Source organism: Rhizobium arsenicireducens, from assembly GCF_964021225.1.
Map to the genome: position 1 here is coordinate 738,220 of NZ_CAXHYK020000001.1, position 57,671 is coordinate 795,890.

Annotated in this window: 46 protein-coding genes and 2 pseudogenes (2 of these 48 only partly in view); 29 read left to right on the forward strand and 19 right to left on the reverse strand. The window is 63.0% G+C overall.

Annotated elements, in window-relative coordinates:
- Together ACWPVA_RS03495 and ACWPVA_RS03500 are read left to right on the forward strand one after the other, a co-directional pair.
- On the forward strand, nt 1-665 hold the end of the coding sequence (locus ACWPVA_RS03495) for a formate--tetrahydrofolate ligase (protein ID WP_454286347.1). It extends 1,015 nt beyond the left edge of the window; only the last 665 of its 1,680 coding nucleotides appear in the window; its start codon lies off the left edge, out of view; it ends in the stop codon at nt 663-665.
- Nucleotides 666-947: 282 nt separating this feature from the next.
- Nucleotides 948-3,161 carry a TonB-dependent hemoglobin/transferrin/lactoferrin family receptor gene (locus ACWPVA_RS03500; protein ID WP_454286348.1) on the forward strand — a complete coding sequence of 738 codons (2,214 nt, stop codon included), beginning with the start codon at nt 948-950 and terminating at the stop codon, nt 3,159-3,161.
- A 78-nt stretch (nt 3,162-3,239) separates the two neighbouring features.
- On the opposite strand, the gene ACWPVA_RS03505 is transcribed toward ACWPVA_RS03500, so the two are convergent.
- Nucleotides 3,240-4,136 (reverse strand): extensin family protein, encoded by an 897-nt coding sequence (locus tag ACWPVA_RS03505; RefSeq protein WP_454286349.1) that lies wholly within the window; start codon nt 4,134-4,136, stop codon nt 3,240-3,242.
- A 335-nt stretch (nt 4,137-4,471) separates the two neighbouring features.
- Between ACWPVA_RS03505 and ACWPVA_RS03510 the strand changes: the two genes are divergently transcribed.
- From ACWPVA_RS03510 to ACWPVA_RS03525, 4 genes are all read left to right on the forward strand, one after another.
- Entirely contained in the window at nt 4,472-6,661 is a 2,190-nt protein-coding gene (locus ACWPVA_RS03510) for an anthranilate synthase (protein WP_454286350.1), read from the forward strand.
- A gap of 137 nt (nt 6,662-6,798) precedes the next feature.
- A complete protein-coding gene (locus tag ACWPVA_RS03515; protein ID WP_454286351.1) occupies nt 6,799-7,728 on the forward strand; it encodes a cation diffusion facilitator family transporter in 930 nt (309 codons plus the stop codon).
- Nucleotides 7,725-8,189, forward strand: coding sequence for a preQ(1) synthase (queF, locus tag ACWPVA_RS03520; protein WP_454286352.1), 465 nt, complete (start codon nt 7,725-7,727; stop codon nt 8,187-8,189). Before ACWPVA_RS03515 ends, queF begins: the two co-directional genes overlap by 4 nt.
- Nucleotides 8,190-8,326: 137 nt before the next feature.
- Nucleotides 8,327-10,591: a putative bifunctional diguanylate cyclase/phosphodiesterase gene (locus ACWPVA_RS03525; protein WP_454286353.1), complete on the forward strand. Its 2,265-nt coding sequence runs from the start codon at nt 8,327-8,329 to the stop codon at nt 10,589-10,591.
- Nucleotides 10,592-10,629: 38 nt separating this feature from the next.
- Here ACWPVA_RS03525 and ACWPVA_RS03530 read toward each other — a convergent pair whose 3' ends face one another.
- Together ACWPVA_RS03530 and ACWPVA_RS03535 are read right to left on the reverse strand one after the other, a co-directional pair.
- On the reverse strand, nt 10,630-11,202 hold the full coding sequence (locus tag ACWPVA_RS03530) for a HupE/UreJ family protein (protein WP_454286354.1): 573 nt from the start codon (nt 11,200-11,202) through the stop codon (nt 10,630-10,632).
- Nucleotides 11,203-11,435: 233 nt separating this feature from the next.
- Nucleotides 11,436-11,939, reverse strand: a complete 504-nt coding sequence (locus tag ACWPVA_RS03535; RefSeq protein WP_454286355.1) for a hypothetical protein — start codon at nt 11,937-11,939, stop codon at nt 11,436-11,438.
- A gap of 317 nt (nt 11,940-12,256) precedes the next feature.
- Between ACWPVA_RS03535 and ACWPVA_RS03540 the strand changes: the two genes are divergently transcribed.
- From ACWPVA_RS03540 to ACWPVA_RS03550, 3 genes are all read left to right on the forward strand, one after another.
- Nucleotides 12,257-13,720 carry a protein adenylyltransferase SelO gene (locus ACWPVA_RS03540; RefSeq protein ID WP_454286356.1) on the forward strand — a complete coding sequence of 488 codons (1,464 nt, stop codon included), beginning with the start codon at nt 12,257-12,259 and terminating at the stop codon, nt 13,718-13,720.
- A 294-nt stretch (nt 13,721-14,014) separates the two neighbouring features.
- Complete coding sequence (locus tag ACWPVA_RS03545; RefSeq protein WP_454286357.1) at nt 14,015-16,576, forward strand: GcvT family protein; 2,562 nt, start codon at nt 14,015-14,017, stop codon at nt 16,574-16,576.
- A 293-nt stretch (nt 16,577-16,869) separates the two neighbouring features.
- Nucleotides 16,870-18,306, forward strand: coding sequence for a coniferyl aldehyde dehydrogenase (locus tag ACWPVA_RS03550; protein ID WP_454286358.1), 1,437 nt, complete (start codon nt 16,870-16,872; stop codon nt 18,304-18,306).
- Between the two features lie 160 nt (nt 18,307-18,466).
- Here the strand turns inward: ACWPVA_RS03550 and ACWPVA_RS03555 are convergent, their stop codons facing one another.
- Nucleotides 18,467-19,570, reverse strand: a complete 1,104-nt coding sequence (locus ACWPVA_RS03555; protein WP_454286359.1) for a saccharopine dehydrogenase C-terminal domain-containing protein — start codon at nt 19,568-19,570, stop codon at nt 18,467-18,469.
- 125 nt (nt 19,571-19,695) lie between these two features.
- Here ACWPVA_RS03555 and ACWPVA_RS03560 point away from each other — a divergent pair, with 125 nt between their 5' ends.
- The 3 genes from ACWPVA_RS03560 to ACWPVA_RS03570 all read left to right on the forward strand — a co-directional run bounded on the left by ACWPVA_RS03560 (nt 19,696) and on the right by ACWPVA_RS03570 (nt 22,238).
- The gene (locus ACWPVA_RS03560; protein WP_454286360.1) at nt 19,696-20,127 is read left to right on the forward strand and encodes an Lrp/AsnC family transcriptional regulator; all 432 of its coding nucleotides are present in this window, start codon (nt 19,696-19,698) and stop codon (nt 20,125-20,127) included.
- Nucleotides 20,128-20,245: 118 nt separating this feature from the next.
- Nucleotides 20,246-20,827: an ATP-dependent Clp protease proteolytic subunit gene (locus tag ACWPVA_RS03565; RefSeq protein WP_454286361.1), complete on the forward strand. Its 582-nt coding sequence runs from the start codon at nt 20,246-20,248 to the stop codon at nt 20,825-20,827.
- Between the two features lie 277 nt (nt 20,828-21,104).
- Nucleotides 21,105-22,238, forward strand: coding sequence for a hypothetical protein (locus tag ACWPVA_RS03570; protein ID WP_454286362.1), 1,134 nt, complete (start codon nt 21,105-21,107; stop codon nt 22,236-22,238).
- 88 nt (nt 22,239-22,326) lie between these two features.
- Here ACWPVA_RS03570 and ACWPVA_RS03575 read toward each other — a convergent pair whose 3' ends face one another.
- The 3 genes from ACWPVA_RS03575 to rnk form a co-directional block, all read right to left on the reverse strand.
- Nucleotides 22,327-23,565 (reverse strand): saccharopine dehydrogenase family protein, encoded by a 1,239-nt coding sequence (locus tag ACWPVA_RS03575; protein WP_454286363.1) that lies wholly within the window; start codon nt 23,563-23,565, stop codon nt 22,327-22,329.
- A 53-nt stretch (nt 23,566-23,618) separates the two neighbouring features.
- Entirely contained in the window at nt 23,619-24,713 is a 1,095-nt protein-coding gene (locus ACWPVA_RS03580) for a carboxynorspermidine decarboxylase (protein ID WP_454286364.1), read from the reverse strand.
- A 109-nt stretch (nt 24,714-24,822) separates the two neighbouring features.
- Nucleotides 24,823-25,206, reverse strand: coding sequence for a nucleoside diphosphate kinase regulator (gene rnk / locus ACWPVA_RS03585; protein ID WP_454286365.1), 384 nt, complete (start codon nt 25,204-25,206; stop codon nt 24,823-24,825).
- A gap of 383 nt (nt 25,207-25,589) precedes the next feature.
- Between rnk and ACWPVA_RS03590 the strand changes: the two genes are divergently transcribed.
- The 3 genes from ACWPVA_RS03590 (at nt 25,590) to ACWPVA_RS03600 (ending at nt 29,683) form a co-directional block, all read left to right on the forward strand.
- Nucleotides 25,590-26,771 (forward strand): benzoate/H(+) symporter BenE family transporter, encoded by a 1,182-nt coding sequence (locus tag ACWPVA_RS03590; RefSeq protein WP_454286366.1) that lies wholly within the window; start codon nt 25,590-25,592, stop codon nt 26,769-26,771.
- A gap of 389 nt (nt 26,772-27,160) precedes the next feature.
- Complete coding sequence (leuA, locus tag ACWPVA_RS03595) at nt 27,161-28,885, forward strand: 2-isopropylmalate synthase (protein WP_454286367.1); 1,725 nt, start codon at nt 27,161-27,163, stop codon at nt 28,883-28,885.
- Nucleotides 28,886-28,888: 3 nt separating this feature from the next.
- Nucleotides 28,889-29,683: an alpha/beta fold hydrolase gene (locus ACWPVA_RS03600; protein ID WP_454286368.1), complete on the forward strand. Its 795-nt coding sequence runs from the start codon at nt 28,889-28,891 to the stop codon at nt 29,681-29,683.
- 3 nt (nt 29,684-29,686) lie between these two features.
- Here ACWPVA_RS03600 and ACWPVA_RS03605 read toward each other — a convergent pair whose 3' ends face one another.
- Complete coding sequence (locus tag ACWPVA_RS03605; protein ID WP_454286369.1) at nt 29,687-30,595, reverse strand: metallophosphoesterase family protein; 909 nt, start codon at nt 30,593-30,595, stop codon at nt 29,687-29,689.
- 41 nt (nt 30,596-30,636) lie between these two features.
- On the opposite strand from ACWPVA_RS03605, the gene ACWPVA_RS03610 reads away from it, so the two are divergent.
- On the forward strand, nt 30,637-31,128 hold the full coding sequence (locus ACWPVA_RS03610) for an NUDIX domain-containing protein (RefSeq protein ID WP_454286370.1): 492 nt from the start codon (nt 30,637-30,639) through the stop codon (nt 31,126-31,128).
- Here ACWPVA_RS03610 and ACWPVA_RS03615 read toward each other — a convergent pair.
- A complete protein-coding gene (locus tag ACWPVA_RS03615; RefSeq protein ID WP_454286371.1) occupies nt 31,106-32,119 on the reverse strand; it encodes a glutathione S-transferase family protein in 1,014 nt (337 codons plus the stop codon). The two genes, ACWPVA_RS03610 and ACWPVA_RS03615, sit on opposite strands and share 23 nt — an antisense overlap.
- A gap of 260 nt (nt 32,120-32,379) precedes the next feature.
- Between ACWPVA_RS03615 and ACWPVA_RS03620 the strand changes: the two genes are divergently transcribed.
- Nucleotides 32,380-32,928 carry a GNAT family N-acetyltransferase gene (locus ACWPVA_RS03620; protein ID WP_454286372.1) on the forward strand — a complete coding sequence of 183 codons (549 nt, stop codon included), beginning with the start codon at nt 32,380-32,382 and terminating at the stop codon, nt 32,926-32,928.
- Here the strand turns inward: ACWPVA_RS03620 and ACWPVA_RS03625 are convergent.
- Nucleotides 32,912-33,331 (reverse strand): GNAT family N-acetyltransferase, encoded by a 420-nt coding sequence (locus ACWPVA_RS03625; RefSeq protein ID WP_454286373.1) that lies wholly within the window; start codon nt 33,329-33,331, stop codon nt 32,912-32,914. The two genes, ACWPVA_RS03620 and ACWPVA_RS03625, sit on opposite strands and share 17 nt — an antisense overlap.
- Before the next feature lie 186 nt (nt 33,332-33,517).
- On the opposite strand from ACWPVA_RS03625, the gene ACWPVA_RS03630 reads away from it, so the two are divergent.
- Together ACWPVA_RS03630 and ACWPVA_RS03635 are read left to right on the forward strand one after the other, a co-directional pair.
- Entirely contained in the window at nt 33,518-34,684 is a 1,167-nt protein-coding gene (locus ACWPVA_RS03630; RefSeq protein WP_454286374.1) for an AAA family ATPase, read from the forward strand.
- Between the two features lie 83 nt (nt 34,685-34,767).
- The gene (locus ACWPVA_RS03635) at nt 34,768-35,295 is read left to right on the forward strand and encodes a hypothetical protein (RefSeq protein ID WP_454286375.1); all 528 of its coding nucleotides are present in this window, start codon (nt 34,768-34,770) and stop codon (nt 35,293-35,295) included.
- A gap of 87 nt (nt 35,296-35,382) precedes the next feature.
- On the opposite strand, the pseudogene ACWPVA_RS03640 reads toward ACWPVA_RS03635, so the two are convergent.
- The 4 genes and pseudogenes from ACWPVA_RS03640 to ACWPVA_RS03655 form a co-directional block, all read right to left on the reverse strand.
- A pseudogene (locus tag ACWPVA_RS03640) lies at nt 35,383-37,453 on the reverse strand (hypothetical protein).
- A gap of 1 nt (nt 37,454) precedes the next feature.
- The gene (locus ACWPVA_RS03645; RefSeq protein WP_454286376.1) at nt 37,455-40,262 is read right to left on the reverse strand and encodes a DUF4159 domain-containing protein; all 2,808 of its coding nucleotides are present in this window, start codon (nt 40,260-40,262) and stop codon (nt 37,455-37,457) included.
- Nucleotides 40,259-41,179: a DUF58 domain-containing protein gene (locus tag ACWPVA_RS03650; protein ID WP_454286377.1), complete on the reverse strand. Its 921-nt coding sequence runs from the start codon at nt 41,177-41,179 to the stop codon at nt 40,259-40,261. Before ACWPVA_RS03650 ends, ACWPVA_RS03645 begins: the two co-directional genes overlap by 4 nt.
- A 22-nt stretch (nt 41,180-41,201) precedes the next feature.
- A complete protein-coding gene (locus ACWPVA_RS03655; protein WP_454289520.1) occupies nt 41,202-42,215 on the reverse strand; it encodes an AAA family ATPase in 1,014 nt (337 codons plus the stop codon).
- A gap of 159 nt (nt 42,216-42,374) precedes the next feature.
- On the opposite strand from ACWPVA_RS03655, the gene ACWPVA_RS03660 reads away from it, so the two are divergent.
- The 3 genes from ACWPVA_RS03660 to ACWPVA_RS03670 are packed head-to-tail and all read left to right on the forward strand — an operon-like array spanning nt 42,375 to nt 44,880.
- Complete coding sequence (locus ACWPVA_RS03660) at nt 42,375-42,998, forward strand: DUF1285 domain-containing protein (RefSeq protein WP_454286378.1); 624 nt, start codon at nt 42,375-42,377, stop codon at nt 42,996-42,998.
- Nucleotides 42,995-43,627: a CoA pyrophosphatase gene (locus ACWPVA_RS03665; RefSeq protein WP_454286379.1), complete on the forward strand. Its 633-nt coding sequence runs from the start codon at nt 42,995-42,997 to the stop codon at nt 43,625-43,627. Before ACWPVA_RS03660 ends, ACWPVA_RS03665 begins: the two co-directional genes overlap by 4 nt.
- On the forward strand, nt 43,624-44,880 hold the full coding sequence (locus ACWPVA_RS03670) for a CCA tRNA nucleotidyltransferase (protein ID WP_454286380.1): 1,257 nt from the start codon (nt 43,624-43,626) through the stop codon (nt 44,878-44,880). The genes ACWPVA_RS03665 and ACWPVA_RS03670 overlap by 4 nt, the downstream gene beginning before the upstream one ends.
- A gap of 119 nt (nt 44,881-44,999) precedes the next feature.
- On the opposite strand, the gene ACWPVA_RS03675 is transcribed toward ACWPVA_RS03670, so the two are convergent.
- The 3 genes and pseudogenes from ACWPVA_RS03675 to hemF form a co-directional block, all read right to left on the reverse strand.
- Entirely contained in the window at nt 45,000-45,185 is a 186-nt protein-coding gene (locus ACWPVA_RS03675; RefSeq protein WP_454286381.1) for a DUF1059 domain-containing protein, read from the reverse strand.
- Between the two features lie 142 nt (nt 45,186-45,327).
- Nucleotides 45,328-45,600, reverse strand: a complete 273-nt coding sequence (locus ACWPVA_RS03680) for a hypothetical protein (RefSeq protein WP_454286382.1) — start codon at nt 45,598-45,600, stop codon at nt 45,328-45,330.
- Between the two features lie 145 nt (nt 45,601-45,745).
- Nucleotides 45,746-46,659, reverse strand: a pseudogene (gene hemF, locus ACWPVA_RS03685) (oxygen-dependent coproporphyrinogen oxidase).
- A gap of 163 nt (nt 46,660-46,822) precedes the next feature.
- On the opposite strand from hemF, the gene ACWPVA_RS03690 reads away from it, so the two are divergent.
- Nucleotides 46,823-47,083 carry a hypothetical protein gene (locus ACWPVA_RS03690; protein WP_454286383.1) on the forward strand — a complete coding sequence of 87 codons (261 nt, stop codon included), beginning with the start codon at nt 46,823-46,825 and terminating at the stop codon, nt 47,081-47,083.
- Between the two features lie 219 nt (nt 47,084-47,302).
- Complete coding sequence (locus tag ACWPVA_RS03695; protein WP_454286384.1) at nt 47,303-48,262, forward strand: flagellin N-terminal helical domain-containing protein; 960 nt, start codon at nt 47,303-47,305, stop codon at nt 48,260-48,262.
- A gap of 74 nt (nt 48,263-48,336) precedes the next feature.
- Here the strand turns inward: ACWPVA_RS03695 and ACWPVA_RS03700 are convergent, their stop codons facing one another.
- Nucleotides 48,337-49,716 (reverse strand): cell envelope biogenesis protein OmpA, encoded by a 1,380-nt coding sequence (locus tag ACWPVA_RS03700; protein WP_454286385.1) that lies wholly within the window; start codon nt 49,714-49,716, stop codon nt 48,337-48,339.
- Nucleotides 49,717-49,927: 211 nt separating this feature from the next.
- Nucleotides 49,928-50,383, reverse strand: a complete 456-nt coding sequence (locus ACWPVA_RS03705) for a tRNA (cytidine(34)-2'-O)-methyltransferase (RefSeq protein ID WP_454286386.1) — start codon at nt 50,381-50,383, stop codon at nt 49,928-49,930.
- Between the two features lie 379 nt (nt 50,384-50,762).
- Here ACWPVA_RS03705 and ACWPVA_RS03710 point away from each other — a divergent pair, with 379 nt between their 5' ends.
- From ACWPVA_RS03710 to ACWPVA_RS03730, 5 genes are all read left to right on the forward strand, one after another.
- Nucleotides 50,763-52,616 (forward strand): ABC transporter ATP-binding protein, encoded by a 1,854-nt coding sequence (locus ACWPVA_RS03710; RefSeq protein ID WP_454286387.1) that lies wholly within the window; start codon nt 50,763-50,765, stop codon nt 52,614-52,616.
- Between the two features lie 222 nt (nt 52,617-52,838).
- On the forward strand, nt 52,839-54,773 hold the full coding sequence (locus ACWPVA_RS03715) for a HAMP domain-containing methyl-accepting chemotaxis protein (RefSeq protein ID WP_454286388.1): 1,935 nt from the start codon (nt 52,839-52,841) through the stop codon (nt 54,771-54,773).
- Nucleotides 54,774-54,994: 221 nt separating this feature from the next.
- Nucleotides 54,995-55,465: a DMT family transporter gene (locus ACWPVA_RS03720; RefSeq protein WP_454286389.1), complete on the forward strand. Its 471-nt coding sequence runs from the start codon at nt 54,995-54,997 to the stop codon at nt 55,463-55,465.
- Complete coding sequence (locus ACWPVA_RS03725; protein WP_454286390.1) at nt 55,465-55,887, forward strand: DMT family transporter; 423 nt, start codon at nt 55,465-55,467, stop codon at nt 55,885-55,887. The genes ACWPVA_RS03720 and ACWPVA_RS03725 overlap by 1 nt, the downstream gene beginning before the upstream one ends.
- A gap of 105 nt (nt 55,888-55,992) precedes the next feature.
- Nucleotides 55,993-57,671, forward strand: the 5' portion of a protein-coding gene (locus ACWPVA_RS03730) for an ABC transporter ATP-binding protein (protein ID WP_454289521.1). Its footprint extends 223 nt past the window's final position; only the first 1,679 of its 1,902 coding nucleotides appear in the window; its start codon is at nt 55,993-55,995; its stop codon lies beyond the right edge, outside the window.

Below are 57,671 nucleotides of genomic sequence, written 5' to 3' on the forward strand. Positions count from 1 at the left end.
TGAACGGCGGGGTGAAGAAGGACGATCTCGGTTCCGAGAATGTCGAGGCGCTGACGCGCGGCTGCGCCAATCTCGGCCGCCACATCGCCAATGTCCGTCGCTTCGGCGTGCCGGTCATCGTCGCGATCAACCATTTCACCTCTGATACGGACGCCGAAGTGGCGGCGGTGAAGGAGTATGTCTCGCGGCTTGGGGGCGATGCGATCGTCTGCCGCCACTGGGCCGACGGTTCGGCGGGCATCGAGGAACTGGCGCAGCGGGTGGCGGAGCTGGCCGATTCCGGCCAGGCCGCGTTCAAGTCGCTCTATCCCGACGCCATGCCATTGATGGAGAAGATCGAGACAGTGGCGTCGAAGATCTATCATGCCGCCGAGGTGACGGCCGCGAAGACGGTGCGTGACCAGCTTGTGGCCTGGGAGGCGCAAGGCTACGGCCACCTGCCGGTCTGCATCGCCAAGACGCAGTACTCCTTCTCGACCGATCCAGCCTTGCGCGGTGCGCCGGAGGGGCATGTCGTCAATGTGCGGGAAGTTCGTCTGTCGGCGGGCGCGGGCTTTGTCGTGGCGATCACCGGCGAGATCATGACCATGCCGGGCTTGCCGAGTTCGCCGGCCGCCGAGCGCATCGCCCTCAACGCGCAGGGTTTTGTCGAAGGGCTGTTCTAGGCGTTTCAGCCATTTCTCCCGGTCCGTCCGGCAAAACCGATGTGGGTTTTCGGCATGCGCGCAGCTGCGCGATAAAACATGATTAACAAAATCATGTTTTATATGTTGACTCGAACAATCATGTTTTATAGATGGCATTGAGAGGGCAGTTGCAGCCCTTTGCCACGTTCTAGACACACATTGATCCGGCCGGCCGTCGCGGATGCACATCCGCGGCTGTGGAACTTTTGCGGCCACGGAAAAGGGAATTTTATGGGCTCGCATCCTTTCAGAGCAATCCTCATGACCTGCACCGCGCTCGCCGGGTTTATCCCGGCCTCGAGCGCCTTTTCGCAGAGCGCCACGGCCCAGCCGGCCGGCGAAACGCAGCTCCAGACCATCCTGGTCAAGGGCAAGCGCATCCCGGCGGGCTCGGCGGCGGACACGCCGCTTGCCACAGAGACCACGGCGGCCGAGATCGAGAAGAAGCAGATCACCAGCATCGACGACCTCGGCAACACCACCGAGCCGGGCGTCTCGACCGGTCTTGCCGGCGCGGGCGTGAACATTCGTGGGCTCGAGGCCGACCGTGTGCTGACGACGATCGACGGCATTCCGATCCCTTATCTCGTCAACGACGCCCGCCAGGCCGGCGCCACCTCGCTCGGCTCCTCAACGCGGGCCGACGGCGGCATCGACACCTTCGACTTCTCCACGCTCTCGACCGTCGACATCATGCGCGGCGCCGATTCGAGCCGGGCCGGTTCGGGCGCGCTGGGCGGCGCCATGATCCTGCGCACGCTGGAGCCGGAGGACCTGATCGCCGAGGGCGCCACCTTCGGCGGCATGGCCAAGACCACCTATGACAGCACCGACAACTCGCTCGGCGGATCGGTCGCCATCGCGAAAAAGGTCGAGAACACCTCGATCCTCTTCCAGGGCGGCTACAAGGCCGGCCACGAACGCGACAACCAGGGTTCGGTCGGCGGAACGGGGGCCACCCGCTCGGAGGCCAATCCGGCCGATTTCGACCAGCACAACCTGCTGTTCAAGCTGCGCCAGGATTTCGGCGCCGGCCACATGATCGGCCTGACGGCGGAGCGCTTCCGCAAGGACATCGCCACCGACCTCAAGACCGAGGAGAGTGCGGCCCGCAACTATTCCGAACTCGACGGCGACGAGCTGAAGCAGCGCGACCGCGTCTCGATTGACTATCGGTATGATGCACCGGATCTGACGGGGCCGATCGACAAGGCGGACCTGACGATCTACTGGCAGCGAGTGGAGACCAGCTCGGCCGTAGACGGCACGCGCGTCGGCTCGCTTGCCGGCCCGTGGTACCGCTCGAACGACATGGACGAGCAGTCGATCGGCGTCGTCGGATCAGTCGCCAACCAGTATGACTTCGGCACGACGCGCCATGACGTGACGATCGGCGGCAATTTCTCCTTCTCGCAATACGGCCAGTACACGGCCGGCAGGGACGTCTGCGACACGGCGGCGGTTCCGCCCTATTCGTGCTCGTTCCACCACACCAACCAGTCCGACATGCCGGATGTCGACGCGTTGCGCGTCGGGCTGTTCGTCGACGACAAGATCTCGTTCGGTGAGAGCGGCTTCAGCCTGACGCCCGGCATCCGCTTTGACTGGTTCGATTACCAGCCGCAGAAGACTGACGACTATCTCGCCAATAGCGGCTATGCGACCGGCGGCCTGCCGGACGACCGCAGCGATTTCCAGTTCTCGCCGAAGCTGCGCGCGGCCTATGAAGTCAATCCCAAGGTCGAGCTGTTCGCCCAGTGGGCCATGGGCTTCAAGGCGCCGAACGTGTCGGAGCTCTATCTCAGCTATTCGACGCCGCCGATGTACGAGGTGATCGGCAATCCCGATCTCGAATCCGAGACCAGCAACGGCTTCGAGATCGGCGCCAATCTCGGCGATGCGGAGTTCGGTGGCCGGGTGACGGCCTTCTACAACAAGTACAGGAACTTCATCGACAGCGTGACGAGCTATACCAATCCGAGCTTTCCCTGGGGGTCGACAACTTATGAGAACCTCGACCGGGTGCGGATCTTCGGCTTTGAGGCGCGGGCGCACAAGGCATTCGACAACGGCTTCAACGTCCATGCCTCCTTCGCCTATGCCAATGGCGAGGACGAGGAAACCGGCGAACTACTGGACAGCGTGCCGCCGTTCAAGGGCATTGTCGGGGTCGGCTATCAGACCGAGACCTGGGGAACGGACCTGAGCTTCATCGGTGTCGCGGCCGTGGACAAGGACTCGACCGCGTCGTTCCAGCCGGACGGCTATGGTCTCGTCAATCTCACCGGCTGGTGGGAACCGGAAGAGATGAAGGGCCTGCGGCTGACCGCCGGCGTCTACAACCTGTTCGACCGGGAATATTACGACGCGGTCAAATGGCGCGACATCGACCTGACCTCGAGCGCCTCGCAGCCGAAGGACTATTATTCCGAACCCGGCCGCACCTTCAAGGTTTCCATCACGCAGACATTTTAACGGACTGACTTTCAGCAGCAATGACGGGGTGGCGCGGACAGGGCGCCACCTCTTTTCGTTTTCGCCAGCCTGTCTCCGTCACCGGCAGAAGCGGTAGTCGCCTTTGCGCTCGATGACGTCGAGATGCAGGTGGTCCTTGTGTGCCTCGTCGCTGCCGGGGGAGAGCACGGTGGCGAAGTAGAGGCAGGCCGCGGCGTTGAGGCTGCGCTGGAAGGCGGCGGGGAAGGTGCCGTCGTCCTGCGCGGCGATCGCCATGGGCACGATGCCTTTGTCGAATTCGAGCGCGGCGATGTCGACCGCATTGCCGTGGGCGTGTTCGGAGATCTTGCCGGTCGTTGCATTGTTGCGGTTGCGGCAGATATAGGCCGAGGCCTGGTGGATCGCCTTCAGTTCGCCCTTGTCGGCAAGCGCGATGCGGGCGGTGGGGATGATCGTCTCGCGCGTCAAACGCGCCAGCTGCAGCGCCGTCTCGCAACGGAAGGTCGCCTCGGGCGCCAGCGTGATGCCGGGCAGGATTTCGCGGACGGTGATCGGATGGCTCATGCCGCAACCTTCGCCGTCGTCGATTGGGGCTGCGGCTTCGAACACGGCGCCGAGCGTCTCCAGTTCGGCCCGGCAGGCGGCGAATTGCTCCGGGTCTTCCGGCTCGACGCGGATGGCCGCCGGCGCTGCGGGTTGCAGGCCTGGGACGGGTGGCAGACCCCGGGCAGGCGGCGGCGGGCCCGTCGGCGGGGGCGAGGGCGAAGGGGCATCCGTTGGCTTCTCTGCCGGAACGACGTCTTCGGCGGGGACAGGGGTTTGCGTGGGGGCGGGTGTGGCTTCCCCACCCGTAGCGGGTTTTTCGGCCGGGGCTGGAACGGCGGGTCGGTCGGCCGGCGACGGCGGTTTCTCGGTCGGAACCGGGCCGGTGGGCGGCAGGGCCGCGCCGGTGAGGAGGCAGAGGCCGATCAGGATGACTGCAAACCGCTTCGTCATTCGGCCGCCTTTCGGTTGGATGGGGACGCTGCAACAACGCCCCGAGCGGAGAATGGTTGCGCCGATTTGCGGAACCGCCGGCGGATTGCCGAGGGCCGGTGGCTGGAAAATAGCACGCCTGCGGAAAATCCCGTTGCACCAAAAAGCGCCCCACGCTATGAAATCTCTCATGATCAAGTCGATGAACAACGGTAACTGGTGGTGGGCTCGCTAACGCGGCCTTGACCAGTCATGTCCAACGACAAGTGACCCCAAAGCCGCCCGGAGAACCTGAGGCGGCTTTTTTGTATTTGAGGCGCCTCGATCCGGGCCTTGAGAGACGGAGAAACGCAAGCATGGCGACGATCATTCGGGACGACGGCGGAGAGACCTACGAGACGCGGGGCGGGATCACCGTCACGCGCGAGAGGCGGCCGACGCCCTATGCCGATGCCATTTCGAGCTATATCGACCGGCTCGACGAACGGCGCGGCGCGGTGTTCTCCTCCAACTACGAATATCCGGGCCGCTATACGCGCTGGGACACCGCCATCATCGATCCGCCGCTCGGGCTTTCCTGCTTCGGCCGCAAGGTTTGGATCGAGGCCTATAACGAGCGCGGCGAAGTGCTTCTTTCGCTGATCGCCGACACGCTTTCGACCGTCGCCGACCTGACGCTCGGCGCCCGCACGGCGCGGCGCCTCGACCTCGTCGTCAACGAGCCGGACCGGGTGTTCACCGAAGAGGAACGCTCGAAGATCCCGACGGTCTTCACTGTCTTGCGCGCGATCACCGATCTCTTCCATTCGGATGCGGATTCCTCGATCGGCCTGTTCGGCGCCTTCGGCTATGATCTCGCCTTCCAGTTCGACGCGATCAAGCTGTCGCTCGCGCGGCCGGAAGACCAGCGCGACATGGTGCTGTTCCTGCCCGACGAGATCCTCGTCGTCGACCACTATTCGGCCAAGGCCTGGATCGACCGCTACGACTTCGCCAAGGGCGGGCTTTCCACCAAGGACAAGTCGGGCGAGATCGCGCCGGAACCGTTCAAGCACACCGATACGATCCCGCCGCGTGGCGACCATCGCCCGGGCGAATATGCCGAGCTGGTGGTGAAGGCCAAGGAGAGCTTCCGCCGGGGCGACCTGTTCGAGGTGGTGCCGGGGCAGAAGTTCATGGAACGCTGCGATAGCAAGCCGTCGGAGATTTCCAAGCGGCTGAAGGAAATCAATCCGTCGCCCTATTCCTTCTTCATCAATCTCGGACACCAGGAATATCTGGTCGGCGCCTCGCCGGAAATGTTCGTGCGCGTCTCGGGCCGGCGCATCGAGACCTGCCCGATCTCGGGTACGATCAAGCGCGGCGACGATCCGATCGCCGATAGCGAGCAGATCCTCAAGCTGTTGAATTCCAAGAAGGACGAGAGCGAGCTCACCATGTGCTCGGACGTCGACCGTAACGACAAGAGCCGCGTTTGCGAGCCGGGCTCGGTCAAGGTCATCGGCCGCCGGCAGATCGAGATGTATTCGCGCCTGATCCACACTGTCGACCACATCGAGGGGCGGCTGCGCGACGGCATGGACGCCTTCGACGGCTTCCTCAGCCATGCCTGGGCCGTTACCGTCACCGGTGCGCCGAAGCTCTGGGCCATGCGGTTCATCGAGGCGCATGAGAAGAGCCCGCGCGCCTGGTATGGCGGGGCGATCGGCATGGTCGGCTTCAACGGCGACATGAATACCGGGCTGACGCTGCGCACCGTGCGCATCAAGGACGGCATTGCCGAGGTGCGCGCCGGCGCGACGCTCCTGAACGACAGCGATCCGCACGAGGAAGAGGCCGAGACCGAACTCAAGGCCTCAGCGATGATCGCGGCGATCCGTGATGCCAAGACCGGAAACGACGGCAAGGCCAAGCGCGGCGTCGCCAAGGTCGGGCAGGGGGTCAAGATCCTGCTGGTCGACCACGAGGACAGTTTCGTCCACACGCTCGCCAACTATTTCCGCCAGACGGGCGCCGAGGTTTCGACCGTGCGCACGCCGGTGCCGGAAGAGGTATTCGACCGGATGGATCCGGACCTCGTCGTGCTGTCGCCCGGACCGGGCAGCCCGAAGGATTTCGACTGCAAGGCGACGATCAGACACGCCCGCGCCCGCAATCTGCCGATCTTCGGCGTCTGCCTCGGGCTGCAGGCGCTCGCCGAAGCCTATGGCGGGGAACTGCGCCAGTTGGCGGTGCCGATGCACGGCAAGCCGTCGCGCATCCGCGTGCTGGAACCCGGCCTCGTCTTCTCCGGTCTCGGCAAGGAAGTGACCGTCGGCCGCTACCACTCGATCTTCGCCGACCCGACCACGCTCGACCGTGATTTCATGATCACGGCGGAGAGCGAGGACGGCACGATCATGGGTATCGAGCACACCAAGGAGCCGGTCGCCGCCGTGCAGTTCCACCCGGAATCGATCATGACGCTCGGCCACGACGCTGGCATGCGGATGATCGAGAACGTCGTGGCGCATCTGGCGCGGCGGGCGAAGGAAAAGGCGGCGTAGACTTGTCGCGGCTTTGACAAGGCGGGTCAGTTCGTCCATATGAGCGATCAACAACCGTCCGCGCATCGAACGCGGGCGGTTTTGCGTTTTTGGCGGGCGCATTTTGCAATTCGCTCGCATCTGCAAGGATGGAGATCATGGTCGAAAAGGGCAACGGCATCGTTCAGCGCCTCGCCTTCTGGGGCATTCCGCTGGCATTCGGCGTGATGGGGCTGAAGCTTGTCGCCTGGTGGGTGACGGGGTCGGTGGCGCTTCTGTCGGACGGGCTGGAATCGACCGTCAACGTGATTGCCGCTTTCGTCGCCTATTTCGTTATTCGCTACGCCCAGAAGCCGGCGGATGACGACCATCCCTATGGCCACCACAAGGCAGAATACCTGTCCGCCGTTGCCGAGGGCGTGCTGATTGTCCTGGCGGCCTTGCTCATCATCCGGGAAGCCGTTTCAGCGCTCGCTGATCCGCAAGTGCTCGATGCGCCCGTTCTCGGGCTTGCGATCAACGGCGCGGCGGGCATCATCAACCTGATCTGGGCGCGGGCCCTGATCCGCATCGGCAAGACGCACAGATCCCCGGCGCTCGCGGCCGACGGTCATCACATCATGTCGGACGTGGTGACCTCGGCGGGTGTCTTTGTCGGCCTGGTGCTGGTGGTGGTCACGGGCTATGCGATCCTCGATCCGGTGCTCGCCATTCTTGTCGCCGTCAACATCATCTATCAGGGCTGGAAGGTCATTTCCCATTCGGTCGCCGGGCTGATGGACAAGGCGGTCGAGCCGGAAGAGGAGGCGGCTATCAAGGCGGCGATCGCGGAAAACTCGGCCGGCTCGCTCGATGTGCATTACCTGCGCACCCGTCGCGGTGGTGCCGTCACCTTCGTTGCCTTCGATCTCGTCGTGCCCGGTCAGATGCCGGTCAGCGAGGCGCACAGGATCTGCGACCGGCTGGAGGCCGCCGTCAAAGCGGTGCTTCCGGGTGGCCATATTACCATCCATGTCGAGCCTGAAAGCGAAACGGCGCATGGTGTTAGGGTCGGCGTCGTGGCGAATACCAAGGAGCAGGGATCATGAGCAAGACCGACGTCAGCGGACTGTCGCAGCTCGGCCAGAATGTCGAGGCCCCGAGCAGTCCGGAGACGGCCGTGCTGGAGCGCGTGCCGAATGGCAATGCCGGTACCGACTATGTCGTGCGCTTCACCGCGCCGGAATTCACCTCGCTCTGCCCGATGACCGGCCAGCCGGATTTCGCCCACATCGTCATCGACTATATTCCCGGCGACTGGCTGGTGGAATCCAAGTCGCTGAAGCTCTTCCTGTTTTCTTTCCGCAACCACGGCGCGTTCCACGAGGACTGCTCGATCTACATTGCCAAACGGCTGGTCGACCTGCTCGCTCCGAAGTGGCTGAGGATCGGCGCCTACTGGTATCCGCGTGGCGGTATGCCGATCGATGTCTTCTGGCAGACCGGGGCGCCGCCCGAGGGTATCTGGTTGCCGGAACAGGGTGTTGCGGCCTATCGTGGACGAGGCTGAACGGGGCAAACCGCATTCTCTCCAAGTCGAGAGCGGATCGGACCCTGCGAGGTTAACGAATTTGAAACCTTGCCGCGAAGCGCAGCGTTAAGGGGAATCTGCCATTTGTTGAGTACATGAACAGAGGCTCACATATCATGACGTTTCACGGTTTGCGTCGCTCGGCCGATTTTTCCATCCTGAAGGTCATTGCGACTGCTGTCTTCGGCATGGCCGCGCTTGCCGTGATAACCCTGTCCTTCCTGGTCTGGTCGACCTGGAAGATCGACGCCGTCTCGACTGCCCGACAGACACAGATGGCGAGCTATGTCATCAGCCGGTTCCGTTTCGAGATCGCCCATGACCAGGAGAGCGTCACCGTCTGGGACGACGCCGTCAAGAATATTCGGGAGCATGCGTTATCCGAGAATATGGCGTGGATCCATATCAATCTCGGCGAGTGGATGCAGACCTATTTCGGACATGACGCCGCTTACGTGGTCGACCCGGAAGGGAAGCCGGTCTACGCCTTCGAAGATGGCGCACAGCAGGACGCGGGTGCCTACGCCTCGATCGAAGCGACTGCGGCTCCGATGTTGCAGCAATTGCGAGAGGCACTTCGCGGGGGAAACCCGATCGGCGTCGAGGACGGTATCGACAGCCCCGGCTTTACGGATTTCCGTATTCTCAACGGCCGTCCCGCCGTGATCAGCCTCAAGCCGATCGTCAGCGACACCGGTGAGATCGAACAGGTCGTCGGCGCGGAATATGTCCATGTCGCGGTCCGCTTTCTTGACGGACCGTTCCTCAAGATACTCGAGACCAGCTACGACTTCAACAACATGCACTTTTCGCTGACGGACGAGGCGGATGAAAGAAAGGCCGCACTGCCGCTGGTAACCAATGACGGCAGTGTCATGGGCTTCGTCGTATGGGAGCCCTACCGGCCCGGGCAGGACTTCCTCACCTCTATCGCGCCCGTACTGCTGACCATCTTCTTTTTGCTGGGCGGCGTGGTCAGCATCTTCATTGCCATGCTCTACCATCGCGCCATGGCCAATCGCGATCAGGAGACGCGCATCCGCTATCTCGCCAGCCATGATTCCTTGACCGGGCTGTTGAATCGCGCCTCCTTCGAGACATTGCTCGACGTAGCGCTGCGCGAGCGAGATGGCATACCGGCGCAGGTCGCCATCCTCTACCTGGATCTCGATCGCTTCAAGCCGATCAACGACACGCTTGGTCATCCGGCCGGCGATAACGTCATTCGCGAGGTCGGCGAGCGCATCAGCAAGCTTCTGCCACCTCATTCTTCGCTGTGCCGTGTCGGCGGCGACGAGTTCAATGTGCTGACGCCGTATCGCCAGATCGACGAAGTCGAGGCGCTCTGCACGGCGATCGTCTCATCGGTCTCCCAGCCCATCGTCCTCGAGGGCCAGAATGCCTTTGTCGGCATATCGATCGGGGTGGCGCTTTCGCCGCAGCATGGGACGGAGCGCACAGAACTGACCCGCAAGGCCGACGTCGCGCTCTACAGCGCCAAGGCGAGCGGACGCGGGTGCTATTCGATTTTCGGACCGCATATGGACGCAATGGTTCGGGAGCGGGCAGAGATCGAGCGCGACCTGCGCCGCGCGCTGGCCGACCGTAGCCAGCTTCACGTGCTTTATCAGCCCAAGTATTTTGCCACGACCGGTGAGGTCGGCAGTGTCGAGGCGCTGGTTCGCTGGCATCATCCGACGCGCGGGCTGATTTCCCCGGTCTATTTCGTGCCAATTGCTGAAGAGGGGGGACTGATCCGGGAACTCGGCCGCTACGTGCTCGAGGAGGCCTGTCGGGCCGCGGCTCATTGGCCGATCGACAACATTGCCGTCAATGTTTCCGCCGTCCAGCTGCGGTACAATGGCTTTGCCATGGAGGTCATGTCAATTCTTGCTGCAAGCGGGCTCTCGCCGCACAAGCTCGAACTCGAGGTCACGGAAACAGCGTGGATGGACGGATCCGAAACCTGCACCGCCAATATCCGGGCACTGCGGGCCGCCGGGATCCATATCGCCCTGGACGACTTCGGTACCGGTTTCTCAACCTTCGGACGACTGCATGAGACCGAGGTCGATCATATCAAGATCGACAAGATGTTCATCGACGGTCTCGGCAAGGATCGGGGCGACGAGGCAATCGTCCAGGCGATCGTGGAGTTGGCGCGGGCCAAGGGCCTGAAGACCACGGCCGAGGGCGTGGAGACGAACGAGCAGAACGACTTCCTGACCCGAATCGGCTGCGATGAATTGCAGGGCTTCCTGTTTGCCGGGCCGATGAGCCAAGAGGATGTCGGCACGCTGCTCGGCGGGCGGAGCGACACGACACCGCGCCGCCCTGGGTTGAGAAAGTCCCCAACGATCAAAAACAAGATCGGCGGGTGAAACCCGCCGACCACCTGTTCAGGGAGTGGTTTTGCTGATCAGCCAAGCACGAGGGCGGCACCGCCGACAGCGGTCGCCAGACCAAGCAGGCGGGTGACGAACGGGCCCATACGGCCGAGCGCGATGCCGAGGCCGATGCCGGCGGCATGCAGGGCGGCGGTGGCGACGAGGAAACCGAGGCCGAACTGGAGCGCGCCGGCGGCACCGAGTTCGCCGCCATGGGCATGGCCGTGGAACAGCGCGAAAACACCGACGACGGCGGCAGACGCGGTAACCGGCAGGCGTGCGGCGGTTGCAACCAGCAGGCCAAGGCCGATCACCGAGGCGAGAATGGCCGGCTCGACGAACGGGATTTCAATGCCGGATACGGCCAGCAGGAAGCCTAGCGCCATGGTGCCGACGAAGGCGGCCGGCACGGCGAGGAGGGCGCGTCCGCTGATCTGCGACGCCCACAGACCGACGGCGACCATGGCAAGGATATGGTCTGCGCCCGAGAGCGGATGGGAGAGGCCGGCCATTAGCGAGCCGTGTTCCGCGGGATTGAGATGGGCGAAGGCCGGGGCGGTGGCGGCGCCAAGAAATGCGGCGGTAATGGAAAGGCGTTTGAACATGGTTGTCCCTCTTATTGGTCGACACGGCGCCCGGAAATCAGTCGCGCCGGCCTTCGGCTATATCGCGCTGCGAAGACTATCGTAAGCGCTTTGTCGCTGTCTACGGCAAAGCCCTGGCCGAGGCTGTCCCCACAGCGGCGTCGGCACCGCCGGAAATGCGGCAGTCCCGGATAAAGTAATACCCTCCGCGCGCGGGGCGCGGAGGGCAGTTTCACAGCCTGTCCGGCCAAAAATCACTTCTTCGGGTGCGCGTTCAGCACTTCGGCGCAACGCGAGAAGCTCAAGCCCTCGCCATCGGTATCGTTGGTCGCACGGATGGCGACGATGCGATCCGACGGGTCGGCGGTGAGCTGCAGTTCGCAGAACAGCTCCTCATAGCGCGGCGGCGAGATCATCTGCGGCTGGGCCGTCGGAAAGCCGCCAAGGGTGGTGGTCTTGGTGACCGTCACGCCGGGCTTCGTCTCGCGAGTCACCGTCCGGGTCGTGGTCTGGGCCGGCGTGGGGGTCGAATACTGCGGCGGGATGTAGCGGGTCTTGTCGCCGCCCCGCCAAGTGTAAAGGATGTTGCCGCTGGCCATCGGAAACTCCGAGATCGGCGGGCCATACTGGGTGAAGAACACCTCGGCCGGCTGGCCGATCCAGCGCGATTGAATGACGGTATTGGCTTCTTCGGTGGTGGTGCAGCCGGAAAGCACCGCAGCGGCCAGGACCGCGACGGCGGCGATGTGTATCTTCATGACAATCTTCCCCTCGATAATCAGTCGCCCAGCATCGCGCGGCCCTTCAGGCGTGGCAAGAGCCGTGCACAAATACGGCTCTGGTGCCCCATGACCTCGGAGCGCACATTCCGTTCGGCAGACACGTTAAGAGGACGCTATTCCCCGAGACAAGAGCGCGACAGCTATCGGCCCAATTTTGGTCCGTTTTTCCGGCTGACAATTCGGGAGCGCAGAGCCTTTCGGCGTTTCCGCTTGTCCGCATGGAGCGGCGCCCCATATTGAGGTGCAGGAATCCTGCCCCTCTCCCGGCGGGCGACAATCCGGAGCGATGAGCCGTGTTTGCATTCGACAACAGTTACCAGCGCCTGCCGGAACGTTTCTACCGGCCAGCCGATCCGGCCGGTGCAAGGGCGCCGCGCCTGATCCGTTTCAACGAGGCCCTGGCCGGGGAACTGAACCTCGATTTTGCTGAAGCGAGCGACGAGCTTCTGGCCGCGATCTTCTCCGGTAACCGTCTTCCTGAAGGAGCGGCCGCGATCGCCATGGCCTATGCCGGCCATCAGTTCGGCAATTTCGTGCCGCAACTCGGCGACGGGCGGGCGATCCTGATGGGCGAGGTGGTCGACCGACACGGCCAGCGCCGCGACATCCAGCTGAAAGGGGCTGGCGTGACACCCTTTTCGCGCAATGGCGACGGGCGCGCGGCGCTCGGCCCGGTGCTGCGCGAATATCTCGTCTCGGAAGCCATGCAGGCGCTCGGCATCCCGACGACCCGGGCGCTGGCCGCGGTGCTGACCGGCGAGGCGGTGCATCGCGAGACGAAGCTGCCCGGTGCGGTTTTGACGCGCGTGGCGGCCAGCCATATCCGGATCGGCACATTCCAGTTCTTCGCCGCGCGCGGCGATGCGGAGGCGGTCAAAGTGCTCGCGGATCACGTAATTTCCCGCCACTATCCGGAGCTGGAGGGCACTGAACAGCCCTATCTTGCGCTCCTCAATGCGGTCGCCGCGCGCCAGGCAGACCTCATCGCGCGCTGGCTCTCCGTCGGTTTCATCCACGGAGTGATGAACACCGACAATATGGCGGTCTCGGGCGAGACGATCGATTTTGGTCCCTGCGCCTTCCTTGACGAATACGATGCGCGCAAGGTGTTCTCCTCGATCGACCAGCGCGGGCGCTATGCCTATGCCAACCAGCCTGGGATCGCGCAGTGGAACCTCGCGCGCTTCGCCGAGACGCTGCTGCCGCTCATGGCAGGGGGCGAGGATGAGAATGTCGAGGCGGCGAATGTCGCGCTTGCCGAATTCGGCAGGATGTTTCAAGCCCGCTGGCTCGATCTCTTCCGCGCCAAGATCGGTGTCACGGGAGAGGCAGAGGGCGACCTTGATCTCATCAATTCGCTGCTGAAGCTGATGGAGGGCGCGCAAGCCGACTTTACCCGCACCTTCCGGGCGCTCGGCAAGGTGGCCGGCGGTACAGACCCGCAGATACTTGCGGCGGAGTTCGCCGATCCGATCGGCCTCGACGATTGGCTTTTGCGCTGGCGGCGTCGGCTCGAATCCGATCCCCTACCGGCTGCGGAACGGCAGGCGGCGATGGACGCGGTCAACCCGGCCATCATTCCCCGCAATCACCAGGTCGAGGCGGCGATCGAAGCCGGGCTGGAGGGCGATTTTGCCGTCTTCGAACGGCTGCACGCGGCCCTGCGGTATCCCTATGCGGAGAGCCCGGAATTTGCGGCCTATCAGGACAAGCCGTTGCCCGGGGAACGGGTGGAGAGAACCTTCTGCGGCACCTGAGTTCTCCGTGGCTTGAAGGACCGGCGTCTTTCCGCTGTGTCAGCCGACCGGCATCGTCCTCTGCCGCTGCATCATCATCACCACAGCCTCCGGCACGGCCTTTCCTTGAGGATGTGCGATGTTGCCATCGCTCGCCTTGTGCCTTCGTCCGCAATGTCGCAAACTCAGTCGCAGCGGCTGGGAGACGCGGAAAATCCGGGTCGTGCAGCATTGCAGATTATGTCGCATTGAGGATGAAATGGCGGGTCGACGCGCCCTAAGATCGGTTCTCAATATCAATCGGGATTTGGGGCAATGGCAGAGTTTCCGTCCAAGGCAAAGGTCGTCATCATCGGGCTGGGCGGCATTGTCGGCGCCTCCATCGCCCATCACCTCATCGAACGCGGCTGGGACGACATCGTCGGTATCGACAAGTCGGGCATTCCGACCGACATCGGCTCCACCGCCCATGCCTCCGACTTCTGCTACACCACCAGTCATGACTATCTCTCGGTTTGGACGACGCAGTACTCAATCGATTTCTACGAGAAGATGGGCCATTACGCCCGCATCGGCGGCCTGGAAGTGGCACGCACCGGCGACGACAGCTGGATGGAGGAGATCAAGCGCAAGCTCTCCTCGGCCAAGGCTTTCGGCACCCGCGCCCATTATGTTTCACCGGCCGAGATCAAGAAGCTCTTCCCGCTGATCGAGGAAGACCAGGTGATGGGCGGCATGTTCGATCCCGATGCCGGCCTGGTCATTCCGCGCAGCCAAACGGTTGCCGGCAAGCTGGTGGATGCGGCGGAAAAGTCCGGCAAGCTCAATATGTTCGCCAATACGCCGGCAAAATCGCTGATCGTCGAGGGCGGCCGCATCAAGGGCGTGGTTACCCATCGCGGCACGATCATGGCCGACCATGTCATCGTCTGCGCCGGCCTGTGGGGCCGTTTGATCGCCGAAATGGTCGGCGAGGACCTGCCCGTCATGCCGGTCGACCATCCGCTGACCTTCTTCGGTCCGTTCAACGAATTCGAGGGCACAGGCAAGGAAATCGGCTATCCGCTTTTGCGCGACCAGGGCAACTCCGCCTATATACGCGACACCGGCGACCCGAAGACCACCGAGGGCGGCCAGATTGAATGGGGCTATTACGAGACCAAGGAACCGCGCATGTGCCATCCGCGCGAGCTCCTGGAAAAGCACGAGGCGCGGCTTTCGCCCTCGCAGCGCGACCTCGAGATGGAGCAGATCCTCGAGCCGCTCGAGCGGGCCATGGAGCTCACACCGATCCTCGGCGAACTCGGCTACAATGAAGGCCATTCCTTCAACGGCCTGCTGCAGGTCTCGGCCGCCGGCGGCCCGTCCTGTGGCGAGAGCCAGAAGGTCCGGGGCCTGTGGTACTGCGTCGCCATCTGGGTCAAGGATGGTCCGGGCTACGGCAAGCTGATCGCTGACTGGATGACCGACGGCCGCACCGAGATCGACCACAACTCGATCGATTACGCCCGCTTCTATCCGCATCAGCTGACCGAAGACTTCATCGCCGGGCGCTGCTACGAGGCCGCGCAGAAGATCTATTTCCCCGCCGTGCACCCGCGCGAGCCCTATGGCAGCGGCCGCAACGTCAAGCGCTCGCCCTTCTACGAGCGTGAAGTGGAGCTCGGCGGTTACTTCATGGAACTCGGCGGCTGGGAACGCGCGCACGGCTACAAGGCCAACGAGCATCTCCTCGAGAAATACGGCGATCGCGTTCCCGTCCGCGCCAACGAATGGGACAACCGCCATTTCTGGCGCGTCTCGAACGCCGAGCATCTGGCGATGAGCGAGGATTGCGGCATCGTCAACCTTTCCCACTTCCACATGGTCGACATCGAAGGGCCGGACCATGTCGAACTGCTGGAATGGCTGTGCGCCGCCAAGATTGGCGGCGACGGCAATATCGGCAAGGGCATCTACACCCACTTCCTCGACGACGAGGGCATGGTGCGGGCCGACTTTACCGTGTTTCGCATGGCCGACCGCTGCCGCCTGACCAACGGCGCCGACGCCGGCCCGCGCGACTTCCACTACATGAAGCGCGTCGCCCAGGATAAGGGCTTTGACGTCACCATCACCGACGTCACGGAAAAGTATGTGACCATCGGCATCTGGGGCCCGAACGCCCGCGCCACGCTGAAGAAGGTCGTCGCCGAGCCGGCCGGGCTCGACCCGGAGAACTTCGCCTTCGCCGCGATCAAGCCGATCGAGATCGCCGGCAAACCGGTCACCGCCTTCCGCATTTCCTATGTCGGCGAGCAGGGCTGGGAACTGCACATGAAATATGACGACGCGCTGGCCGTCTGGGACGCGCTGCGCGCCACTGGCGTCATGGCGTTTGGCGTCGAGACCTATGCCAATTCGCGCCGCATGGAAAAGAGCCTGCGCCTGCAGAACGCCGATCTCCTGACCCAGTACAACCTGATCGAGGCCGATCTTGCCCGCCCGAAGGTCAAGGAAGCCGACTTCCGCGGCAAGTCCAAGCACCTCGAATACAAGGCGCGTGACCACCAGCCGGCCATGCTCTGCACGCTGGTGATGACCGACAATGTCGACGCCAAGGGTATTGCCCGCTATCCGGTCGGCTCGCTGCCGGTCATGGACCCGGAAACCGGCGAAACCCTGATCGACAGCCTCGGCCGCCGCTCCTACACGACGTCGATCGCGTATGGGCCAACGATCGGCAAGAATATCGCGCTGGCGCATTTGCCGCACGACTATTGCCAGGTGGGGCGGAAGCTGAACGTCGAGTATTTTGCCGAGGTGTTTCCGGTCGAGGTTGCGGCGGTGGGGTACAAGCCGCTGTATGATCCGGAGAATTTGAAGCCGCGGAGTTGAGGCGGGGGCTTAGTGCTCAAACTGATGACGGCCATGGGGCTGAAGCTCTCGGCGTCGCGCGAGCGGTTCCTCTCCATGCCCCTCATGCGGAGGTGGCGGGCCGCGTCCGGCGTCGAAGCACGAGGCCACCGATCCACGTCACGTCCGCAGGCTTCGAGGACCGTGTCGTGGGCATTCCTGCCTGACGGTGATCGCGGATCGACGGTGTTTAATTCCCTCCGCCATCTGTTCGCACTTGAACAATCTCCGGTCTCGGCACATCTGTAGGACTTCAGAGTTTTGGGAGGCGGATGATGGACGGGAATGTGAGCGATCGGCAGGCGGTGTCGCCGGAGGCGGTGATCGAGAGCGTGCTTTCGCGCCAGAAGGCGGCTTATCTGACCGACATCAATCCGGATCTGGTGCTGCGGCTCGATCGGCTCGACCGGCTGGAGCGGATGATCCTCGCCTGGCAGGAGCGCCTTGCGGCGGCGATCTCGGAGGATTTCGGCAATCGTTCGGCGGTGGTGACCACGCTGGCCGACATCGTGCCGACGCGGGCGGCGATCCGCCATGCGCGCCGGCACCTGAAGGGTTGGATGCGGCCGCGCCGCGTGTCGCTCGCCTGGACCGGGCAGCCGGGCGCGGGAATGATCCTGCGCCAGCCGCTCGGCGTCGTCGGCATCATCGCGCCGTGGAACTATCCGCTCAACCTGATGCTCTCGCCGCTGGTCGGCGCGCTTGCCGCCGGCAACCGGGCGATGCTGAAGCCGTCGGAACTGACGCCGCGGTTCTCCGAGGTTCTGGATGCGGCGGTGAAGGAATTCTTCGCCGAGGACGAGGTGGCGGTCATGACCGGCGGGCCGGACGTTGCGGCGGCTTTCAGCGCGGCGCCGTTCGATCATTTGGTGTTTACCGGCTCGACCAGCGTCGGCCGGCGGGTGGCGGAGGCGGCGGCGCGGAACCTGACGCCGGTGACGCTCGAACTCGGCGGCAAGTCTCCAGCGATCATCGATGCCTCGGCTGATCTCGATCGCGCCGTGCCGCGGCTGATGTGGGGCAAGCTGTTGAATTCCGGCCAGACCTGCGTGGCGCCCGATTACGCGCTGGTGCCGCGCGACAAGGTTTTGGCCTTCGTGGCTGCGGCTGAGGCGGCGGCGGCAAAGCAATATCCGAGCCTTGCCGGCAATCCCGACTATACGTCGATCATCAGCGCGCGCCATTTCGACCGGTTGGCCGGCCTGATGGACGAGGCCCGGGCCAAGGGGGCGGAGGTGATCGAATTGCTGCCCGGCACGGATGTGGGGCGGCGCATCCTCGCGCCGGTCGTCGTCACCGGCGCCAACGATACGATGGGGCTGATGCAGGAGGAGATCTTCGGGCCGATCCTGCCAGTCATCCCCTATGACACGCTCGACGAGGCGCTGGCCTTTATCAACAACCGCGACCGGCCGCTGGCGCTCTACTGGTTCGGCAGCGACAAGAATACCGAGGCGCGGGTGCTGAACGGGACGATTTCCGGCGGCGTGACGATCAACGACACGATCCTGCACCTGGCGCAGGACAACCTGCCGTTCGGCGGCGTCGGCGCTTCGGGTTATGGCGCCTATCATGGCGAAGCGGGTTTCGTGGCGATGAGCAAAGAAAAGCCGGTGTTGCGCCAGTCGCGGCTATCGGCGGTGGCGCTGCTTTATCCGCCCTATGGCAAGATTGCCGACATCCTGTTGAAGTTGCTGGCGAAATTTGGCTGAGGGGGGCGTTCACGGTGGCGGCCTCTTCTCCCCAGCGTGGAGAAGGTGGCCCGGTAGCGCCGGATGAGGGGGCGGGCGGACGGAGCGACCCGTCTTTTTGTTGTCGGTCGCCCCGTCCAGGACCTTGACGGTCCACCCCTCCTCCCCCCAGGAGGATGAATCACCCGGCCTTTGCGAGCTTCGCGACTTCGGGGTCGTAAACGCGACCAAAGCGGTTGGCGAGGAAGTCGGGGAGGCTGACTTCTTCCTGGCGGACAAAGCCCTTCTGGGGCAGCTTGCCGTCGGCCAGCAGGTCCAGCACGGTGCAAATGCCGGCAGCCGTGGTGATCTGGATGGCGCTCATCAGGCGTCCACCGACGACGCCAGCATAGACCTTGTTGGCATAGGTTTCCTGCAGGAAGCGGCCATCCTTGACGCCGCAGACGGTGACGAAGATGACGACCACGTCCTGCATGGTGGCGGGCAGGGCGTTTTCGAACAGGTCTTTCAGCACATCGCGGCGGTTCTTCAGGTTGAAGTCGTTCAAGAGCGCCTTGACGATCGCCTGATGGCCCGGATAGCGGATGGTGCGGTAGTTCATCGTGCGCACCTTGCCCTCGAGCGTCTTGGCCAGCGTGCCGAGGCCGCCGGACGTGTTGAAGGCCTCGTAGGTGACGCCGTCGAGCGAGAATTCCTCGCGCTCTTCCATCGCCGGGACATTGATCAGCTTGCCCTCGACGATCGCCTCGCAGGGCTCGATATATTCGTTGATCAGGCCGTCCGTGCTCCAGGTCAGATTGTAGTTGAGCGCGTTGGACGGATATTGCGGCAGCGCGCCGACGCGCATGCGCACGCTGTCGAGCGTGTCGAAGTGCTTTGTCAGGTCGTTGGCGACGATCGAGATGAAGCCGGGGGCCAAGCCGCACTGGGGGATGAAGGCGGTTCTGGCATTCTTCGCCAACTGCTCGACCTTGCGGGTCGTGGCGACGTCTTCGGTCAGGTCGAGATAGTGGGTGCCGGTGCGGGCCGCACTTTCGGCGATCGCGCCGGTCAGGTGGAAGGGGGCGGCCGAGAGCACGGCGAACTTGCCGGCGAGCACGGCGTCGAGCGCCTTGGCATCGGTGATGTCGACGGCGGTCGTGGCAATCGCCGGATGGCGGTCGATGGCGGAAAGCTGTGCCTCGCTGCGGTCGGCGACCGTGATCTTGTAGGCGCCGCTGTCGGCCAGCATGAGTGCAATGGCGCTGCCGATCTTGCCGCCGCCGATGATGACTACGTCCTTCATTGAAATATCCCCTCTTGAATTTCGTCAGGTTTTTACAGGATGCCGACTGCGCCTTTCGATTCATAGCGACGATATGTTCGTTTCGTGGTATCTGTTTCGGCATATTGCCGAGAGGATTGGACGAAATGCAAATTACCGACAAGGATCGCGAACTTCTGGCGTTGCTCGGCGAGAACGCCCGCATGCCGGTGGCCAATCTCGCCAGGCGGCTCGGCCTGTCGCGGACGACGGTGCAGGCGCGGCTGGAGCGGCTGGAACGCGAAGGGGTGATCGCCGGCTACGGGGTCAGGCTGTCGGAGGCCTTCCAGAGCGGGCTCATCCGTGCCCATGTGCTGATCACCATTGCGCCGAAGTCGCTGCCGATGGTCAGCGCCGAGCTGGACGCCATCCGCCAGGTGACGACGCTGCATTCGGTCAACGGTTCGTTCGACCTGATCGCCATCCTCGCAGCCAGTTCGATCGCCGAACTTGACGGGCTGATCGACCGGATCGGCGAGATCGACGGCGTCGAGCGGACACTTTCTTCGATCATTCTGTCGACGCGGATTTCTCGGTAGGTGCAGGTCCCTCGCTAACGCCCTGTTCACCGGTTCCGTGCTTCCCCTTTTTCCCGCATTGTTTTACGACATGAGTCGCACTATGTGCGGGTGACCGAATCCAAGTGGAGACTAGCCGATGAATGAAGACGAAGACGACAAGAGCAAGGAACTGCCGCTCGGCAAGGAAACGGAAGCGAATCTCTTCAAGTCGCGTTCGATCTTCATCTATGGCGGGATCACCCAGGAACTGGCGCAGAAGGTCTGTACCCAGCTTGTGGCGCTCGCCGCTGCCTCCGATGACGACATCCGCGTCTATGTGAATTCGCCGGGCGGTCACGTCGAATTGGGCGATTCGATTCATGACATGATCAAGTTCATCAAGCCGAAGGTCATCATCATCGGCACGGGCTGGGTCGCCTCCGCCGGAGCGTTGATCTACGTATCGGTGCCGAAGGAACGTCGCCTCTGCCTGCCGAACACCCGCTTCCTGCTGCACCAACCCTCGGGCGGCACCCGCGGCATGGCCTCCGACATCGAGATCCAGGCCCGCGAGATCATCAAGATGAACGAGCGCCTGATCAAGCTCTTCGCCAAGGCCACCGGCCAGACCGAAGCTAAGATCGCCAAGGACATCGACCGCGACTACTGGCTGTCGGCCGAGGATGCCAAGGACTACGGCCTGGTCGGCAAGATCGTCGAGAAGCAATCCGAAATCTGAGCTTCGGCGCAGAGGTAGAATTGAAGCAGCCCCTGTCGGTGAAAACCGGTGGGGGTTTTGTTTTGGAGAGCAGAAAGCGGCGGCGCGACGATGGCGCGCGTTCCGCAGACCTCCTGGCGATCGTGAATAGGGACGCGTACTGGTTCTTACTCTTGTGGGGGGTGAGGACTTGCGCATAGCCGTCTGCCAAAGCCGCGCGACGAAGGTCTGATCGGGAATCGTTTGACACAGTGCATCGTCCGAATATGGTCGAGAATGTCATAGGAGGCGGTGGGAAATGCGAAGTCTGCTCAAGGGAATCCATGCCGGTCTGCTGTTGGCGGCGTGTCTGGTGATCGCGGTAGCGCTTCCGGCCGGTGCGCAGGACGTGACCTTCCGCACCTACAAGGACAATTCCGGATTCTCCTGCCAGTTTCCCTCGGACTGGGACTTCCAGCAATCAACCAGGGGCGACCGGGTGTTTTCCGGACTGCAAGGCGACGCCCGCGAGGCGGTCATCATCATCCAGCTGATTGATAGAGCAAAGACGGCGGAGAAGACGGCACAGGCGCAAATTGAGAGGGCTAAGGCGCAGTTGCTTGCCGTCTCCGAGGGACGTATCCGCACGGAGGGCGCGGCTCCCGTCGCTGGGCAGCAGGCGCCCTTCGTCATTGCTAGCTACAAGACTACCGACAATGCGGGCAAAGAGCGTCCCTTCAACCATATCCAGATGGTGGTGACAGCACCGCGCCTCTTCCTGCTGATCTCATATTCGGCGCCGGACGGGATATTCGACGAATATATGAAGGTCTTCGAGAACTGTTCGGCGACGTTCGCACTCGGCGAACTTTCAGCGGCCGAGCCGCTGGTCGAGCAGGGCCAGCCACAGACGCAGGCCCCCCTACCCGAGAACGAGGAGGGGGAGGACGAGTCCACTGGCAAGCCCGCTCCCGCGGGCGACGAGGACACGATCGTCTGGCGGCGCAATACCGATCGCGCCTTCTGGATCGCCGTGCCGCGTATCTGGTCGAGCGAGATCGACGAGGCAGAGCCCTATTCCCTCGACATGCGCCACCCGGACCGGGTGGAAGGCGTGATCGTCTGGGCACTGGACCTCGACCAGGCCACCAAGGCGAAGGATTTCGCCGATGCCTGGGAGGAGAACCTGGCGGACAAGATTTTCTTCATGAGCGAGCGGCTCGCCAAGCCGGCCAGCGAGCATCCGGGCGTCGGCCTGCCGAAGGTACCGGTGGTCATGCGCGAGTATCAGGGCGAGGTGAGCGGCGCGACGGTGCAGAGCCTGGCTGCCTATCTGGTCTACAAGAAGCGCGGCTATACCATCGTCGGCTATCACTTCCTCGGCGACAAGAAGGGCGAGGCCCGTGTCCGCGATGCCATCATGAGCTTCCGGCTTGCCGCGCCGGACAATTGATGTCACGTGAAAAAGGCGCGCCCCATATTGGGACGCGCCTCGCGATGGCTGGTGACGGTCGGCGATCTTCGCAGGCCGTGGCCGTTCCTTAGAACTCCACGGCGCGGTCGCCGTTCTCGTCCTGGATGCGCGTGGGCAAACCAATCTTGTTCAAGAGATTGATAAAGGGCTTCGGCGGCAGTTCTTCGACGTTGACCATCTTCTTCGCATCCCACTCACCGGTGGCGACCAGCATAGCCGCGGCGACCGGCGGCACGCCGGCGGTGTAGGAGATTCCCTGGGAGCCCACTTCGTTGTAGGCTTCCTTGTGGTCCGCGACGTTGTAGATGAAGACGGTCTTCTCCTTGCCGTCCTTAAGGCCCTTCACGTAGTCGCCGATGCAGGTCTTGCCCTCGTATTCGGGGGCGAGTGATGCCGGGTCGGGCAGGCAGGCCTTGACGACCTTGAGCGGCACGACCTCGGAGCCGTCGGCGAGCTTCACCGGCTGCTCGGAGAGCAGGCCGATGTTTTTCAGGACGGTGAAGACATTGATGTAATGGTCGCCAAAGCCCATCCAGAAGCGCACGTTGGCGCCATCCATGTTCTTCGCCAGCGAATGGACCTCGTCATGGCCGCAGAGATAGGCCTTGCGCTTGCCGACCACCGGCAGGTTGTATTCCTTGCCGATCTCGAACATCTTGTTCTCCTGCCACTGGCCGTTCTGCCAGGAGTAGACGACACCGGTGAATTCGCGGAAGTTGATTTCCGGGTCGAAGTTGGTGGCGAAATATTTGCCGTGGCTGCCGGCATTGATGTCGACGATGTCGACGTCCGTCACCGTGTCGAGATATTCGTCCTTGGCGAGCTTGGCATAGGCATTGACCACACCCGGATCGAAGCCGGCGCCGAGGATGGCGGTGATGCCCTTTTCCTCGCACTCAACAGCACGCTTCCACTCGTAGTTTCCGTACCACGGCGGGGTCTCGCAGATCTTTTTCGGATCCTCGTGGATTGCCGTGTCGATATAGGCGACGCCGGTATCCATGCAGGCGCGCAGCACAGACATGTTGAGGAAGGCCGTGCCGACATTGATGACGATCTGGGAATTGGTCTTCTTGATCAGCGCCTTGGTGGCTTCGATGTCGAGCGCGTCGAGGGCATGGCCTTCCAGCACGCCCGGCTGCTTCATCGCCTTTTTGTCGTGAACCGAAGCGATAATAGCGTCGCACTTAACCTTGGTGCGCGAGGCGATATGAATGTCGCCTAGCACGTCATTGTTCTGGGCGCACTTGTGCGCCACGACCTGTGCGACGCCGCCGGCGCCGATGATGAGCACGTTCTTCTTCATGATGGGGACCAACTCCTTGATGTCCAATCGTCAGAAACCTGTGAGGGAAATCCTCACGAAAGGCTTTGTTCGTAATCCGTGTAGTCGAACTCACGGACCGTCCTGAGGCTGCCATCCAGTTCGCGGATGGCGATTGCCGGCATTTTCACGCCGTTAAACCAGTTCTTCTTGACCATCGTGTAGCCGGCGGCGTCCTGGAACGAGATCCGGTCGCCGACCTTCAATTCGTTTTCGAAATCGAACTCGCCGAAGATATCGCCGGCGAGGCAGGACTTGCCGCAGACCATGTAACGATGTGGTCCCTGGTTGGGATGAACCTTCGCGCTTTCACGATAGATCAGAAGATCCAGCATGTGCGCTTCGATGGACGAATCCACCACGACAAGGTTCTTGCCGTTGTAAAGGGTATCGAGAACGGTGGTCTCGAGTGTGGTCGATCGGGTGATCGAGGCTTCGCCGGGCTCGAGATAGACCTGGACTTCGTATTTGCCGGCAAAGCGTTTCAGCCGTTCGGCGAATTTCTCCAGCGGATAGTTGTCGCCGGTGAAGTGGATGCCGCCGCCGAGGCTGACCCATTCGGCTCGTCTCAGGAGCGAGCCGAACTTCTGCTCAATGTCGCCGAGCATGTGATCGAACAGGTCGAAGTCCTTGTTTTCGCAATTGTTGTGGATCATGAAGCCGGAGATCATGTCCATGACCCGCTCGACCTTGGCTGTGTCCCATTCGCCGAGCCGCGAGAAGGGGCGGGCGGGATCGGCGAGATCGAAGCCGGACGAGGATACGCCTGGGTTGAGGCGCAGGCCACGCACGATGCCGGATGCCTTGTCAGCGAAGCGTTCGAGCTGGCCGATCGAGTTGAAGATGATCTTGTCGGCGTGGGAGACGACCTCATCGATCTCGTAGTCGGCATAGGCGACCGAATAGGCGTGGGTCTCCTTGCCGAAGCGCTCATGGCCGAGGCGGACTTCATTCAGCGAGGACGAGGTCGTTCCGTCCATGTAGTCGCGCATGAAGTCGAAGACCGACCAGGTCGCGAAACATTTAAGCGCGAGAAGCGCCTTGGCGCCGGACAATTCGCGCAGCAAGGCGATCTTCTCCATGTTTTGGAGAAGCTTCGACTTGTCGATGAGGTAATAGGGCGTTTCCATAGAGAACGTTCCTTCCCGCAGGGACAATTCACGCGGGCTGATAGGCAAAAGGGGCGAGGAAGGCAAGCGGAAGCTCGCATTCCATTGGATTTCAGTGATTTCGTTCAGGTCAGCCGGCGGTTTCGACGGCAGTGACGGTCAACAAGTGCTGCCGCCCGTCATTGGCGATAAAATCGATAGAGCTGCCGACCGAAAGGCCGAGAAGCGCTGTACCGATCGGCGTCAGGATCGAAACCTTTCTCTCTGCAATGTTGGCCTCTGCCGGATAGACCAGCGTGATTCGCCGCGTGTTCCCATCCTCGGTCCGGTACTCGACATTGGTCCCCATTTGGACCGTGCCCGCAGGCGCGGCGCCGTCATTGGCGACCGATGCCCGTTCAAGTTCGCCGAGCAGTTCCTCGGCGAATTCGGGCCGCGTTTCGACCAGGCCATTGGCCATGCGAACGAGTTTGTCATAGTCGGACCTGCCGACAACGATCTCGGGTCTGTTCACGATAGTGTCTCCAAGAGTCTTGTCTGTCCGGCAGCCTCAATCGAAGTGGCGCCGTAAGGGGCGGGTCGGCGCAAAGAAGTGCGCGATTCCGCCGATGTCGATGGTTGAATGGATTGCACGCTCCCCGGTCTCGGGGTGTCCGAGCCGGGGCCGTTATTCCGCGATCGGGAACGGCCGGAATGTGGTGCGGTGCTTGAGCGTCATCATGCTTCATGAAATCGGGTCTTGCCGCATCAATGTCAAGGCCGATTTCCGAAGTGACTTATGCGCAGCAGCGGCATATGTCGCCAGGCCGTACTTCTGAGGCCCTCGAAAGCCTTGCGTTGCTGCTCGGATTTTGGTCTTGCTGGATGGTTGCGATTCCTGGATTTTGAGGCATCTTCGTGTTCAAAGATCTTTCCCCGCAGAGTTTCTTCATGGGCTGCCTGACCGCCTTTGTCGGGTTCGCCAGCTCGTTTGCCGTCGTTCTCCAGGGTCTCAAGGGCGTGGGGGCAAGTGACTACGAGGCGGCCTCCGGCCTTATGGCACTATCGGTATCGATGGGGCTCTGCGCGATCGTGCTGAGCGCCTGGACGAGATTGCCGGTGTCGATCGCCTGGTCAACACCAGGGGCGGCGCTGCTGGCGACCGCCGGTACGGTTGAGGGCGGTTTCGCCGCCGCTGTCGGCGCCTTCCTGGTCTGCGGCTTGCTGATCGTGATTGCCGGGCTGTTCCGGCCGCTTGGCCGGGCGGTCGCGGCGATCCCGGCACCGCTTGCCAATGCCATGCTGTCGGGTGTCATCCTCGGCTTGTGCTTCGCCCCGTTCAAGGCGATCGCCTTCGATTGGATGCTCGGCCTACCGATCCTCGTCGCATGGGCAGCAGTGCTTGCCTTCAAGCGGCTTTATGCTGTGCCGGCTGCGCTTCTCGCCTTCGTCATCGTGATGGTGTTTGGCGTCGACCTGCCGGAAGGGGCGATGGCGACCTGGGCGCAGTCGCTCGCGCTGCCGGTAGAACTGGTGATGCCGGTGTTCACGCTGCCGGCGCTGGTTTCGATCGCGCTGCCGCTGTTCATCGTTACCATGGCCTCGCAGAATATTCCCGGTATCGCCGTGCTGAAGGTCAACCATTACAACCCCAATCCGGGGCCGCTGTTTGCCGTCACGGGCTTTTTTTCGCTCCTTTCGGCGCCGTTCGGCGGACATGCGGTCAACCTGGCGGCAATCACCGCGGCCATGTGTGCCGGCGAGGACGCCCATCCCGATCCGAAAAAGCGCTACTGGGCGGCGATCATCGGCGGCGTCGGCTATATCATCCTCGGCCTTCTGGCAGGCGCGGTTACCGCCTTCGTCTCGCTGGCGCCGCCGATCCTGATTCAAGCGGTGGCGGGTTTGGCGCTGATCGGCGCATTCTCCGGCTCGGCGGTAGCCGCCTTCAAGGACGTCGAGACGCGCGAGGCGGCGGCCGTCACCTTTCTGATTACCGCGTCCGGAGTCTCCTTCGCCGGAATTTCCGGTGCCTTCTGGGGGCTGATCGCAGGCGCCTTGATGCTCGCGTTTCTGAAGGTTGCTGCCGCTCGGCGGTGAGCGAGGGGAACGGATCGTGTCCTTGCGCCCGATGGTTCCAGGAAAACTGAAGTCCCTCTCCGTTGCCGAATAACGGGCTTGCGCGATTTGCCATCGCGCGTTATTCCTCTTGCATCATGATCCAATTCGGCCCGACCATTTCTGCGACCCTGAAAGCTGACCGCGTTGCGGCCGGCTTCGTCGCGTCGGCGTCAAACTCGCTTCTTCTTTGCCTTATCCGCGGTTGCCGGGTCCTTTGAGGAGCGCCCGGCGGCCGGATAGCCGCATGGCTCAGCTCCTCGAAGCAAATCCCGTAGACTGACACTATTTGGCCGACTTGAGGCCAGCATTTGCCGTCGCAAAAGTGCAATTTATGCGCTAAGAGCCTGGCGGATGCGGAAGAGGAAGAGATGAACGACATGAACAGGAACTCCGGCGCCGGCGTTGTGGGAATGCCCGAAGCGGCAACCAAGTATCGCCCCTATCCGCAAATCGACATCAAGGACCGCACCTGGCCGTCGAAGACAATCACCAAGGCGCCGATCTGGTGTTCGGTGGACCTGCGCGACGGCAACCAGTCGCTGGTCAATCCGATGGGCCACGACCGCAAGGCGCGCATGTTCCAGTTGCTCATCGAAATGGGCTTCAAGGAAATCGAGATCGGCTTTCCGTCGGCCTCGCAGACCGACTTCGACTTTGCCCGCTGGTGTGTCGAGGAAGGCAATGTGCCCGACGACGTGTCGCTGCAGGTGCTGGTTCAGTGCCGCCCTGAACTGATCACGCGCACCTTCGAGGCGCTGGTAGGCGCCAATCGGCCGATCATCCATTTCTATAATTCGACCAGCGAACTGCAGCGCCGAGTGGTGTTCGCCAAGGATGTGCCCGGCATCAAGCAGATCGCCGTCGATGCAGCCAAGATGATCACCGACATGGCGGCGAAAGCCGGCGGCGGTTTCCGCTTCGAATATTCGCCGGAGAGTTTTACCGGTACGGAACTGGACGTGGCGCTGGAGATTTCCAATGCGGTCATCGACATCATCAAGCCGACGCCGGACAACAAGCTGATCCTGAACCTGCCATCGACCGTCGAAATGGCGACGCCGAACATCTATGCCGACCAGATCGAGTGGATGTGCCGCAACATCAACAATCGCGAAAACGTCATCGTCTCGCTCCATCCGCATAACGATCGCGGGACGGGGATCGCCGCCACCGAACTGGCCCTGATGGCCGGCGCCGATCGCGTCGAGGGCACGCTGTTCGGCAATGGCGAGCGTACCGGCAATGTCGACATCGTCACGCTGGCTTTGAACATGTTCACCCAAGGCGTCGATCCGAAACTGGACTGCTCTGATATCGAACGGATCAAGGCGGTCTACGAATATTCGAACCAGATGGCCATTCCGGAGCGCCACCCTTACGTTGGAGAGCTGGTCTACACCGCGTTTTCCGGCTCGCACCAGGATGCGATCAACAAGGGCATGAAGGCACGGCGCAAGGCCAATTCCCCGATCTGGGAAGTGCCGTACCTGCCGATCGACCCGCAGGACGTCGGGCGGACCTACGAGGCGATCATCCGTATCAACTCGCAGTCCGGCAAGGGCGGCATCGCCTATATCCTGCAGGAAGACTATGGCATCAATCTGCCGCGCAACCTGCAGGTGGAGTTCCGCGAGGACATCCAGCATATCACCGACGAAGAGGGCGTCGAACTGCCGTCGAAGCGGATCTATGAACGTTTCATAGAACGCTATGTCGAGCAGCCCGGCGGACGCCTGAAATATGTCGATCACCACACCTATGCCGATCCGGCCCAGAAAGGTCGCCGCGTCGTTGCCGCCGAAATCACTGATGGCGGCGAGACCAAGCGGATCGAGGGGCAGGGGACTGGCCCGATCGACGGTTTCATCAACGCGCTGTCGAACCATCTCGGCGTCGAGCTGACGGTTGCCGATTATTCGGAACATTCGTTGCAGCATGGGTCGAACGCATCGGCGATCGCTTATGTCGAGGTGGTGCATCCGGGTGGCAAGCTGTTTGGCGTAGGCATCAACACCAACATCGTCGCAGCTTCGCTCGAGGCGATCGTCTCTGCGGCGAACCGGCTGCTCGACGACCGCGCGGCAAAGGCCTGAGGCATGGCGCTGCACGCGATCGTTGCCGGAGACTTGAGGAAAAAACCGCCGCTGGTGCTGCTACACGGCTATGGTTGCGGGGCTTTCATCTGGAAAAAGGTCGTGGCGGGGCTCGACCCCGCCCAACCAGTGATCGCCTATGACATGCCGGGGCATGCCGGTTCGCTTCATGCCGAGGGTATCGGTGGAGCGGGCAAGATGGCCAAGGCCATTCGCAACGATCTCGATCTGCGCGGGGTCACGCATTTCCACGTCGCCGGGCACTCGCTCGGCGGCGCAACGGCCGCATTGCTGGCGCTCAGGGAGCAGAGACGCGTTCTGAGCGCCACGCTTCTGGCGCCGGGCGGCTTCGGCCCCGCCATTAATCACCGCCTGCTCTCCCACTACGCCCAGGCAGAGACCCATCTCGACTTGATCTGGGCGCTGGAAGGCATGTGCGGGTTCAACGCCGTGATCGATGACGACCTGGTTGACGACATGCTTGCGGTCCGGCATCTCCCGGGCGCGCAGGAAGCGCTTACGCGGATTTTCGAGGCGATTACCTTCACAGCGCCGAGCGGAGAACGTGTGCAAGGGGAACTGCCACTCGATGCGCTTGCCGCATTGGCAACGCCGATCCGGGTGGTCTGGGGCGGCGAGGATTGCATCCTGCCGTCATGGCAGGCGGATCGGCTGCCCGACAACATTGCGTTGACGCGGATCGCGACCGCTGGCCACATGCTGGTGGAAGAATATCCGGCGCGGATTGCCGAACTGCTGCGCGAAGCAACTGCCATCGACCGCAGCCATCTCGCCTGATCGTCAGTCCAGCAGGACCTGATGGTGTTCATGCCGCAGTTTGACCGCCGCATCGAACAGGCTGTAGCGGTCCCATTTCAACTGCCAGTCGCCCGCCTTGCCGCTAATGGAAAAGAGATTGTAGCCAGCGGGCGGCTTCGGTGCGCCGGGGCCTTGCGAGGCGGATGCGATGCCGATGACGGGCACGCGCTTCTCGCGACCCTCCAGCCAGTAGAGCGTATTGAGATGGGTATGGCCGTGCAGCACGAGCTCGGCGCCGCCTGCGGAAATTGCCGCGGCAAAACGGCGGATGCCGATCATCCGCTTGTGCGAGGCGGCCGCTCCGCGGATCGGCGGATGATGGATCATCACCACGCGAAACAGCCCTTCCTCGCCGGCGACCTTCAATAGCTCGGTTGTCTCGCGGGCCTGGCGGGCGCTGAAATAGCCGGTGGCCGAGAAGGGGGGCGTGGCGATTGAGGTGGAGCAGCCGATCAGCGCGACGGGTCCGCGCCGGCGGATATAGGGAAACAGCTTGTAGCCTTCCCGCCAGATCAGCGGGTCATCGTCGCCGCGCATGTAGTCGTACCAGGCGTGCACCGCCTTGTCGTGGGCGCCGGGCACATAGGCGTCGTGATTGCCGGGAACAACCGAAGTGTCGAGCGGCGCGCCGGCCTCGCGCAGCCACTGGGCGACGAGCCTGATTTCGATGCCCGAGGCGAGGTTGACCATGTCGCCGGTGATCGCCAGGTGATCGGGATCGTGCTGGCGCAGGTCCTCCAGCACCAGGTCGAGCGCGTTGGTGAAAAGATGCTTGCGCCGGTTGCGGTGCCAGTTCACATAGCCGGTAATGCGCTTGGAGGCCAATTCCCGGATGGTCAGGTTGGGCAGCGGCCCCAGGTGAACATCGGATATATGCGCGAGCTTGAACATGGCGCCACTCTTAAAGACGTGGCGTAACGGGAGCAAGAAGAATGAACCAGCAAAAGGGCCTGGAGGAGGGGACGGGGCTTCGTCGGCGCCTGCTGCTGAGAGTGCTGCACAGCTATTTCGCCCTGTCGCGCGGCATGACGCTCGGCGTGCGGGCCGCCTGCTTCAATCCGCAAGGCGAAATCTTCCTCGTCCGCCATTCCTATGTTCCCGGCTGGTACATGCCGGGCGGCGGCGTCGAGCGCAATGAAACGGTGCTCAAGGCGCTCGAGAAAGAGTTGCGGGAGGAGGGCAATCTTGAACTCACCGCCCCGCCGCAGCTCTTCCATGTCTATTTCAACCGGCGCATCAGCCCGCGCGACCATGTGCTACTCTATCGCGCCGAGGTGATCCAGACGGCGCCGCGGCTTGCTGATCGCGAGATTGTCGAGGCCGGCTTCTTCGATCCGCTCGACCTGCCGAAGGACGTGACCTCCGCCACCCTGCGGCGGCTGGCGGAACTGAGCGGCGAGGTCAGCCCCGCCGATATCTGGTGAACTCCTCCGTCTCCGACAGCGCGTCCCGCCCATGCGGACGGTCGAGGTCGAGGGTGGGCCCGACAGGCACGACGCCGGTCGGATTGATCGTCTTGTGGCTGCGGTAGTAGTGGTGCTTGATGTGGCGCATGTCGACGGTTTTGGCGACGCCCGGCGTCTGGTAAAGATCGCGGACATAGGCCGAAAGGTTCGGATAGTCGGCGATCCGGCGGATATTGCACTTGAAATGCCCGACATAGACCGGATCGAAGCGCACCAGCGTGGTGAACAGCCGCCAGTCGGCCTCGGTGAGGCGCTCGCCGAACAGGTAGCGGCGGGTGGCGAGGCGCTCCTCCAGTTCGTCCAGCATGGCAAAGAGGGGCACGACCGCGCTCTCATAGGCGTCCTGCGTGGTGGCGAAGCCGGCCTTGTAGACGCCGTTGTTGACCGCGTCATAGATCCGGTCGTTGATCGCGTCGATGTCGTCCCGCAGGTCGTCAGGACAGAAGTCGCTGTCAGACCCGGTCAACCCGTTGAAGGCGGTGTTGAACATGCGGATGATGTCGGCGGACTCGTTGGAGACGATCGTTCCGGTCTGCTTGTCCCAGAGCACCGGCACGGTGACGCGGCCGGAATAGTTGGGATCGGCCTTCAGGTAGACCTGGTAGAGAAAATCCGAGCCGAACAGGTGATCGACGGTCGCGCCGTCGCGGTCGTGAAATTCCCAGCCGTTCTCCACCATCAGCGGATCGACGACCGACAGCGAGATCAGGTCTTCCAGCCCTTTCAGCTTGCGGAAGATCAGGGTGCGGTGGGCCCAGGGACAGGCGAGCGACACATAGAGGTGGTAGCGCCCGGCCTCGGCCTTGAAGCCCTTGGTGCCGGTCGGGCCGGCCGAGCCGTCGGCGGTCACCCAGTTGCGGAACTGCGACTTGGAACGCTCGAAGCGGCCCGCGGTGGATTTCGTGTCATACCAGACGTCATGCCAGACGCCGTCAACGAGCATGCCCATCGGTGCTCTCCTGTCAGTTGTTCATGTCCTGCCCCCATAGATACGCCTCACGGCGCATATTGGGAGAGGCCAAGGGGTGAACACTGCGTTTTTCCATTGGACGGCCGGAAAATTTGCTGCTATCCGGGATTTCGCAAAAACGGATGACCCTTTTTCCATGACCGCACCACGGACCCTGCGACGACGCTGATGCTTCCCGAACGCCCATGCGGCGTCAACGCGAACCCATATCTCCGTCTGTCCTTACGGTCCGGTCATCCATGAAAAATCACGACCTTGTCTACCTCACCGAGGATGCGTCGCACGACGCGGTCATCGAACACATCAACGAAGAAGCGTTTGGCCCCGGCCGGCACACCCGCGCGGCGGCCCGCATCCGCGAGCAGGGGCCGCATGACCGGCACCTGTCCTTCATCTGCGCCGACGACGGCGAGACGATCGCCTCGGTGCGCATGACGCCGGTGATTGCCGGCACGGTCAAGGGCCATCTGCTCGGGCCGCTGGCCGTCCGGCCCTCGCACAAGAACATGGGGATCGGCCGGGAACTGGTGCGCATCGCCATCGAGGCGGCGCGCCGCGCCGGCTCCGAAGCCGTCATCCTGATCGGCGATCCGCCGTATTACATGCCGCTCGGCTTCGAAAAGGTGGCGTATAAGGCGCTGGATTTTCCAGGCCCGGTCGATCCGGCGCGGGTGCTGGTCGTGCCGCTCGGCGCCGACGTGCATGAGCGGCTGAACGGCCTGATCGCCTGGCGTCCAATGGACGACACGGCCGATGCCGCCGCCGAGGCGCTCAGAAGAGCTTCCTGAGCCAGCTGATCGCAAAGTCGCCGGTGAAATCGTCGAGCGTGCCGAAGACCGAATAGCCCTGCCGCTCATAGGCGCGGCGGGCGTCGGGATTGATCGTGTCGATATAGGCGCCCTTGCAGCCGCGCGCCTTCGCCTCGTCCTCCGCCCTTTGCAGCAACGCCCCGGCCAGCCCCTGGCCGCGCCGGTGCTCGGGCACGAACAGCATTTCCACATAGAGCCAGCCCCGCCCGGTATAGCCGACCAACCCGCCCTCGGTCTGTCCTTCGGCATTGGTCAACGGAATGAACAGATCGCGCCGGTCGGTCGGGCCGAGCAAGGCATTGTTGTGCGCCTTGATCCCGGCGAGGATGGTTTTTCGGGCGTCGTCGGGGACGGTGTCGGAGAGGGGGAGGGTGTCGGGCATGGGGGGAGGGTAGGGGGAAATGGGGCGGGTGTCGATGGGGGCGTGCTGTGCCAATCAGCCTGCAAAGGGGTCAGTAAAGAACTCATTTATTATCAAGTCCGCCACCCGCGTCGAATGTGCAAGAGGAGGCTTGTGTGTGTTTCTTTCGGTCCCTAATCTCTTCAAATGTGAATTTTGGGAAGCCCGATGCATATTAGCCGTTTGAAACTGAAGAATTGGCGGAACTTTAAGTCAGGCGAGATTCGCGACCTCCCTGATTCTGTTTACATTTTGGGCCCCAATGCTGCGGGCAAGTCAAATCTCTTGGATGCCGTGCGTTTCTTGAGAGATGTCTCGAAGCATCGTGGCGGTGGACTTCAGGACGCCATAGACCGTCGTGGTGGTGTCGGAAAGATCCGATGCTTGCATGCCCGAAACGATACGGAGATTCTAATTGAGGCTGACATTGTCGACGAAGGCGGCTCCCTAGCTTGGAGTTACGAGCTCGGCTTTAATATTCCTCCGAAAGGCAAGCGCGATCCTCAAGTCACGAGAGAAAGAGTGACTTCATTTGGGCCTGATGGAACGCCTACTGTTGTCATCGATAGACCCGGAAAGGAGGAACAGAGGGATGAACTGCTCCTTCGCGAAACTCATATCGAGCAGATTAGTGCAAACGCGAAATTTCGCGAGCTGGCAGATTTTTTCTCGGGTGCTACTTATGTCCACCTAGTACCTCAACTCCTTAAATTTGGTGACCAAATCGGCGGAAGGGTCATAGAGGATGACCCATTCGGGCAGGAATTCATGCTGCGAATTGCACGGACCTTGCCGCGCACGAGAGAAAGTCGACTGAAGCGTATCGAAACAGCATTGCGGACGATCGTACCGCATCTGGAAGACCTCAGGTTTCTTAAGGATGAGATCACAGGTCATCCACACTTGGAAATCAGGTTCAAACACCACCGTCCTCGAGGTGCGCGGCAGCGAGAAGATCAGTTCTCCGATGGAACGTTGAGAATAATGTCAATACTCTGGCTTTTACAGGAGCGCGGAAGCTCACCTTTGCTACTAGAGGAGCCAGAGTTGTCTCTCAACGAAGAGATTGTTGCACAGCTTCCGAGGATAATGGCTTCCGTAAAAGGAAAGTCACGCGGAGGCAGACAATTCATCATTACAACACACAGCCAAGCACTTCTGTCCAACTCTGGGATAGACCCGCGCGGAATTGTGATTATCACACCTTCAGACGATGGATCGAGTATGAGGGGTGTTTCGGCGGATGAGCAAGCAGCACTTGGCGCGGGGCTCTCTCCCGCTGAGGCGGTTTTGCCGAATGCTCGGAAGACCGGTCAACTCGATTTCTTACTATGACTATTTTCTATTGTATCGAAGACGAATTGAGCCGAGCGGTCGCGGAGAGACTTATCCAAGAATGTTGCCCAGTTGGCACTCGCATGCAAGAGCTTGGAAAAGTCTATGGCGGCTTTGGTTACATTAAGAATAGCTTGCAAAAATTTCATGCGCTGGCACAAAGATCGCCAGTGCTAATAATAACGGACCTAGATCGTGCAGTATGTGCACCTTCGCTCAGAAAGAGCTGGCTGCGTTCGGCAAACATTACTGAGCCGCTGCCTGAAAATATGCTGTTCTGCATTGCGCAGACAGAAATTGAATCTTGGTTATTGGCAGACACAAACGGCATCGCCGCGTTTCTAAATGTGAGCCCCGCAAAGCTGACAGCTAACATCGAGAAGTCCGTTTTAGATTCAAAGGAGTATCTTGTGCATTTGGCAAAAGGTTCTTCGAGCGCGGATATTCGAGATGCCATTGCACCGGCGTTGCGAAGCACGGCCGCAACCGGCCTCAAGTATAATTTGAAATTGGCTCAGTTTGTGTTTAGCGAATGGAACGTTTGGGCAGCCGCCGAAAATAGCTTAAGCCTTCGCCGCGCAATTACGAAGATTTCTTCTTTGAAATACTAAACAACAGTCCGAGACGCTGGCAGCGCGGAGGCTGACCAAAATTCATGCGGCTGTTTGTAATTCTCTCGTGCGCCAGATTCCCCCCCCTTACCTTCCCTCACGCCACCACGTCGCCGACATCGCCAGCAGCAGCACGGCGAGCCCCGCGAATCCGGCAAACAGCGGCAGCGTGTTCACACCCTTCAGCACCGTTTCGTCGGTCAACCGCACCAGCAGGCGGCGGTCGTCGGCGATGCGGACGTCGCCGCGGACGGGGAGGATGTCGGGGAGGCGCAGGCCCCCCTTGCCGTCGTCGAGGCGGGCGATCCTGCCGCGGGTCTCTGTGGCGATCGGTTTCAGCGTGTCGAGCGTCGAGACCATGGCCTTGAACTCGGGCGCGTCGACGGCACCGACATGGACGAGGGTGGAGAATTCGCCGTTGGCGATGGTGAAGAGGCCGGTTTCGTCCATGCGCTTCTCGCCGCGATAGAGGCCGGGGGCGGTTTCGCTGAGCGCCAGCGTCTCGGTCTTGCCCGACGGCGTGCGGATGGTGGCCGCACCCGGGTCGCCGGCGATGGTCTGGCGGGTCACTTCCAGCGTGCGGCCGCTAGCGCGGGCCTTCAATGCCTCTTCCTCGAGCCTCCGGTTCCTTCATCAGCCAGTGGGCGATGCGGCGATAGAGCGAGACATGCGGGCCGCCGCCTTCGAAGCCGCGGGCCCAGAGCCAGCCCTGGTCGGAGAGCAGCATGGCGACGCGGCCTTCCTCGGCGCGGTCGAGCACCAGAAGCGGGCGGCCGTCGGCGGCGGTCATCACGCTTTCACCGCGCGGGGGATCGACGTCGACACTGCGGAACCAGCGACCCCATTGCGGTGGTTCGGCAGTCGCGCCGTCTAGGCCGCGGGTGACCGGGTGGCGCTTGCCCTGCTCGGAGAGCCGTGGATAGAAGGCCGCCTCATGGACATTTCCGGTCGGTTCGGCGGGCAGGACCGAGGCAAGCGGAGTCACCGCGATCGAATCCTCGCTTGCATGTTCCGGGCCTGCGGCGATCAGCAGTGCGCCGCCCTTCCTCACATATTCGGCGATGTAGTCGTAATAGAGGATCGGCAGCACGCCGCGGTGCTGGTAGCGGTCGAAGATGATCAGGTCGAAATCATTGATCTTCTCGACGAAGAGTTCGCGCGTTGGGAATGCGATCAGCGACAGTTCGTTGATCGGCGTGCCGTCCTGCTTTTCCGGCGGGCGCAGAATGGTGAAATGTACCAGGTCGACGGCGGCGTCGGATTTCAAGAGGTTGCGCCAGGCGCGCTCGCCGGCGTGGGGCTCGCCGGAGACGAGCAGCACGCGCAGGTTTTCGCGAATGCCCTCGATCAGGTGGATCGCCTTGTTGTTGACCTCGGTGACTTCGCCGGGCGTGGCGGCGACGGTGAATTCCAGCACATTGTTGCCGCCGCGCGGTACCTTGAAGCCGAAGGGCGTCTCGACCCCGGGCGTCGCATTGAGCGTGGCGATCTCCTCGCCGTTCATGCGCACGGTGACTGTGGCGGGCGTATCGGTGCGGCGGCCGTCGTCGAAGACGCGTAAGCTCAGTTCCTGGTCCTCGTCGACGATGCCGAAGCGCGGCGCGCGTAGCACCTCGATGCGGCGATCGAACTCGTCGGCCTTGCCGGTGACGAGGCCGTGAACGGGGGCGGAAAAGCCGAGCGCCTGTCCGGCGGCCGGAATGTCGTGCACCTGGCCGTCGGTGATGAAGACGGCGGCGCCGATGCGGGCCGGCGGCACATCGGAGATGGCCGAGGCCAGCGCCTCGAACAGGCGGGTCGAAGGCGCGTCGGAGGTGGCGGGGTCGCGCACCTCGACGATCCTCGGCTCGATGCGGGCAAAGCGCGACAGCCGGTCCTTGAGGCCTTCGAGCGCCGCATCGGTCATGGCGGTGCGTTCCGGCGTTTCCTGGCTCTGGCTGCGGTCGACGATGACCGGCACGACGGTGGAGAGCGCCTCGCGGTCCTCCTGCATCAGAAGCGGATTGGCGAGTGCCGCGAGGACTGCGGCGGAGGCGAGTAGGCGGATGCCGGTGCCGCGCACGCCGCGGGCAAAACCCGCCGTGGCGAGGATGAGGGCCAGCACGGCGAGCGCCAGAAGGATGAACCAGGGAATGAAGGGAGCGAACTGGAGTGTCATGTCACTGGCCCAGCCGTTCGAGGAGGGCGGGTACATGCACCTGGTCGGCCTTGTAGTTGCCGGTCAGCATGTACATCATGATGTTGACGCCGGAGCGGAAGGACATTTCGCGCTGCATCTCGTCCGGCGGCACGGTCGGCAGGACCGAGGCACCATTGGCGTCGATCGCCCAGGCGCCGAGCAGGTCGTTGCCGGTAATGAGGATCGGCGAGACGCCGTCGCCGGTGGAGGCGACGCCGCTGTTGGAAGTCCTGGCCTCCTGGCGGGCCTCGACCCAGAGTGGGCTGCCGGTGTAGCGGCCGGGGAAATTGGTCAGCAGATAGAAGGATCGCGTCAGCACGTGATCGGAGGGCACCGGCTCCAGCGGCGGAATGTCGATATTGGCAAGGATCGCCTGCAGCCGCTCGCCATTGGCGCTCGGGCCGCTGTCGTCGCCAAGGGTGGAGAACTGGTCGCGCGTGTCGAACAGCACGGTGCCGCCGGCGCGCATATAGGCGTCGATCCGGCTGATCGCGGCGGAAGACGGCATGGGGGCGGTCGCCGAGACCGGCCAGAAGATGATCGGATAAAAGGACAGCTCGTCTCTGGCGATGTCGAGGCCGACGGGCGGGGCCGGCTCCAGCGTCGTGCGGTAGGTGAGGAAATCAGTGAGGCCGCGCAGGCCGTCTTCCGACAGCCGGTCGACCTCGGTTTCGCCGGTGACGACATAGGCGAGATGGGTGTTGTCGAGGCGCTCGAGGATCACCGCGTCGCCGGGCTTGGCGTCGTCGGCGGATGCGCGGTCGCCCGGCGCGAAGAGCAGGACTGAAGCCAGCGCCAGAACGGAGGCCGCGGCCGCGCGGCGCGGCAGGCGGGACAACGCGCCGCCCATGAACAGAACGACCAGGCTGTCGATGACCAGAAGGGCAAAGGCCAGCGTCAGCAGGATCGGTTTCAGCGGCATGGCGGCGGTGCCGGCCAGCGGTTCGCGCGCCACGGCAAGGGCGGCTCCGACCTTGAGCGCCTTCAGCTCGGCACCGGCGGGCAGGAGGTTCAATGCGGCAAAGCCGTCCTCGGTGCCGTAAAGGCCGGGTGGGTTGTCGAAGGTCGCCGACGTCGGGCGCGCCTCGCCGATGTCGAGTGGGCGGGCATTGCCGGTTTCTGCGGTCAGCGCGCCGCGTTCGGTGAGCAGGCGGAAGGGGGCAAGCGTAGCCCTGGCTGCCGGATCGGCATTGGCCGCAGCCGTGCCGGCGCGTGATAGTTGCACCACCCGGCGCAGCATTTCGACGAATTCGCCGGAGATCGGCAGGTCCGACCAGGTGGCCTCGGCGCTGACATGGAAGAGCACGGTGCGGCCGGCGCCGGTTTCCCGCACCGTGACGAGCGGCGTGCCGTCGGCAAGGCTCGCCCAGGTGCGTTCGGCCAGATCCGGCGTCGGTTCGGCCAGCACCTGGCGCTTGATCAGCACGCCGTCCGGCCTTGGCATGCCGGCAAAGGGGCCGAATTTCGGAAAATCGGCGAGCGGCTGGGGCTCGGCCCAGGACAGGGCGCCGCCAAGCTCGCGTTCGCCCTGGCGCAGGATGACCGGGACCAGCGGATCGCCGACAGGTGCTGCGGCGAGGCGAGGACCGGCAAAACGGATCAGCGTGCCGCCCTCTGCGATCCACGCCTTGAGCGGTTCGTAGACCGACTCCGGCAGGCGGCCGATGTCGGCCAGCACGATGGCCGAGGGCTTCTGCGCCAGGATCTCCGGCACCGAGACGGCGAGATCGGCGACGCCGGGCTTGATCAGGTCGGCATAGGGCGCCAGCGCCCGCTCGATATAGTAGAGCGGCGACAAGAGTGGCTGGAAATCGTCGCCGGCATCGCCGGAGATGAGGGCTACACGGCGGCGGCGGAAACCGTCGTCGAGCAGATGCGTCGCCCCGGCCGTGGCAAGGCCGGCGATCGACAGGCGGGCAAAATCGTTGCGCAGTTCGAACGGGGCGGCGATCTGGCCGCTGGTCACGGTTGCGCCGGCGGCGAAGTCGACATTGCCTGAGGCGATGACGCGGCCCTGGCGGTCCTGGGCGTCGACGATCAGGCTCCGGGCCGCGCTGCCGTCGAGGCGCGACAGGGTGACGGTCAGCGCGTCGGCGCCGTTGGATGCGCTGGTGATGGCGGTCGCGGCGGCGTTGTCGCCCTCGATCAGGCGGAGCTGTGCCGGCGAAAGTGCCGCCAGGTCGGCCATCAGGTCTTCCTTGTCGTCGGCGGCGATGCCGTCGGACAGGACGGAGAGCGTGCCGGGGGGCGTGCCGTCAAGGACGGCGCGAAGGGCGTCAAGCGCGCGGGCGCGGTCCGGGCGCAGGGGCTTCGGGCTTGCGGCGCGCAGTTTCTCCAGTGCGGCTGCGGCGCCGGCCGGCACGGCGTCGTGGCTGGCATCGGCGGTAAACGCAACCGACACCGGCAGGTCGCGGTCGCTCGCATCGCCGATCAGGGCCTCGGCGGTGGCGACGCGGCGTTCCCAGTCGGCGACGGTCGCCCAGCCATTGTCGACGACGAGCACAAGCGGGCCGGCGGTCGAGAGCGAGGCGTTGCGCGGATTGAGCACCGGGTCTGCCAGCGCGAAGATCACCAGCGCCGCCAGCATCATGCGCAGCAGCGTCAACCACCACGGGCTCTTCGATGGAGTCTCGTCGCGCTTCAAGACACCGGCGAGGATGCGCAGGGGCGGGAAGACTTCGGTCTTCGGGCGCGGCGGGGTCAGCTTCAGCAGCCACCAGATTAGCGGCAGGGCGGCCAGCGCGATCAGCACGGCGGGGGTGGCGAAGGCGAACGGCAGGGCGTTCATGGCGCGGCGCTCCGGCTGGTGAGCGGCGGCGTGCCGGAGAGATACATATGAACCGCGACCAGCGCCTCGGAGGCGAGCCGGTCGGTCGAATGGTGGACGAAGCTCCAGCCGAGACGGCGCAGCTGTTCGCCGAGATTTTCGCGTCGGGCGAGATAGGCGCGGCGATAGTCGTCGCGCAGGCCCTCGGCGCGGCCGGAGACGAGCTTATCTCCGGTCTCGGGATCGGTGAATTCGGTGCGGCCGGTATAGGGGAAGCTTTCCTCGGCCGGATCGGCGATCTCGACCACATGGCCACGCAGGCCGCGGCGGGCAAGCGGCGCGATCTTTTCCATGATCGCGTCGGCGTCGTCGAGGAAGTCGCCGATCAGCACGATGTCGCTCGCGCCGCGGATCATCGCCGTATCCGGCAGTCCGCCCGACAGCGGGGTGTGGATGATCGCGGTCGCCAGTCGTTCGGCGGCGTTGCGGGCCGAAACCGGCTCCATGACGCCGGGGCAGCCGATGCGCTCGCCCGAGCGGGCGAGGATTTCGGCGAGCGCCAACATCAGTACCATTGCCCGACTTTCCTTGGAGACGGGCGCCAGCGTCGACTTGTACATCATCGACGGCGAGAGGTCGGCCCAGAGCCAGACGGTGTGGGCGGCCTCCCATTCGCGGTCGCGGATATAGGTGTGGTCGTCGCGGGCCGACCGGCGCCAGTCGATGCGGGCAAAACTCTCGCCTTCGGCGTAAGGGCGGAATTGCCAGAAGTTCTCGCCGATGCCGCGCTTGCGCCGTCCATGCCAGCCGGCAATGACCGTATTGGCGATGCGGTGGGCCTCGACCATGCAATCGGGCACGAGGCTGGCACGCTGGCGGGCGCGGGTCAGCGCGTCCCCTGCGGGGGTCTGCTCGACGATCTGGCCGATGGTTGCCACGGGTGCGCTGCCCTTTCCGGTTCTAACCGCGTGCCTGCTTGACGAGATTGGCGATCACGTCGCGCACCGACATGCCCTCGGCACGGGCGGCGAAGGTGAGCGCCATTCGGTGTTCGAGAACGGGCTCGGCCAGTGCATGGACGTCGTCCAGCGAGGGCGCGAGGCGGCCTTCGTAAAGCGCGCGGGCGCGGGCGCAGAGCATCAGCGCCTGTCCGGCGCGCGGGCCGGGACCCCAGGCCACCGCCTTGTCGGTTTCCGCATTGCCATGGCCGGGGCGGGCGGAGCGGACGAGGGACAGAATGCCGTCGACGACGCTGTCGGAGACCGGCATCTGCCGGATCAGCTTCTGGATCTCGATCAGACGGGCGGCGGTCAGGACGCCGGCCGCCTTCTGGTCGCTGATGCCGGTGGTCTCCAGCAGGATCTGCCGTTCTGCGGCCAGTTCGGGATAACCGACGTCAACCTGTAGCAGGAAGCGGTCGAGCTGCGCTTCGGGCAGCGGATAGGTGCCTTCCTGCTCCAACGGATTCTGGGTGGCGAGCACGTGGAAGGGTGCCGGCAGATCGTAGGGCCGGCCGGCGATCGTCACCTGATATTCCTGCATCGACTGTAGCAGCGCCGACTGGGTGCGCGGGCTGGCGCGGTTGATCTCGTCGGCCATCAGCAGCTGGGCGAAGACCGGGCCCTTGATGAAGCGGAAGGAGCGCCTGCCGTTCTCGTCCTGGTCCATGACCTCGGTGCCGAGAATGTCGGAGGGCATGAGGTCGGGGGTGAACTGGATGCGGCTCGCGTCGAGGCCGAGCACGGTGCCGAGCGTGTTGACAAGCTTGGTCTTGGCAAGGCCCGGCACGCCGACAAGCAGCGCATGGCCGCCAGAGAGAATGGCGAGCAGGGTGTTCTCGACCACCTTTTCCTGGCCGAAGATAACCTTGGAAACGGCCAGACGCACGGCGGCGATATCGGCCAGCGCCTTTTCGGCGGCCGCGATGATGGCCTTTTCGTCGAGGGCGGCATCCGGGGGTGGCATCAGGCCCATGGTCTTCTCCATCTGGTTTTGCCGGCGTGGCCGAATCGGGTCGGTCTTCCCGACAGCGGCACATGAAACTAACTTATTCCCCAACGGGCGGCTGACAAGCGCGTTTCGAATGACTATCTCGTGACATAACACTGATTAGGCACCAACCGGGACGCAAAGATGGCAGGCGACACGCTGAAGGCGACGACGGATGCGGCGGGACTGGCGGCGATGATTTCGCGCGCGGCCGCGCAGACGGCCGGCGGCAAGCCGAGCCTGCCGCCCGTGGAGCGCTGGGAACCGCCGTTCTGCGGCGATATCGAGATGGAGATCCGCGCAGACGGGACGTGGTTTTACATGGGCACGCCGATCGGCCGCGCGCCGCTGGTGCGGCTGTTTTCGACGGTGTTGCGCAAGGACGAGGACGGCAAGACCTATCTCGTCACGCCTGTGGAGAAAGTCGGCATCCGGGTCGAGGACGCCCCCTTTCTCGCCGTCGAGATGAGCGAGAGCGAGCGCGACGGGAACAAGCTGCTGACCTTCCGCACCAATGTCGGAGACGTGGTCGAGGCCGGGCCGGACCATGCGCTGCGCTTCGTCGTGCATGGCGAAAACCACGAGCTGAAGCCCTACCTGCATGTGCGCGGCCGGCTGGAGGCGCTGGTGTCGCGCGCCGTCATGTATGACCTGGTGGAACAGGGCGAGACGGTCGAGATCGACGGGGTCGAGATGTTCGCGGTCCGCTCCGGCGGGGCGATCTTTCCGGTGATGCCGGCGGCAGAACTCGACCGGCTGTCGAAATGAGTTTCGACATCTATTCCGCTGCCGACTTCCGCCGTAGGGCGCTCAACCAGATCGGCGCGCCGCTGGAACATGCCTGGCGTGACCATGGCGATCATGTGCTTAATCCACAGTCCTTACTCGAAGTTGAAGGGCTGAAACTCAAGGATGCCGCCGTTCTGGTGCCGGTGGTCGACGATCCGGACGGGGCGAAGGTAATCCTCACCCAGCGCACAGCGACGCTGCGCAAGCATTCCGGCCAGATCGCCTTTCCCGGCGGCGGCATCGATGAGGGCGACCTGTCGCCGGAGGTGGCGGCGCTGCGCGAGGCGGAGGAGGAGATCGGGCTCGATCCGTCCTTCGTCGAGACGGTCGGGCGGTTGCCGCAATATCTTTCCGGCACGGGCTTCCGCATCATTCCGGTTCTTTCGGTGGTCAAGCGCGGCTTCGTCATTGAGCCCAATCCCGACGAAGTCGATGCGGTGTTCGAAGTGCCGCTGTCTTTCCTGATGAACCCGGACAATCACCAGCGCGACAGCGGGGTCTGGCAGGGGATCGTTCGGCATTTCTACGTGATGCCCTATGGCGAGCGCCATATCTGGGGCATTACCGCCGGTATCATCCGGACGCTCTACGAAAGGCTCTATGTATGACCAACCTGTCGAACGAGACCTGGTTTGCCGATCCCGCTCTCCAGCGGCTGTTTGCGCTGCTCAACGCCGATGGCGGCGAGGCGAGAGTGGCCGGCGGCGCGGTGCGCAACAGCCTGATGGGTCTTCCTGTCGCCGACATCGATCTTGCCACGACGCTTCCGCCCGAGACGGTGATAGAGCGGGCCAAGGCCGCTGGGATCAAGGCAGTGCCGACCGGGATCGACCACGGTACGGTCACGCTGGTACTCGACGGCAAGGGCTTCGAGGTGACGACGCTTCGCCGTGACGTCGAGACCGACGGGCGGCGCGCCAAGGTGGCTTTCGGCGAGGATTGGCAGGAGGACGCCGAGCGGCGCGACCTGACGATCAATGCGCTCTATGTCGGCGCCGATGGCGAGGTGATCGATCTCGTCGGCGGCTTGCCCGATATCGAGACGAAGACGGTCCGTTTTATCGGCGACGCCGACACGCGCATCGCCGAGGACTATCTGCGTATCCTGCGTTTCTTCCGCTTCTTCGCCCATTACGGCGGCGGGCGGCCGGATGCGGCAGGGCTCAGGGCGTGTGCACGGGCCAAGGACAAGCTCTCCACCCTCTCGGCTGAGCGGGTCTGGGCAGAGACGAAGAAGCTGCTTGCCGCGCGCGATCCCGGTCGGGCGCTGTTGTGGATGCGCCAGTCGGGCGTTCTCGGTGCAATCCTTCCGGAAACGGAAAAATGGGGGATCGATGCGATCCCGGTGCTCATAGTGGCCGAACAGGCGCTTGGCTGGACGCCTGAACCCATGCTGAGGCTAGCCGCCATCGTGCCGAAGGATGCTGAGCGGCTGGCGGCGCTTGCGCAGCGCTTGCGCCTGTCGAACGCCGAGGCCGCTTTTCTCGATCGCTTTGCCAGGGCGCCAAAGCCGAACGGCGATATCACCGATGCGGCCTTCGACCGGGATCTCTATCGCCTGGGGAAGGAAGGCGTGATTGCATCTCTCAAGATCGATCTCGCGATGGCCCGCGCCAATGTCGGGGCCGATCCCAAGGCGATGACGAAGGCCGGGCGGCTGTCGGTGCTGTTGAAGAGGGCGGAAATGTTCGTGCGACCGGTGTTTCCTTTGAGTGGCGCAGATGTGCTTGCGGCCGGCGTGGCGCCAGGACCCAAGGTCGGCGAGACGCTGAAACAGCTGGAAGAGGTGTGGGTCGGTTCAAACTTTTCGTTCGACCGGGCGAAGATGCTCGCCCGGCTCGGTGATCTCTTCAAGAACTGATTCAAGTTGCTGCGAAAGAGATTCGCATTGTACCGCCATGCAATTGACGCGTAACCGTATTCCGGGCGCGCCTCAGATGCTGATCGAATGTCCGGCAAGTGCCAGACACAGCCGTTGGCTCAGGCGGCGTTCGCCTGGTCGGTGATCCGGGCCTTGATGTTGTCGACCATGGTTTCGCGGATAATTTCTTCGCCGTGTGCGGTCCGCATGTGCTCGACGGCGCGGCGGACGACTTCGGCTTCTTCCTCGGCGCGGGTGTGCCAAGGGCAGCCCGGAACCAGTGAACCGCATTCAAACTGCTTCATGTCGCATCTCCTCTTCGACTGGGTTCAGCATCCAAAACCTATCATGAAACGCTAACGGGGCATAGTCGGCATACGATGGGCGAGCGGTGTCCACACCTGCTGCCACTGTCTGATGAACGCGTGTAGCGGTCGATCGGCCACTTTACTCCGGCATGGCCCAAGCGCGAAACACCGAGCCGGTGGCTTGCGGTGGACGACGGCGCGGGGCGCCTTCGACGTGATTGGCAGCGGCGAGATCGGTCAGATCTCGGCCCGCCAAGCCGAGCCGTACCCGTTCGACGAAATATGCATGGGGAAGATCGACACCGCTCGTCTCCCGCAGTTGCTCGGCAAGCCGATCGATGAATTCGAGCTTGTCGAGTGCCCTATCCGTTGCGGCTGATTGCTGGGGTGGAATGCTGCTTGGGTAGGCCATCGCGCTTCTCCTCCATGTAACCGAGAAAAAGATAACACGGCAGCGGTGCAATCCAAATGCAATTTTGTGTCGCAGGCGCTGGCGGCGATGGCCCGAAGCCGGGGATAAGAAGCCCGGATTTGGAAACGGATGTCTACAAGTCAGTTCAGGGCCAGCGTACCACCGGCGGCATTGACGACAGGATCGACTCGACATTGCCGCCGGTCTTCAGGCCGAAGATCGTGCCACGATCGTAGAGCAGGTTGAATTCGACATAACGGCCGCGTCGAATGAGCTGCTCATCGCGGTCCTCCTCCGTCCAGGATTGGTTGAAATTCGACCGTACAATGCGTGGATAGGCGAGATTGAAGGCGCGGCCGACGTCCTGGACGAAGGCGAAATCGGCAGCCCAGCCGCCATGCTCGTCGTCGGAATGCAGCCAGTCGAAGAAGATGCCGCCGATACCGCGTGCTTCGTTGCGGTGGGGAAGGAAGAAATAGTCGTCGCACCAGGTCTTGTATTTGGGATAGTCCGCGACCTGGGCGTGGCGGCTGCAGGTGATTTCCATGGCGCGGTGGAAAAGCCGGCTGTCCTGGTCTTCCTGGGTTCGGCGTCGATCGAGCACTGGGGTAAGGTCGGCGCCTCCGCCGACCACTGGCTTGTGGTCACCACCATACGGGTGTTCATGTGGACGGCCGGCACATTCGGATTGACCGGATGGGCGATCAGCGAGATGCCCGAAGCCCAGAAGCGCGGATCTTCCTCGGCACCCGGCATGGTCTTGCGGAATTCCGGGGAGAATTCGCCGTGGACCGTCGAAGTATGCACGCCGACCTTCTCGAAGACGCGGCCTTCCATCATCGACATGCGCCCGCCGCCGCCGTCGCCGCCGTCGCGCTGCCAGTCCTTGGCCGTGAAGCGGCCAGGTGCCTGATCCGCGAGCGGGCCGGTGAGCTCGTCTTCGAGCGCCTCGAAAGACGCGCAAATCGTATCACGCAGGTTTTCGAACCAGGCGCGTGCCGCCAGCTTCTTTTCCTCGATGTCGTCTGGCAGGCCTTTCGGCAGATCAGGTCTTTGCATGGCTTCCCCTGGACAACAGCCCATGCGCCGACTCGGCGCCCATTCGAATTCCGCAATTAACAGGACCATCTCGCCTGGACCAGTCCGCGGTCCTTCATTCGTTGAAAAATCGACTCGCAAAACGGGCGTTCCGTCATTAATTTGATCGCAAGCGAGGTGTTTCATGACGAAAATACCCGGTCCTCCGTCGTTCGACGGCCTGAAAAGACGCATTGCCAGCCACCGGCAGGCCAAGGCCGGCAAGGATGGTGGCCATTTCGTGCGCGAGACCTTCTGCCTCACGCGTGACGAGGCGCGGGCCAAGGCACGGGAATGGTTCGACAGTTTTCCCAAGGCGGCCTATTGGACGGAAGTCGAGAGCTGGCGCCAACTCGATGGCGACCGGATCGAGTTCACGATGCGCCGCCTACCGTCAGCCGACTGACCACGCCGGGCGTCTTGCCTCGCGCGCCCCTGTATTTCGCGAGGGGTTATCCGGCAATGGCTAAAATCCTAACGGTTTCTGAAAGCGGATATCAAGCCGTCCCTGGCATGTATGCCTCAGTCGGCGGTTTGCGCGTGCGTGCCTCCCCCCGCATGAACCCGTTGTCAAAGCCCTGGCTTTCGCCTCGGCAGGTCACGTGGTTCACAGCAAGGACAAATGATGACAAGCGTTTCCTTTAATTCGACGTCTGCCTCGGCACTGTCGCTGCTGACCGGTTCGAGCCGGGCGCTCGAAGCGACGCAGACGCGGGTTGCCTCGGGCAAGCGGTTCGACGAGGCGTCGGACAACGCCGCCTATTGGTCGATCGCCACGACCATGAGCGCCGACAACATGTCGCTGTCCAGCGCCGAGGACGCCACTGGGCTGGCCGCCGCAGTCACCGATACCGCAGCGCTCGGCATGGAGATGGCGACCTCGATCGTTGCCGAGATACAATCCAGGCTGGTTCTCGCCCAGGCGGTCGGCACGAACCGGTCGGCCGTCAATGCGGAGATCACCCAACTCAAGGAGCAACTGGGTACGCTTGCCCAGTCGAGCGCGTTCAACGGCCAGAATTGGCTGAACCTGGATGTCGGTCAGCAGCCCAAGATCCAGTCGATGGTGGCTTCTGTTACAAGCAATGGAAATGGCGATGTCTCAGTCAATGTCATCGATTTCGACACAGCGAAGTCGACTTTGATCAGCGGCCAGAACGCGCAGGATGGCTTGCTCACTCAGTCCTATTCGGGCACGACAAAGAGCGGCGTGGTCTACGACTACCATCTGCTCGACGCCAATTCCGCCGTGCAGGTTGCCGCCACATCCAAAGAGATTTCCATCTCGGGCACGACCACCAGCGACGAGTTTGCCGGCATGATTTCGGCGATGAACTCCATGATGACCAGCATGATGGATGCCAGCGCCAATCTCGGTGCGACCCGTAGCCGGATCGCCTCAAACACCGAATTTCTGAAAGCACTTCAGGATATCACGGAGATCGGCATTGGCCGTCTGGTGGATGCGGACATGGAGGAAGATTCCGCGAGGTTGTCGGCACAGAAGGTCCAGCAGCAGTTGCAGACTATCGGCCTAAACATTGCCAACAGTTCAATGGGGGCTTCGCTGAAGCTGTTCGCCTGAGCATGACGCTTCACGATGCAAAAGGCCGGCGAAAGTTCGCCGGCCTTTGTCGTTTGTTCGGTCGGGATCGGCCCTTAGCGCCGGGTCGTGCCTTTCGGTTTCGACGCCCTGTGTGACGCACTCTTGCTCTTGCGGGCAGGGTGGCGCTGCGCAACAGGCGCCGCGGGAGGCGCTTCGATTTCTGGTGCTGTTGCCACGGGTTTATCGGCGACCATGGTCACTGGCGAAGCAATGGGCTTCTCCTTCTTCGCGGCGACGTCTGGCGCGGCGGCTTCGACGATCACCGCCTCGGCTTCCACCTGCATAGTCTTGGCCACAGGCGGTTGTTTCAATTTCACCGGCGCATCTGCCTCAAGCGTTTCAGGTGCTGCTTCGGCGACGACCGCTGGCGCGGCAATCTCAACTTCGGGAGCTGCTTCGGCCTCCAGCTCGGGGATCGGCGAAACCGCGGCGTCCTCGGCGATGGTCGCCACAGGCGCGGCCGTTTCCGCCTGTTCCGTTACGACCGGCAAGCTGCGGGCGATAATGCCCTTCATGATCTTGGTCACCTGCAGGGCGCCGGCAAGGTCGGTGTTGGTCGAGTGGCCCGCCAGCGGCACGCGAATATCGCTGTCGATTTGCGGGCGCGAGTTGATCTCGCCGAACCAGTCGAGTTCGCCGATCACGTCGACTACCTCACGACAGTCCGGCGGCATGGTGATGCGGCCACCGAAGGTGACGATGCGCAAGCCGCCGGCGAGCTCACGCAGTCGCCGCCGATCCTCTTCCCTGATGGCGTAGAGTGCCTCGGAGAGAACGCGATTGCCGCGCGAATGGCCGGCAAGAAGGTGGAAGGAGAGGCTCGGATCCGCCAGCAGGGTTTCAACCGTATCGGTGTCGAGCGCGCTCGGACGGGCTTTCAGCGCCAGCTTGTGGCGATCCTCGTAGGCACCGAGATGCGGGCGACCGACGACATCGTCGATCACCTCAAGATCGTTGCGCATGTGGCCTAGCCAGCCGAAGAAGAAGGAGCCGCCGATGGTTTCGTTGATGATGTCGCCGAGACCGTAGCCGGAAACCACGGCGGCGACCGGCTCACCGATCGCATCGGCGACGTTGCGGGCGAAGGCGGCAGCACCGATCGCCGAGCCGCCGATACCGGCGATAGCGAGGGCATGCACGTCGCTCCCGCCGCGCAGCTTGTACTCGGCCACGCTGTCGCAGATTGTCAGCATGTCGCCGCCGCTTGGCGGCACGATCATAATCAGGCCTTCCGAACCGAGGGAATCGCTGATGTAGAAAGTCTCCTCCGCGGTCAGCGACTTCACGTCGTAGTAAAGCGCGTCGAGGCCGGTGTTGCGCAGCCGCCAGGGTTCGAGCGTGGCATTGCGGGCAGGGCGGCGCTGCAGCCGCTCCGGAATGCTGAGGGTTCTTGCGAACTGGGTTAAACTCAGGGCGAATGCGGTCTTGAACATAGATCGTCTCCCGGTTTTTTATTGCGATGCAGCATATCAGCTTCCGGTAGAATTAGCAAACTTAGAGGGACGCCGAAGCCATCATGTCGCAGTTGTGAATGCCCGTGAACGCAAAGGATGCACCCGCACGGCAGCAGGCGCGACCAGTCTAGCGCGGCCTTGCGACGATTGATTGATGGAGGGGAAAGGCGCCGGGCTGCTGCCGCATGGCTCAGCGCACTTGCCTGAGTGCCTCGCCGGCGATCATCGCGACTGACATGGCCACGTTGATAGAGCGTTGGCCTTCGACCATGGGAATGGTGAGGCGGGCGTCAGCCTTGTCATGGACGTGATCGGGAACGCCGGCGCTTTCGCGCCCGAACAGCAGGATGTCGTCGGGATGATAGGGGAAATCGGTGTAGTGCTCGGCGGCCTTGGTCGATGCGAGCACGAGCCGGCGGCCGCTCTCGCGTCGCCATTCCTCGAAGTGTTCGAAATTGACGTGGCGCACGAGCGAGACGCTTGCCAGATAATCCATGCCTGCCCGCTTGAGGTTGCGGTCGGAAATGTCGAAGCCGGCAGGTTCGATGATGTCGATGCCGAGGCCGAGGCAGGCGGCGAGCCTGAGGATCGTGCCGGTATTGCCGGGAATGTCGGGTTGGTAAAGGGCGATGCGGAGTGCGTTCATGCTCTTTCCTAGCGCGAGGCAACCGTTCTGCTCAAGGGGACGGTGAGGCGCGATTGCCTGTTGTCGTCAAGCAACAGGTTCATCGGATCGAAACTCGACCGGAAGTTTGATGCTTTTCAATTCGGGATAGGAAAGGTAGAAAGCACTCCTCTTCAACACGCAACAGGGAGGCCTCGATGATATCACATGGCATGATGCGCCTTCCGGTGCCGCATTACTTGCAGGCCGCGTGACGGCGACGCCGTCGCCCATCTTCAAAGACTTGTCTATTTGAATCACCTTGCGGCCCATCAAGGCCTCATTGTCTGATCTTCCGCCCTCCCGGCACAGCCAAGCGGCTTCCGGATTGCAAGGGGCGCTGTTTTTCTGGAGAATTTCGATGTTTTCGTGGTTCGAAAACCGCCTCAATCCTTATCCGCCAGAGGATCCGGTGCTACCGCCGAACGCGCTCGTGGCATTCTGCTGGCACTATACGAAGCCGGCTGGCCCCTGGCTTTTGCTGCTCGGGCTCTGCTCCATGCTGATCGCCGTGGGTGAGGTCCTCCTCTATCAGTTCCTCGGCAATATCGTCGATTGGCTGTCGGTTGCCGACCGCGCCACCTTTCTCGAAATGGAGAAGGGCAGGCTGATCTGGATGGCGGCGCTGCTTCTGGTGGGCCTGCCGGTCGTCGGATTTATCCATACGCTGACCATGCACCAGGTGCTCGCTGGCAATTTCCCGATGATCGCCCGCTGGCAGATGCACCGCTTCCTGCTGCGCCATTCGATGACCTTCTTCGCCAACGAATTTGCCGGCCGGGTGTCCACCAAGGTGATGCAGACCTCGCTTGCCGTACGGGAAGCGGTTATGAAGATCATCGACGTGTTCGTCTATGCGATCAGCTTCTTCGTCTCGATGCTGGCACTGGTGTTTGCCGCCGACTGGCGGCTGGTGGCGCCGCTGATCATCTGGATCGTCGCCTACACGCTGATCCTCACCCTCTTCGTTCCGCGCCTGCGGCGGCTGTCCAGCGCGCAGGCCGATGCACGCTCGATGATGACAGGGCGGATCGTCGACAGCTACACCAATATCGCAACGGTGAAGCTGTTCTCGCATGCCGGTCGTGAGGAAGCCTATGCCAAGGAAGGCATGAACGCCTTCCTCGACACCGTCCACCGGCAGATGCGGCAGATCACCTTGCTCAATGTCTTCGTCGACATCAACAACGCGATCGTGCTGTTCGCCATATCCGGCCTCAGCATCTGGTTCTGGCTGGGGGGCACGGTTTCGGTCGGCGCGATCGCGGTCGCCATCGGCCTTGCCATGCGGATCAACGGCATGTCGCAGTGGATCATGTGGGAGGTCTCGGCGCTGTTCGAAAACATCGGCACGGTCTATGACGGCATGGGCATGATGACCAAGGCGCACGACATCACCGACGCGCCGGGCGCCAAGGCTCTGGAAGCGCCGAAGGGCGAGATCGTCTACGACCAAGTCCGTTTCCACTATGGCAAGGACAAGGGCGTGATCGAGGACTTCTCGCTGACCATCAAGGCTGGCGAGAAGGTCGGTCTGGTCGGACGCTCCGGTGCCGGCAAGACGACGCTGATGAACCTCTTGCTGCGTTTCTACGATCTCGAGAAGGGCCATATCCTGATCGACGGCCAGGACATTTCCGCGGTCTCGCAGGAGAGCCTGCGGGCGCTGATCGGTGTCGTCACGCAAGACACGTCGCTGCTACATCGCTCGATTCGCGACAACATCGCCTACGGCCGGCCGGAGGCCAGCGATGCCGAGGTGCTGGAGGCTGCCAGGCGCGCCAACGCGCTCGAGTTCATCGACGGGCTGGTCGACATGCAGGGCCGCAAGGGGCTCGACGCACAGGTCGGCGAGCGGGGCGTCAAGCTCTCGGGCGGACAGCGCCAGCGCATCGCGATTGCCCGGGTATTCCTCAAGAATGCACCCATCCTGATCCTCGACGAGGCGACTTCGGCGCTCGATTCCGAAGTCGAGGCGGCGATCCAGGAAAGCCTGTTCTCGCTGATGGAAGGTAAGACCGTCATCGCCATCGCTCATCGGCTATCGACGTTGACGCAGATGGACCGTCTGGTCGTGCTCGACAAGGGCCACATCATCGAGACCGGAACCCATGGCCAACTGGTGGCCGAGGGGGGCGTCTATGCCGACCTGTGGAACCGCCAGTCGGGCGGGTTCCTGGCCGATCAGCACGAAACCGAGGAAGCGGCGGAATAGCTGCAACCTGCGCGGGATACTTGAGGCCGGGCACAGCGGGAGGCGCCGTCGATCGGCGCCTCCCCATATATAGCGTGCTAAATCCAATAGGCCCGCCCGTAAGGTTCCATTCATGCGCCGCGCACTATTGAGAAGTACCCGACGTTTCGATGGGAAATGATCTTCCTTGGGCATTCCTGCCCGCGCCGTTGGGATGTCCTCACACCTCCCGGATAGAAGTTCATGTCAAACATCAAGATCAAGATAATGCTGCCGCTGCTTTTCGCCGTGGTGGTGCTGCTCGGCTTCGGCCAAGGCGTGATGGCCTTCAAATTCATCTCCGACATCAAGGCGCAGGTCGATGTCATTGGCCGCGAACGCCTGCCGCGCACCCTGGGTATTGCCGAGATGGATGCGCGCTTCGCCGAAGTGCGGCGCAACTATGCCGTGATGTTGAGCTCGGTTGGCGCCAAGGAAGTCGCCCGGGTCGGGGACGTTCTGAAGCAGTCCATCGCGGATCGCGATACGGCATTCGCCGCCTTTGAGGCAGGTATTACGAATGACACGACGCGCGCGCGCTTCAGTGCGCTCGGTGCGGAAATCAACAAGTATGACGCACTCGGCGCCAAGCTGATGGAACTGAAGGGCGCCTACGATTCGGAAGGCGCACGCGCCATTTTCGTCGGAGAAATGACCGACGTGGCAAAGAATGTCGTCGCCCGGATGCAAGAGATGACAGCGGCCAACAACGAAACGAGCAAGACCGCCATCGCGACGGCTGACAGTGTTTCGGCCTTTGCTCTCTACAGCACACTGGGCTTCATGCTTGTCGCCTGTGTGCTTGCCGCCGGAGCCGTCGCGATCAGCATCGTGCGCGTCGTCCGCCCGATCGGCAGGATTACCCAATCAATGAACGGCTTGGCCAACGGCGACACCGCAAGCGAAGTGCCGTTCGGCGGCCGCAAGGATGAAATTGGCGAGATGGCGGCGGCGGTCGCTGTTTTCCGCACAAATGCAATAGAGCGCGCCGCCCTGGAGCGCCAGGCCGAGGAGAACCGCAATCTCAGCGAAGAGGAGCGGATCGCCCGCGAAGAGCAGAAGGCACGGGAGGCTGCGGAGGTGCAGTTTGCCGTCGACCAGCTCGCCGAGGGCCTGAAGCGTCTTTCCGACGGCGATCTTGCCGTGCAGATCAATGCGACGTTTGCTGGCCAGCTCGATGCGCTGCGCACCAACTTCAACCATTCGGTTTCGAAACTTCAGGATGCAATGCGCGCTGTCGGCGAAAACGCCCGGGCGATTGATGCGGGCGCGAACGAGATATTGTCTGCCGCAGACGACCTGTCGAAGCGGACCGAGCAGCAGGCGGCCTCCGTGGAGGAAACCGCCGCGGCACTGGAACAGGTGACCACGGCGGTCAAGGATTCGTCCGTCCGGGCCGAGGAGGCCGGCGCCCTGGTGTCTCGCACCCGCGAGGGTGCGGAACGCTCCGGCGAGGTCGTCCGCCGCGCGGTCGCCGCCATGCAGGCGATCGAGAAGTCGTCCGGCGAGATCAGCAACATCATCGGTGTGATTGATGACATCGCTTTCCAGACAAATCTCTTGGCGCTCAATGCCGGTGTCGAAGCGGCCCGCGCAGGCGAAGCCGGCAAGGGCTTTGCCGTCGTCGCCCAGGAAGTGCGCGAACTTGCGCAGCGTTCGGCCAATGCCGCCAAGGAGATCAAGGCGCTGATCACCACCTCGGGCGATCAGGTTCGAAACGGTGTGACGCTGGTCGGCGAAACCGGCCAGGCGCTGGAGAAGATCGTCGCCGAAGTGCAGGAGATCAACCGCAATGTCGGCGCGATCGTCACCTCGGCGCGTGAACAGTCGACCGGGCTTCACGAGATCAATACTGCCGTCAACACCATGGACCAGGGCACCCAGCAGAATGCGGCGATGGTTGAAGAACAGACGGCCGCGAGCCATAGCCTCGCTCAGCAGGCGGCGGCGCTGACCTCGTTGATGGCGCAGTTCAGGCTTGGCGGCAGTCAGACCGCCCAGCAGGCCGCGCAGCCCGTGCGGATGGCGACGCCCGCCTCGCGTCCGGCGGCTTCGCCGGCCCGTGCGCTCGGTCAGAAGCTCGCCGGCGCCTTCAAGGGCAATGTGGCCGTCGCCCAGGAAAGCTGGACGGAATTCTGATCTGGACGGATCAATCGACAGGAATGGGGATGGGGCAGAAATGCCCCATTTCCTTTTGCGCCTTGGTCCGGCAGCCTTGGGCGCGGCGGCCTCCGGCGGCGGAAGCTGCAGTTTTCCTGCATGCTTTGCGTGGAGAATTCGATTGCCGCTCAGGCCTGGCACGATCTATGCAATTTTCGGCCGTTTGCAGACGCAACGGCAGAGCGACTGAGGGGGGGCTCATGCGACACTATCTCGATTGGGTCTGGGCGGGGCTCGCCGGCGGATTGCTAGCGGTAATGATCACCATCAACAGTGGGCTGGCCGCACATTCGACGCCCTTCGTCGCTTCATGGGTTGTGCACGGGGTAGGGGCGGTGGCCGCCTTCTTCCTGCTGCGCGTCAATCTGCTGCTGGTGTCCAAGCGGGGGGTTACGGTAGGGCAAGGGATTTCGAAGCCGCCGCTCTGGTCCTATCTCGGAGGAGCGCCGGGCGCCTTTGCGGTGGCGCTCTCCTCGATCGCCGTCAATTCGGAGCTGGCGCTCGCCGGCGGGCTTTCGCTTCTGCTGGTGGGCCAGATCCTGTTCGGCCTGATCTCCGACCTCTGGGGCCTGTTCGGCACGCCGAAGCGAGCGCTCAACAGGTTTGACCTGATGGCCGCTGCCTGTGTCGTCGCCGGCAGCGCACTGATCATCTATTCTGGAGGCGCATGATGCTGACCTCGATCCTGATTGCGCTTGCCGGCGGGGCGGCCGTCGGCATGAGCCGCTCGATCAATGGTCGTCTGACCATGGACCGCGGTGCCTTCCGCGCCTCGTTCTGGAACCACTTCATCGGCTTTGCTCTGCTCAGCGTGTTCGTCATTTTGTTCGAGCGGCAGGGGATGGCGCTGCTCGCCGAGGTGCCGGCCTGGGCCTTTACCGGCGGCGTGGTCGGCGCCGTGTTCGTCGCAATCTCGTCCTATGTCTTCCCGCGCATCGGGGCCGCGCGGTCGGCGCTGCTGATCATCGGCGGGCAGATGATCGTCGGGCTTCTGATCGACTACCTGCGCGGCACTGCACAATTCTCGATCGGCCAGCCGGCGGGCGTGGCCCTCATCCTGTTCGGCATCTATCTCACGCGCTATTCGCGTTAATGGGGGCTGGCGCGGCGACAGCAACGACATCATGGCATGGCGATTGTGGGCCGGAATGCGGCGATTGCCTTTGCCCTGCAGCGGAATCCGCCTATATCCCGGACCATGATCTTCCGCTCCGTTGCCCGCCTGTTCGAAAACTGGATCAGTCCCTTCGCCCGTACCGACGACCTCAGGCCGCCGTCCGGGACCTGGGCCTTTGTCTGGTTCTATGTCCGCCAGGCCAAGCTGCCCTTCGTCATGATGGCCCTGTTCGGCGGGGCAGTCGCCATGCTGGAGGCGGCGCTGTTCTGGTTCGTCGGTCGCCTGGTCGACCTGCTTGACACGGTACCAAAGGAGGCCGGATGGGACGGGTTGATCGCCGCATATGGCTATGAGCTTCTGGCCATGGCACTGGTCGTGCTGGCCGGCCGCTTCATCGTCGTCACGCTCGGCGCGCTGGTCGAGGAGCAGGTAATCGTCCTCAACTTCTTCAACCTGGTGCGATGGCAGGCCCATGCGCATGTGGCGCGTCAGTCTCTATCCTTTTTTCAGAACGATTTTTCCGGCCGCATCGTCACAAAGGTCTGGTCCGCCGGACAGTCGACCGGCGATCTCCTGACCTCGCTTCTGCAGGTCGTCTGGTTCATGGTGATCTATACGGCGTCGACCATGGCGCTGGTCGCTCAGCTCGACTGGCGTCTCGCGGCGATCATCGCCACATGGATCGCCGTATTCCTCGTTCTGGCGCGCATCTTCGTGCCGCGCATTCGCCACCATGCGAGGGAGACGGCGGAAGCCGCCTCAATGCTGAACGGCCGGCTGGTCGATTCCTATTCGAACATCCAGACCTTGAAACTGTTCGGCCGCGAGCGTCAGAACGACCACTATATCCGTGCCGGTTTCGACCGCTTCCAGGCGACGCTGACGCCCTTTGCGCGGCTGCTGACCGGCGTCCGCTCTTCGCTCGCCATGCTGTCGGGCGTGATGATTCTGATGATTGCCACTCTTTCGATCGACCTGTGGTTCTCCGGCGCGATCACGGCGGGTGGCGTCGCCTTCACCCTCGGCCTCGTCCTGCGGCTGAACATGCTGCTTGGACGGATGATGACGCAGTTGAACGGCATCATGCGCAATGTCGGTACCATTCAGAATTCGGCGGAGCTCATTTCCAAGCCGATCGGCCTCACGGATGCATCCGGTGCCACAGAACTCTTGGTCAAGCGCCCCGAGATCCGCTTCGAGGACGTGTCCTTCCACTACGGCCGCAAAAAGGGTGCGATCGATCACCTGACGCTGACCATCCGGCCCGGCGAGAAGGTTGGCATAGTCGGGCGCTCGGGCGCGGGAAAGTCTACGCTGGTGAACCTGTTGCTGCGTTTCTACGACGTGGAGGAGGGGCGAATCCTGATCGACGGGCAGGATATCTCGGCCGTGACCCAGGAAAGCCTGCGGTCGCAGATCGGCATGGTGACGCAGGACACCGCACTCCTGCATCGGTCGATCCGCGACAACATCGTCTTCGGGCGCGAGGATGCGGGCGAGGATATGCTGATCAAGGCGACTGAACGCGCCGAGGCACTCGAATTCATCGAACGGCTGGAGGACCAGCGCGGCCGGAAAGGGTTCGACGCCCATGTGGGCGAGCGCGGCGTCAAGCTCTCGGGCGGTCAGCGGCAGCGCGTCGCGATTGCCCGCGTCATGTTGAAGGACGCGCCGATCCTGGTGCTCGACGAGGCGACGTCCGCACTCGATTCGGAAGTGGAAGCCGCCATCCAGTCCAATCTCGACAAGCTGATGCGGGG

Coding starts and splice junctions, on each gene's coding strand:
- ACWPVA_RS03710 (WP_454286387.1), top strand. CDS start 50,763: ATGTTTTCGTGGTTCGAAAACCGCCTCAATCCTTATCCGCCAGAGGAT.
- ACWPVA_RS03575 (WP_454286363.1), bottom strand. CDS start 23,565: ATGAAGAAGAACGTGCTCATCATCGGCGCCGGCGGCGTCGCACAGGTC.
- ACWPVA_RS03720 (WP_454286389.1), top strand. CDS start 54,995: ATGCGACACTATCTCGATTGGGTCTGGGCGGGGCTCGCCGGCGGATTG.
- ACWPVA_RS03680 (WP_454286382.1), bottom strand. CDS start 45,600: ATGGCCTACCCAAGCAGCATTCCACCCCAGCAATCAGCCGCAACGGAT.
- ACWPVA_RS03615 (WP_454286371.1), bottom strand. CDS start 32,119: ATGGGCATGCTCGTTGACGGCGTCTGGCATGACGTCTGGTATGACACG.
- queF (WP_454286352.1), top strand. CDS start 7,725: ATGAGCAAGACCGACGTCAGCGGACTGTCGCAGCTCGGCCAGAATGTC.
- leuA (WP_454286367.1), top strand. CDS start 27,161: ATGAACGACATGAACAGGAACTCCGGCGCCGGCGTTGTGGGAATGCCC.
- ACWPVA_RS03635 (WP_454286375.1), top strand. CDS start 34,768: ATGCAAGAGCTTGGAAAAGTCTATGGCGGCTTTGGTTACATTAAGAAT.
- ACWPVA_RS03715 (WP_454286388.1), top strand. CDS start 52,839: ATGTCAAACATCAAGATCAAGATAATGCTGCCGCTGCTTTTCGCCGTG.
- ACWPVA_RS03660 (WP_454286378.1), top strand. CDS start 42,375: ATGGCAGGCGACACGCTGAAGGCGACGACGGATGCGGCGGGACTGGCG.
- ACWPVA_RS03700 (WP_454286385.1), bottom strand. CDS start 49,716: ATGTTCAAGACCGCATTCGCCCTGAGTTTAACCCAGTTCGCAAGAACC.
- ACWPVA_RS03550 (WP_454286358.1), top strand. CDS start 16,870: ATGGACGGGAATGTGAGCGATCGGCAGGCGGTGTCGCCGGAGGCGGTG.
- ACWPVA_RS03665 (WP_454286379.1), top strand. CDS start 42,995: ATGAGTTTCGACATCTATTCCGCTGCCGACTTCCGCCGTAGGGCGCTC.
- ACWPVA_RS03560 (WP_454286360.1), top strand. CDS start 19,696: ATGCAAATTACCGACAAGGATCGCGAACTTCTGGCGTTGCTCGGCGAG.
- ACWPVA_RS03505 (WP_454286349.1), bottom strand. CDS start 4,136: ATGACGAAGCGGTTTGCAGTCATCCTGATCGGCCTCTGCCTCCTCACC.
- ACWPVA_RS03500 (WP_454286348.1), top strand. CDS start 948: ATGACCTGCACCGCGCTCGCCGGGTTTATCCCGGCCTCGAGCGCCTTT.
- ACWPVA_RS03530 (WP_454286354.1), bottom strand. CDS start 11,202: ATGTTCAAACGCCTTTCCATTACCGCCGCATTTCTTGGCGCCGCCACC.
- ACWPVA_RS03525 (WP_454286353.1), top strand. CDS start 8,327: ATGACGTTTCACGGTTTGCGTCGCTCGGCCGATTTTTCCATCCTGAAG.
- ACWPVA_RS03725 (WP_454286390.1), top strand. CDS start 55,465: ATGCTGACCTCGATCCTGATTGCGCTTGCCGGCGGGGCGGCCGTCGGC.
- ACWPVA_RS03555 (WP_454286359.1), bottom strand. CDS start 19,570: ATGAAGGACGTAGTCATCATCGGCGGCGGCAAGATCGGCAGCGCCATT.
- ACWPVA_RS03545 (WP_454286357.1), top strand. CDS start 14,015: ATGGCAGAGTTTCCGTCCAAGGCAAAGGTCGTCATCATCGGGCTGGGC.
- ACWPVA_RS03610 (WP_454286370.1), top strand. CDS start 30,637: ATGAACCAGCAAAAGGGCCTGGAGGAGGGGACGGGGCTTCGTCGGCGC.
- ACWPVA_RS03630 (WP_454286374.1), top strand. CDS start 33,518: ATGCATATTAGCCGTTTGAAACTGAAGAATTGGCGGAACTTTAAGTCA.
- ACWPVA_RS03695 (WP_454286384.1), top strand. CDS start 47,303: ATGACAAGCGTTTCCTTTAATTCGACGTCTGCCTCGGCACTGTCGCTG.
- ACWPVA_RS03570 (WP_454286362.1), top strand. CDS start 21,105: ATGCGAAGTCTGCTCAAGGGAATCCATGCCGGTCTGCTGTTGGCGGCG.
- ACWPVA_RS03510 (WP_454286350.1), top strand. CDS start 4,472: ATGGCGACGATCATTCGGGACGACGGCGGAGAGACCTACGAGACGCGG.
- ACWPVA_RS03565 (WP_454286361.1), top strand. CDS start 20,246: ATGAATGAAGACGAAGACGACAAGAGCAAGGAACTGCCGCTCGGCAAG.
- ACWPVA_RS03670 (WP_454286380.1), top strand. CDS start 43,624: ATGACCAACCTGTCGAACGAGACCTGGTTTGCCGATCCCGCTCTCCAG.
- ACWPVA_RS03580 (WP_454286364.1), bottom strand. CDS start 24,713: ATGGAAACGCCCTATTACCTCATCGACAAGTCGAAGCTTCTCCAAAAC.
- ACWPVA_RS03645 (WP_454286376.1), bottom strand. CDS start 40,262: ATGAACGCCCTGCCGTTCGCCTTCGCCACCCCCGCCGTGCTGATCGCG.
- ACWPVA_RS03625 (WP_454286373.1), bottom strand. CDS start 33,331: ATGCCCGACACCCTCCCCCTCTCCGACACCGTCCCCGACGACGCCCGA.
- ACWPVA_RS03675 (WP_454286381.1), bottom strand. CDS start 45,185: ATGAAGCAGTTTGAATGCGGTTCACTGGTTCCGGGCTGCCCTTGGCAC.
- ACWPVA_RS03690 (WP_454286383.1), top strand. CDS start 46,823: ATGACGAAAATACCCGGTCCTCCGTCGTTCGACGGCCTGAAAAGACGC.
- ACWPVA_RS03535 (WP_454286355.1), bottom strand. CDS start 11,939: ATGAAGATACACATCGCCGCCGTCGCGGTCCTGGCCGCTGCGGTGCTT.
- ACWPVA_RS03600 (WP_454286368.1), top strand. CDS start 28,889: ATGGCGCTGCACGCGATCGTTGCCGGAGACTTGAGGAAAAAACCGCCG.
- ACWPVA_RS03620 (WP_454286372.1), top strand. CDS start 32,380: ATGAAAAATCACGACCTTGTCTACCTCACCGAGGATGCGTCGCACGAC.
- ACWPVA_RS03605 (WP_454286369.1), bottom strand. CDS start 30,595: ATGTTCAAGCTCGCGCATATATCCGATGTTCACCTGGGGCCGCTGCCC.
- ACWPVA_RS03515 (WP_454286351.1), top strand. CDS start 6,799: ATGGTCGAAAAGGGCAACGGCATCGTTCAGCGCCTCGCCTTCTGGGGC.
- ACWPVA_RS03655 (WP_454289520.1), bottom strand. CDS start 42,215: ATGGGCCTGATGCCACCCCCGGATGCCGCCCTCGACGAAAAGGCCATC.
- ACWPVA_RS03705 (WP_454286386.1), bottom strand. CDS start 50,383: ATGAACGCACTCCGCATCGCCCTTTACCAACCCGACATTCCCGGCAAT.